Annotated in this window: 52 protein-coding genes and 1 tRNA gene (2 of these 53 running past the window's edge); 27 read left to right on the plus strand and 26 right to left on the minus strand. The window is 35.2% G+C overall.

Annotated features, from left to right (window positions below):
- Window positions 1-86, minus strand: the start of a protein-coding gene (argS, locus tag LX80_RS00555) for an arginine--tRNA ligase (protein WP_111293104.1). 1,702 nt of this gene lie to the left of the window's left edge; 86 of the gene's 1,788 nt are visible here — the first part of the coding sequence; its start codon is at window positions 84-86; its stop codon lies off the left edge, out of view.
- Window positions 87-221: 135 nt separating this feature from the next.
- On the opposite strand from argS, the gene LX80_RS00560 reads away from it, so the two are divergent.
- The 9 genes from LX80_RS00560 to LX80_RS00600 all read left to right on the plus strand — a co-directional run bounded on the left by LX80_RS00560 (window position 222) and on the right by LX80_RS00600 (window position 10,215).
- Window positions 222-647: a GtrA family protein gene (locus LX80_RS00560; protein WP_245897893.1), complete on the plus strand. Its 426-nt coding sequence runs from the start codon at window positions 222-224 to the stop codon at window positions 645-647.
- Window positions 648-773: 126 nt separating this feature from the next.
- A complete protein-coding gene (dnaK, locus tag LX80_RS00565) occupies window positions 774-2,687 on the plus strand; it encodes a molecular chaperone DnaK (protein ID WP_111293105.1) in 1,914 nt (637 codons plus the stop codon).
- Between the two features lie 81 nt (window positions 2,688-2,768).
- The gene (gene namA / locus LX80_RS00570; RefSeq protein WP_111293106.1) at window positions 2,769-3,830 is read left to right on the plus strand and encodes an NADPH dehydrogenase NamA; all 1,062 of its coding nucleotides are present in this window, start codon (window positions 2,769-2,771) and stop codon (window positions 3,828-3,830) included.
- A 222-nt stretch (window positions 3,831-4,052) separates the two neighbouring features.
- Window positions 4,053-4,262, plus strand: a complete 210-nt coding sequence (locus tag LX80_RS00575; RefSeq protein ID WP_111293107.1) for a hypothetical protein — start codon at window positions 4,053-4,055, stop codon at window positions 4,260-4,262.
- Between the two features lie 133 nt (window positions 4,263-4,395).
- The gene (locus LX80_RS00580) at window positions 4,396-4,800 is read left to right on the plus strand and encodes a c-type cytochrome (protein ID WP_245897895.1); all 405 of its coding nucleotides are present in this window, start codon (window positions 4,396-4,398) and stop codon (window positions 4,798-4,800) included.
- A 155-nt stretch (window positions 4,801-4,955) separates the two neighbouring features.
- Window positions 4,956-7,973: a 4-alpha-glucanotransferase gene (locus LX80_RS00585; protein ID WP_245897897.1), complete on the plus strand. Its 3,018-nt coding sequence runs from the start codon at window positions 4,956-4,958 to the stop codon at window positions 7,971-7,973.
- A gap of 99 nt (window positions 7,974-8,072) precedes the next feature.
- Entirely contained in the window at window positions 8,073-9,089 is a 1,017-nt protein-coding gene (locus LX80_RS00590; RefSeq protein WP_111293108.1) for a dipeptide epimerase, read from the plus strand.
- A 24-nt stretch (window positions 9,090-9,113) separates the two neighbouring features.
- A complete protein-coding gene (locus LX80_RS00595; protein ID WP_111293109.1) occupies window positions 9,114-9,713 on the plus strand; it encodes a TrmH family RNA methyltransferase in 600 nt (199 codons plus the stop codon).
- Window positions 9,714-9,726: 13 nt separating this feature from the next.
- Complete coding sequence (locus LX80_RS00600; RefSeq protein ID WP_170120343.1) at window positions 9,727-10,215, plus strand: TlpA disulfide reductase family protein; 489 nt, start codon at window positions 9,727-9,729, stop codon at window positions 10,213-10,215.
- Here the strand turns inward: LX80_RS00600 and LX80_RS00605 are convergent.
- The 7 genes from LX80_RS00605 to miaB form a co-directional block, all read right to left on the minus strand.
- Complete coding sequence (locus LX80_RS00605; protein ID WP_111293111.1) at window positions 10,212-11,186, minus strand: YihY/virulence factor BrkB family protein; 975 nt, start codon at window positions 11,184-11,186, stop codon at window positions 10,212-10,214. The genes LX80_RS00600 and LX80_RS00605 overlap by 4 nt on opposite strands.
- A gap of 2 nt (window positions 11,187-11,188) precedes the next feature.
- Window positions 11,189-12,223 (minus strand): endolytic transglycosylase MltG, encoded by a 1,035-nt coding sequence (gene mltG / locus LX80_RS00610; protein ID WP_111293112.1) that lies wholly within the window; start codon window positions 12,221-12,223, stop codon window positions 11,189-11,191.
- Between the two features lie 66 nt (window positions 12,224-12,289).
- Window positions 12,290-12,619 (minus strand): preprotein translocase subunit SecG, encoded by a 330-nt coding sequence (secG, locus tag LX80_RS00615; RefSeq protein ID WP_111293113.1) that lies wholly within the window; start codon window positions 12,617-12,619, stop codon window positions 12,290-12,292.
- A gap of 1 nt (window position 12,620) precedes the next feature.
- Window positions 12,621-13,907, minus strand: a complete 1,287-nt coding sequence (locus tag LX80_RS14410; protein ID WP_170120344.1) for a hypothetical protein — start codon at window positions 13,905-13,907, stop codon at window positions 12,621-12,623.
- A 22-nt stretch (window positions 13,908-13,929) separates the two neighbouring features.
- On the minus strand, window positions 13,930-14,493 hold the full coding sequence (gene lptE / locus LX80_RS00630; protein ID WP_111293116.1) for an LPS assembly lipoprotein LptE: 564 nt from the start codon (window positions 14,491-14,493) through the stop codon (window positions 13,930-13,932).
- Entirely contained in the window at window positions 14,477-15,760 is a 1,284-nt protein-coding gene (locus LX80_RS00635) for a sigma-54-dependent transcriptional regulator (protein ID WP_111293514.1), read from the minus strand. The genes lptE and LX80_RS00635 overlap by 17 nt, the downstream gene beginning before the upstream one ends.
- Window positions 15,761-15,800: 40 nt before the next feature.
- Window positions 15,801-17,225, minus strand: a complete 1,425-nt coding sequence (gene miaB, locus LX80_RS00640; protein WP_111293117.1) for a tRNA (N6-isopentenyl adenosine(37)-C2)-methylthiotransferase MiaB — start codon at window positions 17,223-17,225, stop codon at window positions 15,801-15,803.
- Window positions 17,226-17,434: 209 nt separating this feature from the next.
- Between miaB and LX80_RS00645 the strand changes: the two genes are divergently transcribed.
- Complete coding sequence (locus tag LX80_RS00645; RefSeq protein ID WP_111293515.1) at window positions 17,435-18,478, plus strand: DUF3078 domain-containing protein; 1,044 nt, start codon at window positions 17,435-17,437, stop codon at window positions 18,476-18,478.
- Here LX80_RS00645 and LX80_RS00650 read toward each other — a convergent pair.
- A complete protein-coding gene (locus LX80_RS00650) occupies window positions 18,458-19,576 on the minus strand; it encodes a 5-(carboxyamino)imidazole ribonucleotide synthase (protein ID WP_111293118.1) in 1,119 nt (372 codons plus the stop codon). The genes LX80_RS00645 and LX80_RS00650 overlap by 21 nt on opposite strands.
- 296 nt (window positions 19,577-19,872) lie before the next feature.
- Between LX80_RS00650 and hppD the strand changes: the two genes are divergently transcribed.
- Window positions 19,873-21,009, plus strand: a complete 1,137-nt coding sequence (gene hppD, locus LX80_RS00655; protein ID WP_245897899.1) for a 4-hydroxyphenylpyruvate dioxygenase — start codon at window positions 19,873-19,875, stop codon at window positions 21,007-21,009.
- A gap of 128 nt (window positions 21,010-21,137) precedes the next feature.
- Window positions 21,138-21,890: a L,D-transpeptidase family protein gene (locus LX80_RS00660; RefSeq protein ID WP_111293517.1), complete on the plus strand. Its 753-nt coding sequence runs from the start codon at window positions 21,138-21,140 to the stop codon at window positions 21,888-21,890.
- Window positions 21,891-21,898: 8 nt separating this feature from the next.
- Here LX80_RS00660 and LX80_RS00665 read toward each other — a convergent pair whose 3' ends face one another.
- On the minus strand, window positions 21,899-23,167 hold the full coding sequence (locus LX80_RS00665) for an aspartate kinase (RefSeq protein ID WP_111293518.1): 1,269 nt from the start codon (window positions 23,165-23,167) through the stop codon (window positions 21,899-21,901).
- Between the two features lie 112 nt (window positions 23,168-23,279).
- On the opposite strand from LX80_RS00665, the gene LX80_RS00670 reads away from it, so the two are divergent.
- The 6 genes from LX80_RS00670 to LX80_RS00695 all read left to right on the plus strand — a co-directional run bounded on the left by LX80_RS00670 (window position 23,280) and on the right by LX80_RS00695 (window position 27,253).
- The gene (locus tag LX80_RS00670) at window positions 23,280-23,780 is read left to right on the plus strand and encodes a CAP domain-containing protein (protein ID WP_211307666.1); all 501 of its coding nucleotides are present in this window, start codon (window positions 23,280-23,282) and stop codon (window positions 23,778-23,780) included.
- A 93-nt stretch (window positions 23,781-23,873) separates the two neighbouring features.
- A complete protein-coding gene (gene fbp / locus LX80_RS00675; RefSeq protein WP_211307667.1) occupies window positions 23,874-24,902 on the plus strand; it encodes a class 1 fructose-bisphosphatase in 1,029 nt (342 codons plus the stop codon).
- On the plus strand, window positions 24,895-25,392 hold the full coding sequence (locus tag LX80_RS00680) for a hypothetical protein (protein WP_111293119.1): 498 nt from the start codon (window positions 24,895-24,897) through the stop codon (window positions 25,390-25,392). Before fbp ends, LX80_RS00680 begins: the two co-directional genes overlap by 8 nt.
- Window positions 25,393-25,394: 2 nt before the next feature.
- Window positions 25,395-26,156 carry an ABC transporter ATP-binding protein gene (locus LX80_RS00685; RefSeq protein WP_111293120.1) on the plus strand — a complete coding sequence of 254 codons (762 nt, stop codon included), beginning with the start codon at window positions 25,395-25,397 and terminating at the stop codon, window positions 26,154-26,156.
- Window positions 26,157-26,165: 9 nt separating this feature from the next.
- A complete protein-coding gene (locus LX80_RS00690) occupies window positions 26,166-26,693 on the plus strand; it encodes a YfiT family bacillithiol transferase (RefSeq protein ID WP_111293121.1) in 528 nt (175 codons plus the stop codon).
- Window positions 26,693-27,253, plus strand: a complete 561-nt coding sequence (locus tag LX80_RS00695; protein ID WP_111293122.1) for an NUDIX hydrolase — start codon at window positions 26,693-26,695, stop codon at window positions 27,251-27,253. Before LX80_RS00690 ends, LX80_RS00695 begins: the two co-directional genes overlap by 1 nt.
- Here LX80_RS00695 and LX80_RS00700 read toward each other — a convergent pair.
- Complete coding sequence (locus tag LX80_RS00700) at window positions 27,250-28,545, minus strand: bifunctional folylpolyglutamate synthase/dihydrofolate synthase (RefSeq protein ID WP_111293123.1); 1,296 nt, start codon at window positions 28,543-28,545, stop codon at window positions 27,250-27,252. The two genes, LX80_RS00695 and LX80_RS00700, sit on opposite strands and share 4 nt — an antisense overlap.
- An 11-nt stretch (window positions 28,546-28,556) precedes the next feature.
- On the minus strand, window positions 28,557-29,450 hold the full coding sequence (locus LX80_RS00705) for a hypothetical protein (RefSeq protein WP_146250348.1): 894 nt from the start codon (window positions 29,448-29,450) through the stop codon (window positions 28,557-28,559).
- Between the two features lie 214 nt (window positions 29,451-29,664).
- On the opposite strand from LX80_RS00705, the gene LX80_RS00710 reads away from it, so the two are divergent.
- Together LX80_RS00710 and LX80_RS00715 are read left to right on the plus strand one after the other, a co-directional pair.
- The gene (locus tag LX80_RS00710; RefSeq protein WP_211307668.1) at window positions 29,665-30,099 is read left to right on the plus strand and encodes a YqaE/Pmp3 family membrane protein; all 435 of its coding nucleotides are present in this window, start codon (window positions 29,665-29,667) and stop codon (window positions 30,097-30,099) included.
- Between the two features lie 226 nt (window positions 30,100-30,325).
- Entirely contained in the window at window positions 30,326-31,756 is a 1,431-nt protein-coding gene (locus LX80_RS00715; RefSeq protein WP_111293125.1) for a type III PLP-dependent enzyme domain-containing protein, read from the plus strand.
- A gap of 63 nt (window positions 31,757-31,819) precedes the next feature.
- On the opposite strand, the gene LX80_RS00720 is transcribed toward LX80_RS00715, so the two are convergent.
- The 3 genes from LX80_RS00720 to LX80_RS00730 are packed head-to-tail and all read right to left on the minus strand — an operon-like array spanning window position 31,820 to window position 35,471.
- Window positions 31,820-33,460, minus strand: coding sequence for an OstA-like protein (locus tag LX80_RS00720; RefSeq protein WP_170120345.1), 1,641 nt, complete (start codon window positions 33,458-33,460; stop codon window positions 31,820-31,822).
- A gap of 4 nt (window positions 33,461-33,464) precedes the next feature.
- Window positions 33,465-34,475, minus strand: a complete 1,011-nt coding sequence (locus LX80_RS00725) for an MlaD family protein (protein ID WP_111293127.1) — start codon at window positions 34,473-34,475, stop codon at window positions 33,465-33,467.
- Window positions 34,476-34,526: 51 nt separating this feature from the next.
- Complete coding sequence (locus LX80_RS00730) at window positions 34,527-35,471, minus strand: N-acetylmuramoyl-L-alanine amidase family protein (protein WP_170120346.1); 945 nt, start codon at window positions 35,469-35,471, stop codon at window positions 34,527-34,529.
- 72 nt (window positions 35,472-35,543) lie between these two features.
- On the opposite strand from LX80_RS00730, the gene LX80_RS00735 reads away from it, so the two are divergent.
- On the plus strand, window positions 35,544-38,258 hold the full coding sequence (locus tag LX80_RS00735; protein WP_111293129.1) for a putative LPS assembly protein LptD: 2,715 nt from the start codon (window positions 35,544-35,546) through the stop codon (window positions 38,256-38,258).
- Here the strand turns inward: LX80_RS00735 and LX80_RS00740 are convergent.
- Together LX80_RS00740 and ung are read right to left on the minus strand one after the other, a co-directional pair.
- Window positions 38,252-39,016 (minus strand): lysophospholipid acyltransferase family protein, encoded by a 765-nt coding sequence (locus tag LX80_RS00740; protein WP_111293522.1) that lies wholly within the window; start codon window positions 39,014-39,016, stop codon window positions 38,252-38,254. The two genes, LX80_RS00735 and LX80_RS00740, sit on opposite strands and share 7 nt — an antisense overlap.
- A 13-nt stretch (window positions 39,017-39,029) precedes the next feature.
- On the minus strand, window positions 39,030-39,701 hold the full coding sequence (gene ung, locus LX80_RS00745; protein ID WP_111293130.1) for a uracil-DNA glycosylase: 672 nt from the start codon (window positions 39,699-39,701) through the stop codon (window positions 39,030-39,032).
- 59 nt (window positions 39,702-39,760) lie between these two features.
- On the opposite strand from ung, the gene LX80_RS00750 reads away from it, so the two are divergent.
- Window positions 39,761-39,834 (plus strand) — tRNA-Arg (locus LX80_RS00750).
- A 50-nt stretch (window positions 39,835-39,884) separates the two neighbouring features.
- Here the strand turns inward: LX80_RS00750 and LX80_RS00755 are convergent.
- Window positions 39,885-41,150, minus strand: a complete 1,266-nt coding sequence (locus LX80_RS00755) for an MFS transporter (protein ID WP_111293131.1) — start codon at window positions 41,148-41,150, stop codon at window positions 39,885-39,887.
- Between the two features lie 168 nt (window positions 41,151-41,318).
- On the opposite strand from LX80_RS00755, the gene hutH reads away from it, so the two are divergent.
- Window positions 41,319-42,818, plus strand: a complete 1,500-nt coding sequence (gene hutH, locus LX80_RS00760) for a histidine ammonia-lyase (protein WP_111293132.1) — start codon at window positions 41,319-41,321, stop codon at window positions 42,816-42,818.
- Here hutH and LX80_RS00765 read toward each other — a convergent pair.
- Window positions 42,807-44,528 (minus strand): T9SS type B sorting domain-containing protein, encoded by a 1,722-nt coding sequence (locus LX80_RS00765; RefSeq protein WP_245897901.1) that lies wholly within the window; start codon window positions 44,526-44,528, stop codon window positions 42,807-42,809. The genes hutH and LX80_RS00765 overlap by 12 nt on opposite strands.
- 187 nt (window positions 44,529-44,715) lie before the next feature.
- On the opposite strand from LX80_RS00765, the gene LX80_RS00775 reads away from it, so the two are divergent.
- On the plus strand, window positions 44,716-46,377 hold the full coding sequence (locus LX80_RS00775) for a glutamine--tRNA ligase/YqeY domain fusion protein (RefSeq protein WP_111293134.1): 1,662 nt from the start codon (window positions 44,716-44,718) through the stop codon (window positions 46,375-46,377).
- 39 nt (window positions 46,378-46,416) lie between these two features.
- Window positions 46,417-47,766 (plus strand): tRNA lysidine(34) synthetase TilS, encoded by a 1,350-nt coding sequence (gene tilS, locus LX80_RS00780; RefSeq protein ID WP_111293135.1) that lies wholly within the window; start codon window positions 46,417-46,419, stop codon window positions 47,764-47,766.
- Here the strand turns inward: tilS and LX80_RS00785 are convergent.
- The 5 genes from LX80_RS00785 to glmS form a co-directional block, all read right to left on the minus strand.
- Entirely contained in the window at window positions 47,754-48,392 is a 639-nt protein-coding gene (locus tag LX80_RS00785; RefSeq protein ID WP_111293136.1) for a rhomboid family intramembrane serine protease, read from the minus strand. The genes tilS and LX80_RS00785 overlap by 13 nt on opposite strands.
- Before the next feature lie 18 nt (window positions 48,393-48,410).
- Window positions 48,411-48,884 carry a 23S rRNA (pseudouridine(1915)-N(3))-methyltransferase RlmH gene (locus tag LX80_RS00790; protein WP_111293137.1) on the minus strand — a complete coding sequence of 158 codons (474 nt, stop codon included), beginning with the start codon at window positions 48,882-48,884 and terminating at the stop codon, window positions 48,411-48,413.
- 49 nt (window positions 48,885-48,933) lie between these two features.
- Window positions 48,934-49,587: a hypothetical protein gene (locus tag LX80_RS00795; protein WP_111293138.1), complete on the minus strand. Its 654-nt coding sequence runs from the start codon at window positions 49,585-49,587 to the stop codon at window positions 48,934-48,936.
- Between the two features lie 67 nt (window positions 49,588-49,654).
- Entirely contained in the window at window positions 49,655-51,892 is a 2,238-nt protein-coding gene (locus LX80_RS00800; protein WP_111293139.1) for a DUF4954 family protein, read from the minus strand.
- A 22-nt stretch (window positions 51,893-51,914) separates the two neighbouring features.
- Entirely contained in the window at window positions 51,915-53,753 is a 1,839-nt protein-coding gene (glmS, locus tag LX80_RS00805) for a glutamine--fructose-6-phosphate transaminase (isomerizing) (protein WP_111293140.1), read from the minus strand.
- An 84-nt stretch (window positions 53,754-53,837) separates the two neighbouring features.
- Between glmS and LX80_RS00810 the strand changes: the two genes are divergently transcribed.
- Together LX80_RS00810 and LX80_RS00815 are read left to right on the plus strand one after the other, a co-directional pair.
- Entirely contained in the window at window positions 53,838-54,443 is a 606-nt protein-coding gene (locus LX80_RS00810; protein WP_111293141.1) for a GNAT family N-acetyltransferase, read from the plus strand.
- Window positions 54,444-54,530: 87 nt separating this feature from the next.
- Window positions 54,531-55,874, plus strand: a complete 1,344-nt coding sequence (locus LX80_RS00815) for a histidine-type phosphatase (protein WP_111293142.1) — start codon at window positions 54,531-54,533, stop codon at window positions 55,872-55,874.
- 30 nt (window positions 55,875-55,904) lie between these two features.
- Here the strand turns inward: LX80_RS00815 and LX80_RS00820 are convergent, their stop codons facing one another.
- Window positions 55,905-56,798, minus strand: a complete 894-nt coding sequence (locus LX80_RS00820) for a hypothetical protein (RefSeq protein WP_111293143.1) — start codon at window positions 56,796-56,798, stop codon at window positions 55,905-55,907.
- Between the two features lie 11 nt (window positions 56,799-56,809).
- Window positions 56,810-57,671, minus strand: partial view of a hypothetical protein gene (locus LX80_RS00825; protein ID WP_111293144.1) — the 3' portion only. Its footprint extends 572 nt past the window's final position; the window shows 862 of its 1,434 coding nt (coding positions 573-1,434); its start codon lies beyond the right edge, outside the window — the gene reads right to left on this strand; its stop codon occupies window positions 56,810-56,812.

Genomic DNA, 57,671 nt, shown 5'->3' on the forward strand with positions numbered 1-57,671 from the left:
AAAACTTGATTATATGGGATTTGAAATTGAAATAATTGTTGAAGCGCGTTAGAGGTATAGGTTTTAATGGTATCTACTATATGCATATTAACAATTTGGGTTTGCAAATCTAACGTATTTATGTGCTACCTTCGCAGCCGTTTATGCGGTCTGTTCATAATTTTATACGTAGCACCATATTACAAATAATTGACTGGTTTTACCCCTGGTTTAAAAAAATAATGCCCAAGCAAACCTTTCGTTATGCAGCGTGCGGTGGGTTTAATACATTAACAGATATTACTTTATTTTTCGTTGCCTACAATTTTATTTTTCACAAAAAGCCCATTCAAACACCTGTTATACTTATTTCAGCACCCATAGCTTCGTTTTTTTTTAGCTTTTTGGTTACTTTTCCGGTAGGTTTTTACTTAAGCCGCTATGTGGTTTTTCAGCAAACAGAAGCAAAGAAAACAGTACAGTTGCGCAAATACTTTATGGTTGTAATGGGCTGTTTATTTTTGAATTATATCTTCCTCAAGTTATTTATTGAAGTGTTTCATTGGTATCCTACTCCCTCTAAAATAGTTACCACCTTCTTCGTGATTATTTTCAGCTATCTATCACAAAAGCATTACACCTTCAAGGCAGTTTCATCGGTTGATTGACAGTCATTCCGGTACTTTTAAGCTGATGGGCTGACAATTTTGCATTTTTTCTGTCAATGGCATAATCGTTGCCAAGATTAAACGAATTAAAACTGAAATCGTAATCAGCAATAAAATTTATTTATTATGGGAAAAATTATAGGAATTGACTTAGGAACCACCAACAGTTGTGTGGCTGTTATGGAAGGTAACGAGCCCGTTGTAATTGCCAATGATGAAGGACGTAGAACTACCCCTTCTGTAGTGGCTTTTTTGAAAAATGGAGAGCGGAAAGTTGGTGATCCTGCAAAACGTCAGGCTATTACCAATCCTCATAATACCATTGCCAGCGTTAAGCGCTTTATGGGTAGAAGGTTTGATGAGGTAACGGAAGAAATTAGCCACTGGAGTTATAAAGTAGTAAAAGGGGATAACAATACCGTAAGAATTGATATTGATGGACGTTTATATACTCCACAAGAAATTTCTGCCATGATTCTTCAAAAAATGAAGAAAACTGCAGAAGATTATTTAGGTCAGGAAGTAACAGAAGCTGTTATTACAGTTCCTGCTTATTTCAACGATGCACAACGTCAGGCAACCAAAGAAGCGGGTGAAATAGCCGGTTTAAATGTACGCCGTATTGTAAATGAACCTACTGCTGCCGCTTTGGCATATGGTTTAGACAAAAAACATGACATGAAAATTGCCGTGTTTGACTTAGGTGGCGGTACATTCGATATTTCTATTTTGGACTTAGGCGATGGTGTATTTGAAGTAAAATCAACCAATGGCGATACACACCTGGGAGGTGATGACTTTGATAAGGTAATTATGGATTGGTTGGCAGATGAATTTAAAAAAGATGAAGCCATTGATTTGAGAAAAGACCCCATGGCTTTACAGCGTTTAAAAGATGCAGCCGAAAAAGCGAAAATTGAACTAAGTTCATCTTCTGAAACCGAAATTAATTTACCCTACATTACTGCCGTAGATGGTGTGCCTAAACATTTGGTAAAAAAATTAAGCCGAGCCAAATTTGAGCAATTATCAGATAGTTTGTTTGAGCGTTGTTTAAAACCTTGTGAAGCCGCTTTGAAAGACGCTGGTTATACAGCTTCTCAAATTAATGAGGTTATTTTGGTAGGAGGTTCTACTCGTATACCTAAAGTGCAAGAAATTGTAGAGAAGTTTTTTGGTAAAAAACCCAATAAAGGCGTAAATCCTGATGAAGTGGTAGCTGTTGGTGCTGCTATTCAAGGTGCCGTATTAACCGGTGAAGTAAAAGATGTGTTGTTATTAGACGTAACTCCACTTACTTTAGGTATTGAAACCATGGGTGGTGTGTTAACACCAATGATTCCGGCCAATACAACAATACCAACTAAAAAGTCAGAAATATTTTCAACTGCAAGCGATAATCAGCCCGGTGTACAAATTCATGTACTGCAAGGTGAACGCCCACTGGCAAAAGATAATAAGAGCTTAGGTATGTTTAACTTAGACGGCATACCACCGGCACCAAGAGGTGTTCCACAAATTGAAGTAACTTTTGATATTGATGCCAATGGTATGTTGCATGTTAGTGCAAAAGACAAAGGCACCGGAAAAGAACAAAAAATTCGTATTGAAGCAGGTAGTGGATTAAGTAAAGAAGAAGTAGAAAGAATGAAAGCAGAAGCTAAAGCGCATGAAGCTGAAGATAAAGCTGCTAAAGAAAAAATTGAAAAATTAAACCAAGCCGACAGTTTGATTTTCCAAACAGAAAAACAACTGAAAGAATTTGGGGATAAAGTACCTGCCGATAAAAAAGCACCTATTGAAGACGCTTTGAATAAGTTGAAAGAAGCCCACAAAAATCAAGATATGAATAACCTTGATAGTGCAATGGCTGCTTTAAATACTGCATGGACAGCTGCCAGCGAAGAAATTTATAAAGCTCAAGCTGCAGCAGGTGCACAAGCCGGTACTGACGGTAACGCAACCAATAATACTTCTGCCGGTCAACAAAATGCCGGAGGTGACACCGTAGAAGATGCACAGTTTGAAGAAGTAAAATAAAATTACATTATACCCCTTTAATAAAAGCCCCTGCAACAACGTAGGGGCTTTTGTGTTATTATACAATATCAATTATAATCTATGTCTTTATTGTTTCAGCCCATTACCATTAAAAATGTTTCTTTTAAGAATCGTATTGTTGTTTCCCCTATGTGTCAATATTCAGCAAACGATGGCTTTGCAAACGACTGGCATTTGGTACATTTAGGCAGTAGGGCAGTAGGTGGTGCCGGACTGGTATTTACCGAAGCGGCTGCTGTTAGTGCTGAAGGCAGAATTAGTCCCGCTGATATAGGAATTTGGAAAGATGAGCATATACCCATGTTGCAACGTATTGCCGCATTTATAGAACAGCAAGGCGCAGTACCGGGTATTCAGTTGGCACATGCAGGAAGAAAAGCCAGTTGCCGAGCACCTTGGGAAGGAGGTATGCAAGTACCCATTGCAGAAGGAGGTTGGCCTGTATTGGCACCCAGTGCTATTCCATTTAAAGAAACAACTTTACCTGTTGAAGCCCTTACAATTTTACAAATAAAAGAAGTGCTGCAACAATTCAAAATAGCAGCTAAGCGTGCATTAACTGCAGGGTTTAAAGTGGTTGAAATTCATGCGGCACATGGTTATTTAATTCATCAGTTTTTATCGCCAATCAGTAATCACCGTACAGATGAGTATGGCGGAAGTTTTGAAAATAGAATAAGGTTTTTATTGGAAGTAGTGCAATCAGTTCAAGAGGAATGGCCATCTGATTTGCCCTTATTTGTTCGAATTTCAGCAACAGATTGGCATGAACAAGGTTGGCAATTGGAAAATTCTGTTGCATTGGCCCACCACTTAAAACGGATAGGTGTTGATGTAATTGATTGCTCTTCGGGTGGCAATATTCCACATGCTCAAATTCCTGTTGCACCGGGTTATCAGGTGCCATTTGCCTCTACCATTAAAAAGGAAACAGGTATTTTAACCGGAGCAGTTGGGTTAATTACCATGGCTGCACAGGCCAATGAAATTTTGGAACAACAATTTGCAGACTTTATTTTCATGGCTCGTGAGTTTTTACGTAACCCTTATTTCCCAATGCATGCGGCCAAAGTGCTAAATGAAGAAATGCCTTGGCCCAAGCAATATGAAAGAGCAAAATAAATAAGGAATATCGTACATAAGTATTATTAACAAAGCTTTTATCCATGGAAATAATTGTTATTATAAAAACATTTCGTACATTTGCACCCGCATTTGAGTATATAGCTGTACCTCTACTTACGGATTAACAACTTGCCATTGTTTTTCTTCTCTAACGATTATTGATTTTTTCCGCAAGCATGCCCATGCTAATTTTTATTTTAAAAAATTAATAATAATGTTATGGAAAACAAGCAAAAAGGATCATTAGTGCAAATTGAAAAAGAACAATTGAATCAATTGGTTTCTGAAGTAAAAGAAACAGTTGCAGTTAATTTAAATGATTATGTCCCTGCAAAATCTAAAAACATCAGTGCAGCAACTGTATGGCACATTCAAAATCAAAAAAAACGTGCATTAAGACAAAAGCTTACTAATCGTTGGGGATTATAATTTTTTTTCGGTTTTTAAATTACAGTGTTCAGCCCGGATTTTTTTCCGGGTTTTTATTTTAAGCAATATTTCAACTAAAATAATTGCTCATTCTGTGCTTAATGGTTATTTTTAATCAACAAATCTTTGAGCCATGAATGAAAACAAAAGAAAAATGAAGGTTTTATTGGCCCTTGCTTCCATTTTAGTTATTGGGATTTTATCATTTACCCTGCCAAATCAACCCAAACCCAGAAATTTAAAAGTATTGCCTCAGAATATCAGTCATGATAGTTTGGAGCATGTTATGGATGGCTTTAAAGCTGCATTGGGCGTAAAATGTTCTTTTTGCCATGCCCCCTCAAAAACTCAACCCGGCAGAATGGATCCTGCAAGTGATGAGAATCCCAAAAAAGATATTGCACGTGAAATGATGCGTATGACCATGGAAATTAATTCCAAATACATTAGCCAAATTCAAATGGGCGATACCGCTAAAATACAAATGGTAACTTGTGCTACTTGTCATAGAGGTAAACCCAAACCCGAATTGCAGTAAAATGCTTTTAAACACATTACAACCGGTTATATTATTAACCGGTTTTTTTATACTGTTTTGTTTATAAATCGGGTATAAAATGTTTTGTTGGTATAAATTAATGTGTTTAATTTACACATTAATTGTTTAACTTGGCACTATAAAACTTAGGAAAATTGGCAAAAAAACTAACGATTTCTGACCCCGGTTCCAATGAGCCAGCAAAGAAAACCACTGCAAAAAAAAGTAGCGAAGAAAAATCTATTAAAAAAGAAATAAATGCAACTGCAAAGGCTACTTCAAGTTTAAAAGCCGGCAAGGATTCCAAACCCAAGAAGTCTGCAGGCCTTAAAAAAAAGGAACCCGCTACCAATAAAAAATTGGATGCAGTAGTAGAAGATATTTCGAACAAAAAAACGGCAAAGAAGAAGACCGCTGAACCCGGGGAAAAGAAAACCAAGAAAACCGGATTTGAAAACATTGAAATTACTTTTTATTTAAAATTTTCCACACACTTTGGGCAAAACTTATTCATTTCCGGCAATCATAATTCGTTAGGTAATGGTATTGTTGAGCATGCCTTACCTATGCAATATTTCAATAACAATTATTGGAAAGCAGAATTAACTTTAAACTTGAAAGAAATTCCCGAAGAAGGCATTACCTATCATTATATCTTAAAAAATGAAGATGGTACGATAAGTTATGACTGGGGTAACGATAAAAAAATTTTACCGGCCTTTTGCAAAAAAGAGGCTATAATTATTGAAGATGCCTGGAATTTTGCAGGTTATTACGAAAACGCTTTTTATACCGAACCTTTTCAACAAATTTTATTACCTAAACACAATACCGTTGTTCAAGCTTTAAAATTAAATACCACAACCACTCATTTAATTAAAGTTAAAGCACCATTATTAAATGAAAATGAAACATTATGCATTTGTGGCGAGGGAACAATTTTTAATAACTGGAATGTTGAAAAACCTTTACTGCTAAAGCGTTTGCCTAATGAACCTGTTTTTTATGTTCAAATAAAAATGCCGTCAACTGTAAATACTTTGCAGTATAAATTCGGTATTTATAATAATGCAACAAAACAATTTGTTCGTTATGAAAACGGCAACAACCGAGTTTTAAAAAATTGGGCTAAAAAAGAGAAACAAAATTTAGCCATTGTAAACGAAGGGTTTGCCGTACTACCCAATAATACATGGCGTGGTGCCGGAGTGGCCATTCCTGTTTTTAGTTTAAGAAGTGAACAGAGTGCCGGTGTTGGCGAATTTTCCGATTTAAAATTATTGGTTGATTGGGCTAAGCAAACCGGTTTAAAATTAATTCAAATATTACCGGTAAATGACACTACCGCTACCCATACATGGACAGATTCTTATCCATATGCAGCCATTTCCGCTTTTGCATTACATCCATTATATATTCATTTAAAAGCAGCAACAAATGCAGAAAACTTACATTTGTTGCAGGCTATAGAAGATAAATGCAAACAATTAAATGAATTGCCTGCTGTTGATTATGAAGAAGTAATGCAATTAAAATTAGCCTACTTACAGCAAATTTATCCATTGCAATGGCAGCAATTGTCACAGAGTAGCGACTATAAAAACTTTTTTCAAAATAATCAACACTGGTTAGTGCCTTATGCTGTATTTTGCTATTTGCGTGATACTTACGGTACTTCTAATTTTAGCCAATGGCCTGAACATAGCACCTATAACGAAGCAGTTGTAAATGAAATGGCACAACCTAGTTCTGAACACTATAAGGCTATTGCATTTCATTTCTTTGTTCAATTTCATTTACACCAACAATTATTGGAAGCTACAAATTATGCACACCAGCATGGTATTATTTTAAAAGGCGACATCGCTATTGGTGTATATAGAAATGGGGCAGACACCTGGCAAGAGCCACATTTGTTTCATTTAGACAGACAAGCCGGTGCCCCACCTGATGATTTTGCCATAAAAGGTCAAAATTGGGGATTCCCAACCTATAATTGGCAGCAAATGATGAAAGATGGATTTGCTTGGTGGAAAAAACGCTTCGAACAAATGAGATATTATTTCGATGCGTTTAGAATTGATCATATTTTAGGCTTTTTTAGAATTTGGAGTATTCCATACCATGCTGTTGAAGGTATTATGGGACGTTTTGTTCCCGCCATTCCGGTGCATGTAAATGAATTATTTGGCAGAAATATTTGGTTTGATTATCACCGCTTTACGCATCCATTCATTAATGATGATGTGTTGAATGAATTGTTTGGTAACGATGCCGAATTTGCGAAGAATAATTTTTTAGAGTATAATGGATTTGGAAATTATACTTTAAAAGAGGCTTACAATACACAACGAAAAGTTGAGCAATACCTTGCACATTGGAATGATGATGATTTTACGCATAAAATAAAGCAAGGCTTATTTAACTTAATCAGCAATGTTATTTTATTTGAAGAAGAGGGAAGTAATGGTCAACAGTTTCATTTTCGGTTTGGCATGGAAAGTACTACTTCATTCCGTTTTTTAGATGGCCATTCACAACAACAATTGCGCGATTTATATATTGATTATTTCTTCCGCAGACAAGATGATTTTTGGAAAAACGAAGCTTTACAAAAATTGCCTGCATTAAAAAAGGTAACCAATATGCTTATTTGTGGGGAAGATTTGGGACTTGTTCCGGCATGTGTTCCTGATGTAATGCGGCAATTAGGTTTGTTGAGTCTTGAAATACAACGAATGCCTAAAAATCCGCAACAAACCTTTTTCCATCCTAACGATGCACCTTATTTAAGTGTAGTTACACCTTCTACTCATGATATGAGTACTATAAGAGGTTGGTGGGAAGAAGATAAACAAAAAATTCAGCAATTTTATAATAATGAATTAGGGCAATGGGGTGCCGCACCTTTTTATTGTGAAGCATGGATTAATAAGGCCATTGTTGTACAACATTTGTATTCACCGGCCATGTGGAGCATTTTTCAATTACAAGATTTATTAGGTATGGATGAAAACATTCGTAGAAATGATCCCAATGATGAACGTATTAATGTTCCGGCAAATCCTAAACATTATTGGCGCTACCGCATGCACTTAACTTTAGAACAATTGAATAATAGTAATGAATTTAATCATCTGTTGCAGCAGTTAGTGCATGATAGTGGAAGATGATGTTTATTCCATAAAAAATGAATAAACCGGTTTTATGCCGGTTTATTTTTTTTTAGGCATATTGATATTGCTTTTCTTTGCTTTTATTTTTTACAATCCATGAAATTATTTTATAAGCCCATAGCATTACCATTTGAATATCCATTCACCATTTCAGGGGGAAGAACAAAGACACATCAACCGGCTTTATTAGTTGCCTTACAGTTAGGTAATTATATAGGTTATGGCGAAGCCCCTGCTATTCAATATTACAATGTAACTGTTGAAGAAATGGTAGCAGTGCTTGAGCAAAAAAGAAACTTTGTTGAAAAGTTTGCACTTACCGAACCGGAAAGATATTGGCATTATTTGCATCATTTACTTCCCAATCATCCATTTTTGGTTGCTGCATTAGATATGGCAGCTTGGGATTTATTTGGCAAAATGGAACAACAACCAATTTATAAAATTTGGGGTTTAACTTGGGAAAATACACCACTTACCGATTACACAATTGGCATTGATAGTGAAGAAAAAATGATACAAAAAATGCTTGCCAAGCCATGGCCTATTTATAAAATTAAATTGGGCTTTGAAAATGATGTTGCATTAGTTGCTGCATTGCGCAATAAAACCAATGCTGTAATTAGGGTAGATGCGAATGCCGGTTGGACTTTAGAAGAAGCTTTAATAAAAATTCCTGAGTTAAAAAAATTAGGGGTTGAGTTTATTGAACAGCCGCTGGCAAAAGAAAACTGGGAAGGAATGAAAGTATTGTTTCAACAATCACCCTTACCTCTTATTGCAGATGAAAGTTGTGTAAGTGAACATGATGTGGCCAAATGCAAAGATCATTTTCATGGCATCAACATTAAACTTACAAAATGTAGTGGATTAACTCCGGCTAAGCGAATGATTCATGAAGCTCGAAATTTAGGATTAAAAGTCATGATGGGAAGCATGAATGAATCAACAGTAGGTTCAGCAGCCATAGCGCAATTTTTACCTTTATTGGATTATGTTGATATGGATGGCCCCTTATTATTAAAAGAAGACATAGCAACAGGTTTAGAATTTAATGAAGGTAAGGTTCAAATAAAAGGAAATACCGGCTTAGGTATTGCGTTAAAACAATAATTAGTTAAATCATATTAATAATTTATGACACCCGAACGTAGCCAAAAACTGTGGAATGTGTTGAATAAACGTCAACCCAATTTAACAGTGGTAATGGAAAATGTACAAGACCCGCATAACATATCTGCAGTAATGCGTAGTTGTGATGCAGTGGGCATTCAGGACATATATATCATTACAACAAAAGTACCTCGCCATCGCAAATTTGGGGCAAAGAGTAGCAGCAGCGCCGCAAAATGGTTAACGATTCATGCGTTTGATAGTGTTGAATTATGTTATGAAGCCTTGCGAAAACAATATAATAAAATTTATACTACTCATTTAGCTTCTAATGCGGAATCTCTTTATTCAATTGATTTTGCTGTCAATAGTGTGGCTTTGGTATTTGGCAATGAACATGAAGGTGTTAGTGAATTGGCAAGAGAATTGGCCGATGGAAATTTTATTATTCCACAAGTGGGTATTATTCAAAGCCTGAATATTTCTGTGGCTTGTGCGGTTAGTATTTATGAAGCATTTAGGCAAAAGCAAGTAGCCGGACACTACAATCAACCCGCATTAAATGCTGCGCATATGCAAACGGTTATGGAACAATGGGGGCTTATTGAAAATGAAGAAGTATAATAAAATTCATTGTATGAAGATTTCAATGTTGGTAATTGCGCTTTTCTTTTCAGTTTGTATTGTACAAGCACAAAATATAAGAAAAGTAAAAATTAAGGAGGTGTTGCATTATATCGACACTACTCAAAAACCCGTTGTTATTAATTTTTGGGCCACCTGGTGTGCACCGTGTGTACATGAACTGGCCTATTTTGAAAAAGAAATACAAAAAGCTGCCGGCGATAAAGTTCAAATATTGTTGGTAAGTGTTGATTATGCAGATGACTATCCAAAAACAATTGAAAAATTTATACAGGAACATGGTTACACATCAACCGTATGGTGGTTAAACGAAACCAATGCCGCCGATTTTTGTCCTAAAATTGATAAAACTTGGAATGGAAATATTCCTGCTACATTGATGTATAATCCGTCAACTCATTACCGTAAGTTTTATAACAGGCAATTAACTGCGCCCCAAATTCCTGAAGCTGTAGAGCAATTGTTAAGCACTGCCAATTAATTTTGGAACTCTTCTTTACGAATATTCTTTTTCTTTTGTTCTTGGCCCTGCTGCGCTTGTTGTTGCAGTACCGTAATACTAACATTTAATTCAAAACCAATTAAAAGAATTAAGGAGTTTAAGTAAATAAGTAACATAATAATTAACACCGTGCCGATTGAGCCATATACTTTGTTGTAACTACTGAAGTGATTAACCCAAAATGAAAAGCCAATGGTTGTAAGTAACATTAAAGTTGTTGCTAAAATAGAACCGGGGGAAATTAGTGGCCATTTTTTTTGAATGGCAGGAGCAAAACGGTAAATAAAAGCAATGCCAAAAAATATAAACAATACAATAATGCCCCACCTTACGGTGTTCCACCAAGGATAAAATGTTTTCTTTTTAAAATGAAAAAACTCACGCAATAAACCTGCTAATTCGCCTTGGCCAATCAATACCAAAAGTGAAGCAAGAACTAATAAGATTAATAAAGTGGTTAAGCGAATAGCGCGCCATCTTCTATGCAGGAAATAAGCTTTTTTTTCAGAAATAGATTTATCAAAAGTTCTAATAATACCCATGGTTGCATTCGATGCATAAAATAGCACCAAAATAAAACCGAACGAAAAGATACCCACATGTTTTTTCAGTAAATCGTTTATAAGGGTATTAATTAATTTATAGGTATTTGAGTTGGGAGTTAAATCTTTAAATAAGTTCAGCATTTGCCCTTTAAAGTCGAATGAGTCGGGTAAATAAGGAATGATGGAAAAAATGAATAAAAACGCAGCAGGTAAAGCCATTATTAAATTGAATGAAATAGCTGAAGCACGATCAATAATGCCAATTTTATTGATTTGCTGAAAAAAAAATCGAATAACATAAAATAATGGAATGCCTTTGAAACCCGGAATAACAATTTGCTTGCTTTTTTTAATAGCAAAAGCAATAGGTGGAAAGGTAATAAGTTTAAGCTCCAACTTTGTCACGCTTACTTTTGTTTTTGTTTTTTTGCCATTTCAGCATCAAGTGCTTGTTGGTATTGTTTTGCATAAAAGCTATGCTCAGCAAAATTACTGCTAAAGTGGCTGTAGCCGCTAAAATCGCTTTTCGCTACAAAGTATAGATAGTTGGTTTTGGGTGCATTTAAAACTATGTCAATACATTTTGCAGAAGGCGTACAAATGGGTCCAGGCGGTAAACCCTTGTTTCGATAGGTGTTGTAGGGTGAAGGGGTAAACAAATATTTTTCATAAATACGCGTTAGAGCAAAATCCTTCATGGCATATTTGATGGTAGGGCAAGCTTGTAAAGCCATATTTTGATTTAATCGATTAATATAAACACTTGCAATTTTACCTCTTTCCTCATCTATATTTGATTCTTCCTCAACAATAGAAGCTAAAATGTAAACCTGTTTGGGTGATAATCCAAGGGCTTTTGCTTTTTCTAATCGATCATTTTTGCTCCAAAAAATAGAATCTGCAACCGATAAACGATTAAAGATTTTTCTTAAAGAAGTATTCCAATAAAAAGTATAGGTGTCCGGAATAATGATGGTGAAAACGGTGCTTGTATCAACTTTATAAGGCAATAAAGAATCATTGCTATTCATAAAATTCATTACCTGACTTGAGTCAATAGCAAAATTTTTGGCAATGAGTTTAGCCAAATCCTCTTTTAATCTTAGTTTATTAATTACCAGGTTAACGGCAGCCTGCTGATTATTTTTCAGCATCCGCACAATGGATAAAGCACTAGCGTTTTTATTGACTTCATATTTGCCGGGCTTTACGTGCTTGGCAATATTTAATTCTTTCAAAACAAATTGAAACGGCCAGCCCCGTTTAATAATGTGTTGTTTTAGCAAAGCTTGTGTTATTAAACTGGCTGATAAACTATCTTCCGACAAAGTGAAATACTGCTTTTTTTCCGAGAAAGCTGTTGCAGGGCTTTTTAAATAAATAAAAAATGCAATAGCTAAACCTGCTATAATAAGCACAGCTAAACCAATTACCTTTCGCATAGAGGTTCAATATAATAAAAAACCCTGTCTGTTACAAACAGACAGGGCAAAAATATTTTTTACTGTTTACTTAGTGGCTGGGGGAGTATTTAAAGGAATACTGTTGGCCGGAGTTGTATTTTGGTTAGTGTTTACTTTTTGAATAATGGAAGTATCAGGGCCTTTTGTTGAGCCTCTGAAAATTAGGGTAGAGAATAAAGCAAGTACACCTATTATAGCTGCAAATAACCATGTTCCTTTTTCTAAAACATCAGTTGTTTGTTTAACACCCATAATTTGATTGCCAAAACTACCTACATTGCCTGCTAAACCACCACCTTTGGGGTTTTGAATTAAAACAATAAACCCTAATGCTACACAAGCAATTACAATTAAAATAATAAAAACTACAGTCATGCTATATTTCTTTTAGTTGTTCAATTTTTTTTGCAAAATAAGCGGATTTATCAGGATCTAAAAAACTTAATTTAATATAAACCTGCACAGCTTTATCTATTTTGCCTTGTTTTACCAAAACTTCAGCCATGGTTTCCGTAATAATTTCTTTGGTTTGATTGGAAGTTTGGGCAATACCCGGTATAATACTATCAATTTCAGTTTGATGATGGGCTTGCATTTCAGGGGTTTGCTGGTTTTTGACAATTTTTAACCAGTCGGTAAATTTTAATAACTGTTTACTTAGTTTGTCTTGTGGTTCTCTGGTTAAATCGGCTGTAATACCCAATGAACCAAAATAATCAATGGTATGAAAATGAACCGGTTCATAAGTTAATTCCTCTTCCGACTCAACCGGCTGTTGAAAACTGGCCCATTGAGCTGCAATAGTTTCGGTTAATTTTTCATTTTCTTCAACTAATTCGGTACTATTATTGTCAGTTAACGGCTGCTCAATGCTTTCTTCTTCTGTATGAGAGTTGCTTTCTAACTCAACATCCTTCAATTGCCGTATTTGCTCGGCAATATCCATATTGTTGGTTGGCTCAACTATTTTATTGTCAACTTCCTCATTTGAATTGGATATTGTTAAAACAGATTTGTCTTGTTCAATATCTTCAACAACTTCATGCCCAAGTGTATGTTCTTGTTCAATTGGGGAAGATTCATGCTGCGCATCAGAATCATCAACTTCCTTTAAATTTACGTCAGTTGGTAAATTTGCTTCAGTTGGTAAATTTGCTTCAGTTGGTTCGTGCTGCGAAAGTTGATGCTGTTCATTTTCATTTAGTACTTCATTATTCGTATTAATTTCAGCTGTAGCTTCTATTGGTAATGCTTCAATTTTTTCATTCTCTTCAACAGAATGGGCCGGCATTTCCTCAATTGTATGCTCAATATCATTTGTGCTACTATGCAAAGCCGGTACTTCATCTACCAAATCAGCATTGTCATTCTGTATTGTAATTTGGTCAGTGGCTTGTGTTACTTGTAAAGGGGCTGCCTCTTTTTCGTTTACGGTTGCAAGTAAATACTGCATCCAGTTTATATTGCCTGATGACGCCCAAATAAAAGCCATTGTAGGATTTGAAATAGCTTGATGATTGAGCTGTAGTTTCGCTGCCAGTAAAACTTGTGCGGGTGTAAAGAATGGGTATTCTGTACAAATTTGCTGCAAATTTTCAATCGCAACTTCTTGTAAAGGTTGTTGCAATAGGGCATAAGCAGTTTGATTGATTACAGCATTCATGTTGTGAAAATACAATATTTATTTACCAGTTCGAAAAAATATGGTTAAAAATATCATCTGTAATATTGCTTACAATAGTTGAAAGTAATTGCCCCTCTGCTTGTTGTAAGGATAGGTTAGAAGAAAAGTCGTAATTACGGCTTACATCAAATTCGTCGGTTTTATTATCAACATTGTTTTTTACGGTAATATGGGCAGCAACAGTTAATCGGTTTGCTGTAGCTTGCTGTGAGGAAATGGCAGCCGTGGAAACGGAATAATCTGAAATGTAACCGCTAACTACCAAATTAGCATCATCGCTATTAGTGCGAATTAATTTGGTTTGACTGGCAATTTTTAATTGCAGTTTATCCGTTAATTGTGGGCTTAATTGTGGGTTAACATAACTGGCTCTATTTTCAATAAATCCAATTTTGATGGTTTTGATTTTTGAATAATCTATTGACACATCTTTAAATGAATAAATTTTACAAGCATTCAATAATGCAAAGCCTAAAAATAAAAGTATTTGCAATGCATAGTTTCTGGAAAAGCTTTTGTGCCCAAGTTTTATTTGGATGAATGATAGTTTATTCTTCAATGTCATATTCTTTCAATTTACGGTAAAGGGTACGCTCACTAATGCCCAAATCAGAAGCGGCATCTTTTCGTTTGCCTTTGTGTTTTTTAAGTGCTTTAATAATCAGTTCTTTTTCTTTATCCATAATATTCAACGATTCTTCAACAACCTCATGATGGTGTAAATCGTCGTGATTAATTAATAAGGGTTGATTGCCTGTACCAATTACAGGAGTTGTTATCGGGCTTGCCGGTGAGGGTATGGTACCCGGAAACACCGGATGTAAACCATCTTCATGATGGGCAGCATCATGAATTAATGATTCCTTTGTAAACTGTGCGGCAGTTCCTGCTAAAGAAGGATTCTTTAAAATTTCCAGGAACATTTTTTTCAACTCTGTTACATCTTTTTTCATATCGAAAAAAAGTTTGTAAAGAATTTCGCGTTCATTCGCAAATTCAGGATGAGCTGAATCAGTTGTATGTGCTAATACCGGTAAATTATTGTTTTGATGTCTTTCGGGTAAAAATCTTCTTAATTCTTGCGCTGATAAAATTTGTTCGCTGCTTAGAACGGATATCTGCTCAGCCAAGTTTTTTAATTCGCGAACATTTCCCGGAAAGGGATATTGCATTAAAATCATTTTGGCTTCTTCACTTAATTGAACCGGATTGGTTTTATAACGTTCAGCAAAATCAACCACAAATTTTCTAAATAATAAGGGAATATCTTCTTTTCTGTCGCGTAATGCAGGTACGCGAATTGGAACTGTACTTAAACGATAGTATAAATCTTGCCGAAAGCGGCCTTTTTCTGCAAATTCAATTAATTCACGGTTGGTAGCTGCTATAACCCTAACATCGGTTTTTTGCACTTTAGATGAGCCTACGCGAATGAATTCACCTGTTTCTAAAACTCTTAATAAACGAGCTTGCGTACCCATTGGCATTTCACCAATTTCATCTAAAAAAATGGTACCCCCGTTTACTGTTTCAAAATAGCCCTTTCTACTATCTACCGCACCGGTAAAAGCACCCTTTTCGTGGCCAAACAATTCTGAGTCAATGGTTCCTTCCGGAATGGCACCGCAGTTTACAGCAATGAATGGATTATGTTTACGTGCAGAAAGTGCATGAATGATTTGTGAAAATACTTCTTTACCAACACCACTTTCGCCTACAATTAAAACAGTTAAATCGGTAGCTGCAACCTGTACGGCAGTATCTAATGCAAAGTTTAGGGCAGGTGAGTTGCCTATAATGCCAAATCGGTTTTTTATGCTTTGTAAATCCATACGCATTCATGTTAATTCATTCAGTTACTGAATTCTTATATTAAGCAACAATTTGTCCTATTAAAGTAGCCTGTGTTGCGCTTTCTACCTGCACATTTACATAGTCGCCCGGTTTAAAGTTGTAGTGAGCTTTTGGAAATACCAGCATTTTGTTTTGAGAGTTTCTGCCTTTCCAAAATGTGGCATCTTTTTTACTTTCACCTTCAATTAAAACTTCAAAAGTTTTACCAATATCTTTTTCATTACTTTTTTTCGATAGTTCATTCTGAAGATTGATGATTTCTTGTAATCTGCGTTTTTTTACTTCCTCAGGCACATCATCGGTAAATCTTCTGGCAGCTAATGTTCCCGGTCTTTCGCTGTAAAAGAACATATAAGCATAATCATATTGTGCATATTCCATTGCACTTAAAGTATCATTATGTTCTTCTTCAGTTTCAGTACAAAAGCCTGATATAATATCGGTACTAATAGCGCAATCGGGAATAATTTCTTTAATTCTATCTACTTTGGCTAAATACCATTCGCGGCTGTAAGTACGATTCATAAGTTGCAAAATACGTGTGTTGCCACTTTGAATGGGTAAGTGAATGTATTTGCAAATGTTTTTATATTTCGCCATGGTGTAAAGCACTTCATCCGTAATGTCTTTAGGATGTGAGGTACTGAAACGTACCCTTAATAAGGGATGAAGAAGTGCTACTTTTTCTAATAATTGGGCAAAATTTACAGTAGTGTTTGTTGATTCATCGAACCAATAATAGCTGTCAACATTTTGACCCAGAAGGGTAACTTCGCGAAAACCTTTTTCCACCAAATCTTTAATTTCTTCTATAATAGAATTGGCACTTCTGCTACGTTCACGACCGCGGGTAAAGGGTACAACACAAAAACTGCACATATTATTGCAACCGCGCATAATAGATACAAATGCAGTAACGCCATTGCTATCTAAACGTACCGGTGAAATATCAGCATAGGTTTCTTCTCGGCTTAATAAAACATTTACTGCTTTTTGTCCGGTTTCAGCTTCGGTAATTAAAGCGGGTAAACTGCGGTAGGCATCGGGTCCAACAACTATATCAACCAGTTTTTCTTCTTCTAACAATTTGGTTTTTAAACGTTCTGCCATACACCCCAAAACGCCAATTAACAAGTCAGGTTTTTGTTCTTTTATTTTTCTGAACTCGGTTAAACGTTTGCGTATGGTTTGTTCTGCCTTTTCGCGAATGGAACAGGTGTTTAAAAGAATTAACGAGGCTTCTTCAAATTGTCTTGTAGCCCCAAAACCTTCCTGGTGTAATATGGAAGCTACAATTTCGCTGTCACTAAAATTCATTTGACAGCCATAGCTTTCAATATAAAATTTTTTATGAAACAGGGCAGACTCTTGACCAACAGGTGCATAAGCTTCACCTTGCCGCTTTTCATCGTGTAATTTGGTAGGTATTTCAAATACGTTCATTGCACATTTTCATTTTGGAGTGCAAAAATACACTTTTAAAGCAAGCGGTGACACTTTGTCAGCAGTACATTGGTTAATTTTAAGGAAATGCCTTTACTTTTGTAAAAATTTGAGCAAGCCTATTTCATTGTTTTTACACTTTTTTTGCCCTGCTGGTGTTCTTATTGGAAATTAGCAGGGGTTTACTTGTATAAATGGCCATACTTAACATGAAATTACATAGAATTTTATTGCTTTTTTTCGCGTTTAGTTATGTAAGCGTAAATGCACAAGATATTTTAGTGAATACTCTTAAAAACGAAATTTATCGCCCGATAAAAAAAGACAAGGATAAAGATTCCATTAACTGGCTATGGAAGCGAGGAGGCTTGTTTAATTTCAGTTTATCGCAAGGCTCATTAAGCAATTGGGCTGCAGGTGGTGATAATTTTTCACTGGCACTAAGTTCGTACTTTAACTATTTTGTTTATTACAAGAAGGATAGGCATACTTGGGACAATAATCTGGATGTTAATTTAGGTTATATTCAAACCACAAGTTTGGGTGGACGTAAAAATGATGACCGAATTGATTATGTAAGTAAGTATGGCTATAAAGTTGATACATCAGGAAAATGGTATTTATCAGGATTATTCAATTTTCGGTCTCAGTTTTTTGATGGTTACACCTATTCAAGTGGCGTTCCGGTGTTTGCTTCCAGCTTTTTATCACCCGCATTTGTAATATTGGCTGCCGGTTTTGATTATAAGCCCACTTCTAAATTTTCTTTATTTCTTTCACCCATTACATCAAGATGGGTAATTGTTACGAATCAATATTTGGCTGATCAAAAAGCTTATGGGGTTGATTCGGGAAGGCATGTATTAAACGAGTTTGGTGCTTTTGCAACCATTAATTATAACACTACCATTTTAAAGAATGTTGATTACAGGGGTAGGGTTGATTTATTTTCGAACTATTTAAATCAGCCACAAAACATTAACTTTTTCATGACCAATCAATTTAATTTTAAAATCAACAAATATTTAACGGCTTCGTATAGTTTAGATATGATATATGATGATAATGTGAAAATATTTGGTCCCAATGGTGATTCGCCGGCATTGCAGGTAAAAAGCATGATAGGACTAGGGTTTAATATGCCTTTGAAGAAACGACACAAACCCGTTCCCGTTAACACGGCACCACCTTCCATTCCAACAATTATTGATCCTCGAATTAATTTAAACACATCAGGCGATCACCTTAATTAATTGTTTTATTTTATGTGCCTGATAAATTAGTTCGCTATCATCTTTGGCCATTAAAGTAACGTGGCCCATTTTGCGTCCGGGTTTGGTGGTTTGTTTCCCATATAAGTGCACAAAGGCTTGTTCAACTTTCAGTACCTCATTCAGGCCTTCATAAATGGGTGTGCCGGTATAGCCAGGTTCGCCCAATAAATTTATCATTGCTGAAGGGTTAATTAATTTAGTGTTTCCTAAAGGATAGCCTAATATAATGCGCCAAAGCATATCATATTGGCTGCAATAACTGGCTTCAATGGTATGATGTCCGCTATTGTGTACTCGGGGTGCGGTTTCATTTACCCAAATTTCCTGGTCTTTATCAATTAAAAATTCAATTGCAAACAAACCGGCGGTATTCAGTTCCTGAACTACTTTTATGGCAATGGCTTCGGCTTTCCATAATAATTCGCGACTAATTCGGGCCGGGGCAATTTGGTATTCTAAAATATTTAATACAGGGTCAAAAACCATTTCAGCAGGTGGGTAAATGGCAGTTTCGCCTTTTTTATTGCGGGCCACTATTATGGCAATTTCTTTATGAATGTTAATCATTTTTTCTAAAACAGATGGGTGGTCAAAACCTAAGGCAACTTCCTCTTTATTTTTAATTATTTGTACACCTCTGCCATCATAACCACCTTCGCCTATCTTATGTACCGCAGGAAAAAGATGGGTATGCTGCATCACCTCATTCAAAGTTTCAGTTATAACAAAAGGCGCAGTAGGTATTTGGTGCTCATGGTAAAATTGTTTTTGGTGTATTTTGTTTTTTATGGTTTTAATAGCAGAAGGTGAAGGATAAATGGCTAAACCTTCTGCTTCCAATTGCTCTAATGCAGCAATATTTACTGCTTCAATTTCTATGGTTAACGCATCTACCATTTTACCGAAGCGGTAAACCGTTTCATAATCGGTTATACTGCCCTGTACAAAATGATGGCATAAATGTGCAGATGGGCAGTTTATGTCATTTTCTAAAACATAGGTTTCTACCGTGTAATTGGCTGCAGCCTGTAATAACATTCTACCCAATTGTCCACCCCCTAATATGCCTACTTTCATATAAAGATTATTAAGTTTTAAGAAATTTATTTCCCCCTTACAAGTATACCTAAAGACTATTATGCCTATTTGAATTGCGAAGATAAATGCGAGGTAAATTGAAAATGAGTTTTTTAAAGAAATGTTTTAATTTTGAAATATGCTTCCTGATTATCCGCATAAAGTATTTAATGACCGCAGAGCCAACTATTGTTTGTTAATGCTGGCATTGGCTATGGACTCGGCCATCCAATTGTAATTGCATACCCTTAGCTATTCAATCGTTTTCTCATTTATTTAATTAATAATTTTTCAATATGTCTTTGCAAGTAAAAGAAGCAATTGGCATGCAAAATGCCGCCAATACTGATTTCCTACCTTTAGAAGGTACTGATTATGTAGAATTTTATGTTGGAAATGCCAAACAAGCAGCACACTATTATAAAACCGCCTTTGGTTTTCAAAGTGTAGCTTACTCCGGTCCCGAAACCGGCAATCACGCAACTGCCAGTTATGTAGTTAGGCAAAATAAATTAACATTTGTGTTTACTACACCTTTAAGGTCAACAAATCCCATTGCCGAGCATATATTTAAACATGGTGATGGCGTAAAAGCATTATCATTACGTGTACAAGATGCAACTGATGCATGGCATCAAACCACAAAACGTGGGGCTAAAAGTTATCTGGAACCCACTCATTTAAAAGATGAACACGGCGAAGTGGTAATGAGTGGTATTCATACTTATGGAGATACTGTTCACTTATTTATTGAAAGAAAAAATTATAAAGGTGCTTTTATGCCCGGTTATGTTGAGTGGAAAACCAATTATAATCCTTCCGAAACCGGTTTGCTGTATGTTGACCATTGTGTTGGGAATGTTGGATGGAACCAAATGAATAAGTGGGTGGCTTTTTATGAAAATGTAATGGGTTTCAAAAATATATTAACCTTTGATGACAATGATATTTCAACAGAATATTCAGCCTTAATGAGTAAGGTAATGAGTAACGGAAACGGGTTTGTGAAGTTTCCGATTAATGAACCGGCTGAGGGTAAAAAGAAATCGCAGGTTGAAGAATATTTGGAATTTTATGATGGTGAAGGTGTACAGCACGTTGCTTTAGCCACTAACAATATTATTGAAACAGTAACCGCTTTACAAAACCGTGGTGTTGAATTTTTAAAAGTGCCTGCCTCATATTATGAAACTGTTTTAGAAAGGGTAGGACACATTCAGGAAGATTTGGCCGCTTTACGGGAGCTGGGAATTTTAATTGATAGAGATGATGAAGGCTATTTGCTGCAAATATTTACCAAACCGGTAGAAGATAGGCCTACCTTATTTTTTGAGATTATTCAGCGCCATGGTGCCAAAAGTTTTGGTAAAGGAAATTTTAAGGCTTTGTTTGAAGCTATTGAACGTGAACAAGCCTTAAGAGGCAACTTATAAACATGCCTGCATAAATTTTACATTTTCTATTAGTAAGGATTCTGTATTTTCAATTTTAATTACTGATTTTTGTTCCTCAATCATTATGGTATTGAGGAACATTTTGTATGTTAAAATTTGAAAGCATTATGCGTTTGTTTGTTTTGTGTTGCTTTGTGTTGTTGTTTAGTGGGGGTGTATGGGCTCAAAATTCATTTGTTGATTTTCAAAAGTCGAATGTTAGGGTAGCCAATGCATTTAAATTAAAAGAAGATACCCTGGCTAAACAGTTTAAAAAAGAGGGTTTAAGTTGGCCGCCCAAGCAACTTTATATTCGTAGTTTTAAGTATGATAGTCAGTTGGAAGTTTGGGCACGTAATAATAGCGCCGAACCATTTAAATTAATAAAGACCTATAAAATTTGTGCTTTAAGTGGTGGTTTAGGTCCTAAGCGAATTGAAGGTGATTATCAGGTGCCGGAAGGTTTCTATTACATTAATATGTTCAATCCCAAAAGCACCTATTACTTATCATTAGGCCTCAATTATCCAAATGTTTCCGATCAACTTTTATCCGATTCAGTAAAGCCCGGCAGTGATATTTTTATTCATGGCACTTGTGTAACCGTTGGATGTATTCCTATTATGGATAACCAAATTGATGAGTTATATTTACTGGCTTCATATGCCAAGAGCAATGGTGAAGATTTTATTCCTGTACATATTTTCCCCGTTCGTTTCAATAATCCCAAAAGCATGGCTTTTTTGGAAAAAGTTACCAAAGATGATAAAGTTTATGGTGATTTTACCCAAAGCTTAGAGAAAGTTTACAATTATTTTGAAAAACACAAAACCCTTCCCGTTATTACAGTTAATAATAAAGGTAACTATGTAATATATTAGGTATTACGTTATTGCTTTTGTAACTTTAATATTTGCAAAGTTATTGGGGTTTGTTGCCGCAAAACCACGTTTTCTTCTGCATTCATTGCATTCAAAATGGCAGCGGTATAATGTCTTACAGTAAATAGCTGTAAGTTTTTTTGCACCTGCACATCAAATTTTTCTGCGGCAAGCATTGCCAGTTCATTTATTTTTTCAGCTTTATCGTCTAAACAAATTTGTACACTAATAGCACCAAACTGAATTAGGTTGGGAATTAATTTCAAAGCGTTCAAAAATGCATAAATATTTTGAATTGACTGTCCACCTATAAAAGAGAAATCGAGGCTTTGAAAGGTAATTAGTACCTGTTTATCTTTTAAAATTTGAATGGGCGGAAAATGTAAGTGCTTTGCATTATGTATAATGGTGCCCGGTAACGAAGGATTCAAAAAGCATTTCACCAATAAAGGAATATGCTTATTTTGTAAAGGTTTAATGGTTTTGGGATGAATAACTTGTGCACCATAATAAGCCATTTCAATTACTTCATTGTAATTCAATTCGGGAATATAAACCGCTTCTTTAAACATTTTAGGGTCTGCACTCATAACGCCTTCAACATCCTTCCAAATGCTTACACTTTTTGCCTCTAAAACATTGCCTAATATGGCAGCGGTAAAATCGCTTCCTTCACGGCCTAAGGTTGTACTTTCATTATCGGTAGTTGCGCCAATAAATCCCTGAGTAATGTAAATTGAGTGTGCAGTATTTAAAAATACTTGTTGTGCTTTTTGAGCAGTTATATCCCATATTATGCCGGCATCTCTAAAATTATTATCCGTCAATAACACATCTCTAATGTCAATCCATTGAGTATTCAATCCATTTTCTTTGCAAAAGAAATGAATAATGGTAGAGCTAAGTAATTCACCACAACAAACAATTTGATCGTAATAGTAATCATAAGCTCTAACCGGCTTATCGTGTAAAAGCCATTCAACTTCCGTAAAAATATCAATCATTCTGGCATAGCAGGTGTTGTATTCTTTTACCAGCAAATATTTGGCAACGGTAAGGTGTTGCTGTTTAATAACTTCAAACAGTTGCAATGCTTCCGTAGCTTTTTGTTGAAAAAATGCATCTACAACTTTTTCTAAAGCATTGGTAGTTTTACCCATAGCTGAAATTACCAATACTGCCTTTTCACCTGCTTCAATGTTTTCAATAATTTGAATAACTTGTTGAATGCGTTCAATATTACTGATGCTGGCACCGCCGAACTTATAAACAATCATGCTATTTAACAAATGATTAAGTGGAAGATTGGCAAAGCTACAGTAATTATGCTTTGTAAAATGCAAAGCAATTTTTATTGGTACAATTCTTGAATTCAACAGAAAAAAAATTATGCAACTGACAATTTTTTTAAATTTTTTTAAACTATCAATGGTTGTAACCGCTTTAATAGCAAATGGTTGTAAACCCGGCAGCAATTTGCACGATGCGCCTGTAGCAAAATATGCTAAAATGGAAAGGGATGTGTTGTATTACATTAATGATTACAGAACTTCAAAAGGATTACAGCCGTTGCAATGGAGCAATGCCATTTATCCTTTGGCCTCTGAACATAGTGTTGATATGGCTGAACATAAGGTAGCATTTGGTCATGATGGTTTTGATGCCAGATTTAATGCAATAAAAAATAAATTAGGTTATCTGCGCGGTGCCGCCGAAAATGTAGCGCTTGGACATTTAGATGCTAAAGCTGTTGTAAAAGGTTGGTTGAATAGTCCCGGCCATAAAAAAAATATTGAAGGCAATTACAATTTAACGGCTATTGGCATTGCACAAGGTAATGATGGTAATTTATACTTCACTCAAATTTTCATTAATAAGCCATCTAACTAAGCTATTGTAATGTGTATGGCGAACACGATTGCATAAAAAAATATTGTATGTATTGTCCGTGCCCTTTATCTTTATCAAAAAACATACAATACTATGATGGTGAATAGAAAAATTTTGACATTAGATGAATTTACCATTCAACAATTACGCCAATTTCCAACAGCAACAGGTGAGTTAAGTAGTTTATTACGCGATATGGGCTTGGCTGCCAAGCGGGTAAATGTTGAAGTGAATAAAGCTGGTTTAGTTGATATTTTAGGAGATGCAGGTTCTATTAATATTCAGGGGGAAGATGTAAAGAAGTTAGATGTATATGCCAATAATCAATTTATGGGCGCATTAAAGCATGGCATAAGCTGTGCAGGTATTGGTAGCGAGGAATTGGATGATTTTGTGATTTTTGATGATGAAGTGAGTAATAACAGTAAATACGTGGTATTATTCGATCCTTTGGATGGGAGCGGAAATATAGATGTGAACATTTCAATTGGTACAATATTTAGCGTTTATCGTAGAGTTAGCCCTAAAGGTTCACCTTGTACTCGCGAAGATTTTCTTCAGCCTGGAAATAGGCAAGTGGCTGCCGGTTATATTATTTACGGCAGTTCAACCATGTTGGTGTATGCTACAAAACGGGGAGTAAATGGGTTTACTTTAGACCCATCTATTGGGGAGTTTTGTTTAAGTCACCCCAATATTCAATGCCCCGAAAGCGGCAATTTTTATTCCGTGAATCATGGTTATTTCTTTCAATATCAAAAAGGTGTACAGCAATACATTACCGCCTGTCAGAAAAAAACGAAGTCGGAGGGTGGACCTTATACACAGCGATATATTGGAAGTATGGTAGCCGATGTGCATAGAAATTTATTAAAGGGAGGTATTTTCATGTACCCGGGAACCGATAGCAAACCCAATGGTAAGTTGCGTTTGTTGTACGAATGTAATCCGCTTGCTTTTATTATTGAAGTAGCAGGCGGGAAAGCAACAAATGGCGAACAACGCATATTGGATATTCAACCTCAACAATTGCATCAACGGTCACCTTTATTCATTGGTAGTAAATTAATGATGGAAGAATTAGAGAATTATTTAATGCAAAATAAAGAAGCGCATGTATAAATTTCTTGTGTTGGGAATATTTTTTTTATGTTGTCAGCAGGTAAGTAAAGCACAGCAATTAATATTGCCACATCAGTTAAATTATTTTATCAATCCTAAGCCGAATACCTTATTGTACAATGACACTTTGTATAGAGGTGCACGTGAGTTTAAAGGCTTGTTTTACAAAACGGGTAATCTGCAGTTAATTCAATACTATCAAAAACATCAGCAAAACAAAATTTGGGGAAATGTTTTAGGAATTTTGGGAGCAGGTATGATGGGTGCCGGAGTTGGATTGGCCAGTAATCACCATTCAGGACTTGGGTGGACATTTATAGGGGGTGGATTTTGCACTACTGTAGTTGGAGGATATTTAATAGCTTCGGGGCAGAAAAACTTAATATTAGCTGTAGATTTGTTTAATAAATTGTCGCACCAACAATTACCCAAAGTACAGGCTGGTATAGGTTTTTCGGGAAGTAGTGCAGGATTAGTTATAAATTTTTAGACATGCAAAAAAAAATAATTGAAGTAAAAAATCTTACTAAAAACTACGGTTCAGTTCAAGCAGTTAAAGGGATTAGTTTTGATGTATATGAAGGAGAGATATTTGGTTTATTAGGCCCCAATGGCGCAGGTAAATCAACCACCTTAGAAATTATAGAAACACTAAAAGATAAAACCAGCGGTGAAGTTTGGGTGGACGGGTATAGCTTAGATAAAAACCCTAATGAAATAAAACAAATTATTGGGGTGCAATTGCAATTAAGCGGTTATTATCCCGGATTAACATTGGCAGAACTTTTAGATTTGTTTGCAGGGTTATACAACAAAAAAATTGATAAGAAAAAGATTTTAGAAGAAGTAAAACTGGCCGATAAAGCAAAAGCAAAGTATAAAGAATTAAGTGGTGGTCAACAACAGCGTTTTTCATTAGCCACTACACTTATTAATAATCCCAAAATTATTTTTTTAGATGAACCTACTACAGGATTAGATCCACAAGCTAGAAGAAATCTTTGGGATTTAATTAAACAAATTCGATTAAGCGGAACTACTGTCATTATTACTACGCATTATATGGATGAAGCGGAAGAACTTTGTGATAGAGTAGCCATTATTGATAGCGGTAAAATTCAATCCGTAGCTACCCCTGACGAATTAATTGACAATTTAGTAGCAACCGGTTTTGAAAGAACAAAAGAAGTGAAGAAAGCAACTTTGGAAGATGTTTTCATTCATTTAACCGGCAAATCATTACGCGAAGATTAATTTTATTTTATGCATACAGACGAACGTTACCCCATTGGTAAATATGAGCCGAAGCCGTTTTCAGAGGAACAAAAGCAAGAGTGGCTAAAGGCAATTGCACAATTACCGGAAGAATTAGAAATAGAGGTTCAGCATTTAGATGCAGCGCAATTGAATACACCCTATAGGGAAGGAGGATGGACAGTGCAACAACTCATTCATCATATGGCCGATAGCCATATGAATGCTTATATCCGATTTAAATTGGGGTTAACGGAAAACAAACCTACCATAAAACCATACAATGAAAAAGCATGGGCGCTATTACCCGACAATGATACTGTTCCCATTAATGTATCATTAACACTGCTGCATGCTTTGCACAAACGTTGGCATGCCACCATGAAGGATTTATCGCAGGCTGATTTTGAAAAAACAGTTATTCATCCTGAACAAGGACGCGAATTAAGTTTATGGTTATTATTAGGCTTATATGCATGGCATGGTAAACACCATAAGGCACACATACAGGCTTTGAAAGATAAAATGAATTGGTAATGCAAAGAGATTTAACGTGGACTACTTTAGCCAGTAGTTATTTATTGAAAGATACTTGGGCTACTATACGAAAAGATACCTGCCTATTGCCCAATGGAAAAGTAATTGATCCATTTTATGTGTATGAATTTCCCGATTGGGTTACAGCATTTGCCATTACTAAAGATGGGAAAGTATTATTAGAACGACAATATCGGCATGCTTTAGGCCGAACAGATATTGAAACGCCGGGAGGATGTATGGATCATAGTGATGCATCGCCTGAAGCTGCATTGCAAAGAGAATTATTGGAAGAAACCGGCTACCGTTTTACTGAATTTCAAAAATTAGGAATTACTTCAGCCAATCCTTCTACCAATAACAATATTATGCATATGTTTTTGGCAACGGGCGGTGAAAAAGTGGCTGAGCAAAATTTTGATCCCGGTGAAGATTTGGAAATTTTATTGGCCAGTATTGATGAGGTAAAGCAATTTGTTCGTGAAAATAAAATTATACAAAGTATGCATGTTACTTGCATTTTGTTGGCATTGGAAAAATTAGGTGAATTGCATTTTTAATGAATGGGTTCTATTTCTGCAATTAAAAAAACGCTACCGCAAACAACAATTAAATCATCATTTAAAGCCATTTGCATAGCCGCTTTTAAAGCAGCATTTACATCATCATACGTGTTGCCTATTAAACAATAATCCTTCGCTATTTCGGTTAATTCAGTGGCATTCAATGCCCTTGGAATATTTGCTTGCGTAAAATAATATTGGGCATTAGTAGGTAATAATGATAAAACCAATTGTGGGTCTTTATCTTTTACCATTCCAAATACTATGTGTAATTGCCGGTATTTGCAAAGTTTAATTTGATGTAATAATTGGGTTATTCCTGCTTCATTATGGGCAACATCTGCAATAACGGTGGGGGATTGGTGTAATAATTCCCAGCGTCCATGTAATCCTGTTAGACTTTTAGCATTTGCTAACCCTTCAATTATTGCATTGTCGGATAATTGCCATCCTTGCTGTTTTAATTGGTTTACTGCCGTTAAAATTGTAATTAAATTATTGAGTTGATAAATACCTGGTAAATCAAGCTGATAAGCATGTATTTCGCCATTTTTATTATTTAGCAATTTTACCATTAGGGTAGTAAAGGTTTGTTGATATTCTAATACTGAAAAAGCTTGTTGTGCATAATAGATAGGAGCATTTTTTTGTGATGCGGCATTTTCAAAAACAGGTTTTGTTTCATCAATCACTTCGCCTATTACAACAGGAATATGCTGTTTAATAATTCCTGCTTTTTCACCGGCTATGGCTTCCAAAGTATTACCCAGCAAATTCATATGGTCCCACCCAATGTTAGTGATAATAGATAGTTCCGGCGTAATAATGTTGGTACTATCTAAACGGCCACCCAAACCTGTTTCAATAACAGCTACATCCACATGCGCTTCTGCAAAATAGCTAAAAGCCATTGCCACCGTAATCTCAAAAAAAGAAGGTTGAATTTCTGCAATGGCAGGTTTCATTTTTTCAACAAAATCAATAATAAAATCTTCCGTACATAATTCCCCGTTTATTTTAATGCGTTCTCTGAAATCTTTTAAATGCGGTGATGTATATAATCCGGTTTTATAGCCGGCTTTTTGTAAAATTGCCGCAAGCATATGGCTGGTACTTCCTTTACCATTGGTGCCGGCAATATGAATAGATTTAAATTGTTGCTGTGGGTTTCCTAATTTATTGCAGAGTAAAAGGGTATTGGTTAAATCTTTTTTATAGGCTGATGCACCTTGCCTGCTAAACATGGGCAAATGTTCATACAGATAAGTTAATGTTTCCGAATAGTTCATGAGTTAAAAAATTAGCCATTCAGTTTAAAACTAAATACAATAGTACCGGTTTGGTTATCTACATCACCCGCATTTAGTTTTAATAATTTGGCTTTCCGTAAAGCAATATTTCTAATGTTTTGATTGGTAGTAGTGGTACCTCGTGGATTTATACTGGCCTGAATAACTTCGCCTAATTTATTCACAGTAATATCAACGGCAACTTTTGCAGGCTCATTAAAATCATCTTCAAAGCTGGGCAGCTTAGTAAAAAGCCTGCCTGTTAAGCCATTTCTTATACTTACACCACTGGTTCCTGTTCCGCCATTACCTGTATAGCTGTCGCTATTAGGGTTGCCATTGGGTTTGCCCTGATCGCCTTTTCCTCCCGCAATTCCCTGATTAAAAACTCCGTTGTATGAATCTGCCCCATTACCGCTTGATGTAGTTGAAGTTCCACCTTGAAATAATGCCTTGGGCTTAGGTGGAGCAGGGGTAGGTTTTATTACATTATTGTCATTGGTTTTTGGATGAATTACCGTTGGATTATGGTTTAAAGGTTTTTTGGGGTTCACTTTTTTTTCTAATGTGCCTACAGCTTCATCATTTTCGCCCGTTACTTCGTTGGCTAAAACATCGGGGGTAGATTGTATTTGTTTTGAAGGGGGCGGCGTTGCGAGTTTAGTGTCTTGTTCTACAGACGGATTACCTTGCATTTGCGGTGCAACATCACCCAAACCGGTTTCACTGTTGCCTAAATTTACTTCAATACCTGTGTCGGTGGCAGGTTGTGGTATTTGTGGCAGCGACCATTTTAAAAAAAAGAATACCAAAAATATGCCTGCACAAATTATAACAGTATATAAGGCTGCTTTTTTGTTTTTTTCTAATTCAAAGTTTTGATACACCATTTCAGCATTATTCATACAAAGTTATCTTATTTTTTAAGCGATGACCGCATGTTGAAAATTACTGTTGGAACGTTTTATTTAGCACATGTATTGTGTTAAAGGTTCTTGAATTATTCGGGTTCCAATGATTTACTTGAATTATAAGGATAAAATAATGTTGCAATTCAATAAAAGCAATTAATTTACACAGTAATACTAACTAAACATTAACAATTAAAATTTTTTGTTTATGATGCGAAAATTACTTGGCTTACTGCCTTTATTTTATTTACTGTTACTTCCAGCCATTACACAAGCAGCCAGTTTACCCATGTTACCCGGAAAAAATGCTGCTGATTCTGCTGGCAAAGGAGGTGCAACTTTGAATTCTGCTGTTTTAAAAAATGCGTTAGCAGAGTTCAAAAGCTTATCACGAAAAGAAAAAAAATTTCGTATTAAAGAATCAAAAGCGTTATTGAAAGAATATAAGGCTCAAAAAAAAGCCGGCACTTCAACTGATACCAATACATTGTTATTAGTTATTTTGGCTATATTATTGCCACCCTTGGCTGTTTATTTGCATGAAAATGCCATTAATACTAAGTTTTGGATTGACTTATTACTGACACTTCTGTTTTTCTTGCCCGGTATTATATATGCCTTAATTGTTATATTAGGGGGTTAGTTGAAAGATACACTTGCAATGAAAACTTTATGTTATTGTTTCAATTGTTAGCAATAGTTTTTGGGAGCAGTAGAATCTTCTTTGCATTCATGCCATTTTAATGCATAAAAATTTACTTAACCGAAAAAATAGGGCTGATGGTAAAATTTTTGTGAATTGGGTAATATCTTCCTTTAATTTTGCACCTTATTATTATTTTTTCATTCCTTAAAACCAAGGTTCTTCAATGAACAATACCTATACCTCGCTGGTTGAGCAAACATTTCATTTTCCCCAGGAAGGATTTAATTTGAATGATGACGGATACTTAAGTTTTAACGGACTAAATTTAAAAGCCTTAATTGACAAATATGGTACGCCAATGAAGCTTACCTATTTACCCAAAATAGGTATGCAAATTAATAAGGCAAAATCTATGTTTCATTCCGCTTTTAAGAAGCATAAGTATGAGGGGGAATATTTTTACTGTTATTGCACTAAAAGCTCACATTTTTCATTCATTGTTGAAGAGGCCTTAAAGCACAATATTAACCTTGAAACTTCATATGCCTACGATATTGAAATTATCAATCAACTGTATAAACGTAGGAAAATTAATAAAGATATATTTATTATTTGTAATGGTTATAAACAGAAAGCTTACACCAGTAGAATTGCTAAGCTGATCAATTCCGGATTTAAAAATGTAATTCCGGTATTGGATAATAAAGAAGAATTGCAAGCTTATAAAAGAAGTGTAAAAGAACCATTTAAACTAGGAATTAGGGTAGCGGCAGAAGAAGAACCTTCATTTCCGTTTTATACATCGCGCTTGGGGATGCGTGCAAAGGATATTTTAGAGTTTTATGTTGATGAAATTGAAGGATTTGAAGATAAGTTTCAACTGAAAATGCTTCATATTTTTTTAAATAAAGGCATTAAAGATGACATTTATTATTGGAGTGAGTTGAACAAAATTATTAACCTGTACTGTCAATTAAAGAAAATTTGTCCGGAATTAGATTCTATAAATATTGGTGGCGGATTCCCCATAAAACATTCATTAGGATTTGAATATGATTATCAATTCATGATTAATGAAATTGTTGCCAACATAAAAAAAGCTTGCAAAAAAGCCAAAGTTCCAATGCCTAATATTTATACGGAATTTGGAAGTTTTACCGTAGGTGAAAGCATGGCACATATTTATAGTGTTACCGGTCAAAAAATTCAAAATGATCGTGAGTGTTGGTACATGATTGATTCTTCTTTTATTACAACATTACCTGATACCTGGGGAATAGGTGAAAAGTTTTTAATGTTACCCATTAATAAATGGGAAAATGAATACCATAGGGTAGTGTTGGGCGGTATTACTTGCGATAGCCATGATTATTATGATAGTGAAGAGCATATTAATGAGGTGTTTTTACCCAAATTAACATCGCCCGATAAGGAAAATGAGCAAAGCAATAAGGAGCCTTTGTATGTTGGATTTTTTCACACAGGTGCATATCAAGATCAAATTAGCGGATATGGCGGTATTAAGCATTGTTTAATTCCTTCGCCAAAGCATGTTATTGTTGAATATGATAAGAACGGGAAATTAATTGATTGGTTGTATGCCAAAGAACAATCTGCACAAAGCATGTTGAAGATATTAGGTTATTTACGTTAGTATATACCCCCATGCAAAAACCAAAACAACAGGCCGTCTGAACCAACAGGCGGCTTTAGTTTATTACTCCAAATCAGAAAATACAGCATATTTATTTTTGGGTCTTAAATTATCCTGCCATTTAAAGCCTCTAACTTTCAAGCTTTCCGGATTGGCTTGTTTCATTGGGCTCATTACCCCTTTCAAATCGTTAATAAATAATACTTTTTGTATTTCTCCATCTTTAAAGTAAGCATCAATTACACTGCAGGTTGATTGATTTACGCCTATGAATTTGTGATTTTCATCTTCTACAAAATAAATATTATCGGCCGGGGTACCTCGGGTATGTATATAATTTATTTTACCATCATTAAAAAATGCATGAGTACTATTACCACGCACCTGATTGTAATAATTATTACCGGCTTTACTTATGGTAAGTGCATTTTCAAATACAGATAATTCTTTGGGTTTTTTATTAGCTAAGAACAAATAAATGGTATCACCTGAAATTTGATTTTCGTTTGACCAAACAATAGGATGGGTAAATAGTCGGAAGGCAGAATCAAATTGTGTATAAAACAAACTGTCACCAACAGCTTGCAATGAGTCTGAAAATATTTTTACATGATGATATGCTTCAATAAAACGATTATTGCTGGTATCTTTTGCAATTTGTGCACTATCAATTAATAATCTTTCCGCAGCACCCAATGAGTCTCTGATAACCGGAACCGGCCTGGTTTTAATTAATGTAGAAAGTTTGCCCGAACGCAAAGTGTCGGCGCCAACATAAATGCTGTCTTTTTCTTGCTTTATTAATAAAATAGGTTGCTCGGTAGCTAAAAATGCATCTTCTTTGCGGTTGGTTTTTATTTTATTGGCAATTATGTCGTAACCACCGGTTGAATCTTTGCTTCTATAAACTGCATTGCCCTGAAATTCACCAATTCCTGTACTGTCATTAAAAGCCATGTAATCTGCCGTAAAAGTGTAAGTGCTATCGTCAATAAATGGGCGCTTGGAAAAATTAGCTACTTTGTTTTTTAAATCATAGTAACCATCGGTTACCAATATGGTACGGTTGCCGTTAATAATTTTAGAAGGGGAAATAAAAGTAGTAATGTTGGTATTAATGTTATATAAAAGAGTGTCGGTATAAATTTTATATTCCGGGTCAATTAATACTACATTTTTTTTGAATATAACATCGCGGGTATCACCATAATAGGTACCTTCTTTACTGGTTAACACTGATTGGCCATTTACCAATTTGCCACCATTAACGTATTTTCCTATTTTAATTTGTGTATCGTATTCCAAATCGTTGGTGGTTAATACCCCTTTTCCATCGGTAAGTTTTACTTTGTTTTTGAGAAATGCCTTTTTTTCTTTGCCCAAATATTTTAAATATTGTGAATAAGTTTGAACGCTGTCAGCATCATTAATATGAACGTTGCCAAAGGCTTCCAAAATATTGAGCTTTTGGTTTAAAACAATACTATCTGCATAAAAAAGCGTTCGGTTTTGTTGTACCTCAGCATGCCCCACTAATGCAATGAATTGTCCGGCAGTATCTTTATTTTGAAAGTTGTAAGTATCTGCATGAATTATGGTAATGGTTTTTTTACCCGTTGTATCGTTAGTATTATTGGCTTGTGACCATAATTTTCCGGATAACAATAAACCAAGCAATAATGCACAAATTTTAATACAATGCATGTTGTTATTTGTGTTGTTGAGCACTGGTATCATTTAGAGGTGCCATTAGCGGACCGGATTTATCTTTTCGGCCAAAAACAGAGATGTTTACATAACGTTTAGGGTGCGTTCTTAAATCATCCAATAATATGTTTGCACTTCTTACTGTATTATTCAAATTATTGTATAATTTTTTATCATTTAACAGTAGCCCCAACGAACCATCGCCAGAATTTATTTTGGCTAATACATTATTCAGGTTAGTAACGGTAGTTTTTAATTCTGTAATGGTTCCTTTCATATCTGCATCGGCCAGTTGGCGGGTAGTTGCTTCTACATTGCTGAGGGATTGTGAAATTTTATTGTTGTTATCACTTAAATTTTTAGTGAAACTGTTTACATTATTCATGGTTTGCACAATAGCCCCATTTTGCTGGTCTAACATTTTTTGGAGAGAGGCGGATGATGCTACCAAACTGGCTGTTGTTTCATTAATGTTGGCAATAACTTGCTGCAAATTATGTTTTGTATGGGGGTCGAAAATGCTGTTTACATTTTTCAATACACTATCTAATGAATGAAGGGTAGTATTCAGTTGTGCGCTAATAGGTTCAATTTTATTGCTTAATTGTCCCAACAATCCGGGATTGGAATTGGTGAGCAAAGTGTCGCCAGATTTTAAATAATTGGTACTGTTGCCCAGCTGTATATCAATACTGGGTGTGCCCAAAAAACCTTCTCTTATGTAGGCTACTGAGTTAGAAGGAATATTATAGTTACTTTTCAGTTTAATAGCAATAACAATGTTTTTTAAATTTTTATCGGCATTCTCAATGTCAAACACACTGCCAATTTGATATCCATTGATATATACAGGATTGGATACCATTATGCCTTTAGCATTAGGGTATTTGGCATATAAAAAATTACCTGTTTTAAAAACACTTCTTCCCTTCAAATAATTAAATCCTAATATTAACAAGGTAATGGCAATGGCCGTTAATGCTCCTACTTTTGTTTCGTTGGAAATCTTCATAAACGCAAATCTAAGGGTTATTGAGCAAGCTAAATATAATAAAAAATAATATTATTTTTTATTTTGCGTATTACCGTTTGCCTGCATCTTATTTTCTAAAGAATATTTGTATCGTTTTACGGCTCGGGTAATGGCTTCGGCAATTTCCTGCTGACCTTTTTCACTGTTTAAATAATCTTCTTCTTCCGGGTTTGAAATAAATCCGGTTTCTACCAATATAGCCGGCATTGCTACCGCCTGTAATACCCAAATGCCTTTACCACGTTGTTTTGCTTCCCTACTTACACGTCCCATTTTTGTAAATTCATCTTCTACGGTTAAAGCCAAGCTTTGGCTTCTTTCGGCATATTGTTGTGTTTTTAATGAATATAGCACAATTTTAGCAGGGTCATTAGGATCAAAATCTTTCATTTCATTGGCTAAAGTGCTATCCATGTATAATGATTCATTTTCGCGGAGTGCCTTTTCTTTATCATCATTTTTATCAACACCCCATATATATGTTTCAGTACCCTTTGCCGGATTGGGTGTAGTATACGTACGATATTGTTTTACTTTTCGGGTATATTTTTTTCCTTTTTTGTGGTAAGTTTCCGTTTTATAGCCAATAAATTCACTGTGTCTAATGGGATCAACGTAATTGCAGTGAATGGAGATAAATAAATCGCCTTTAGCTTGATTAGCTTTTGCTGCTTTTACCTTTACGTTATCATAAACATCAGTGGTACGGGTCATATAAACATCAACGTCAGGCATTTGACGATGAATTTCTTTTTCAAGTTTTAAAGCAATGGCCAACGCAACATCTTTTTCATGCGAATATCTTCCGGAAGCACCATAATCAACACCACCATGCCCGGCATCAATTACAATTCGTTTTAAAGCCGGTTTGGGACCCGGTTGTTGCGGATTAGTTTGACTAGGATTGGTAAATGATGCTAAAAAAACCAAACACCAAATATTCAATAAACTGACAACTGCAACTTTTTTTATCATTCGTTTAAACGTTAAAGGCATTATGCTAATTAAACTATTTAATGTGAAGCACCTATTTTTGCTCCCGTTATTATGAGATTACGCGGTAAAATTAACGTAAAAACCCTTGCGGGAAGTATAGCAATTGGCATTATACTCCTGATTTCAATGAATTTGAAGGCTTTTAACACGTCGCAAATTATTTTTTTCAATTCATTAACAGGGTTTTCTGATACTATCCCCAATAATGATACTTTACCGCTTGCAACTGATACTGTAATAGTAAAGAGTAGGAAAGATTCGAGTTTATTGGCAAAGGATACCGGAAAATTAGCCAAAAATGATACGCTAAATTTATCAAAAGATTCACTCGATGCACCGGTGAGCTATGCTGCTGCAGATTCAGGTGTTTTGTTAATCCCTTCCAAACAATTTATTTTATATGGCAAGGCCGATGCCAAATACAAGGATATTGAGCTACAGGCAGCTATTATTAACTATAATCAACAATCGCAATTGGTAAGAGCGTATGGGTTAAGCGATACTTCTACCGATTTAAATGCAAAGCCTAAATTAACCCAGGGTGATTCTAAATCAATAAGTGATTCTATTCTTTTTAACCTAAAAACAATGAAAGGTAGAACCACCAATAGTTTTTTTAATGAAGGAGAGTTATTTGTGCATGCCGATGTATTGAAAAAAGAAGGGAAAGATATTTTTTATGGTTACCGCGGCAGATTTACTACTTGTAATTTAGATACACCTCATTTTGCTTTTAGAACCCGAAAATTGAAAATGATTGCCAATAAATTGGCGGTAAGTGGGCCTGCTTCGCCTGAGTTTGAGGGAGTTCCCATTCCCATTGGCATTCCTTTTGGAATTTATCCTTTAACCACAGGGCGCCACTCCGGTATTTTGCCACCACAGTTTATTGTTAGTCAGGATTATGGATTGGGTTTAGAAAATTTGGGTTATTACAAAGTGTTGAGCGATAATTTTGATATCACTACCCGTGCCAACATTTATTCCTATGGTGGATATTCGTTTAATATTAACCCTAAATATTATGTTCGTTATCATTATCAGGGTGCATTGAACTTCAGTTTCCAAAGTATTAAAGCGCTGAATCAAAATTATTTAACACCTCAGGAGTATAATACTTCAAAATCATTCATGCTTAACTGGACGCACACACGTGATAATAAAGCACGTCCAGGAACAACGTTCAGTGCTAACGTCAACTTTGGTAGTACCAAGTATAATCAATACGTGTTGAACAATCCTTTTGTAAATTTTCAAAACCAGTTAAGTTCATCAATTAGTTATAGTAAAGATTTTGGTGGAAAGTCAAATATATCTGTCAACTTAAATCACAACCAAAACAGTAACACCGGATTGGTTAATTTAAATTTACCTACAATTAGTTACAATGTCAATACCTTTTATCCATTCCAAAAAAAGGAACAGGTAGGTGCGCCAAAGTGGTGGGAGAGTATTGGTATTGGATATACCGGCAATTTTACCAATCAACTTTCATTTTACGATTCGGCATTTAGTTTTAAAAGATTGTTAGATACAGCCCAATACGGCTTTACACATAATATACCCATTACTTTAACCCTACCGCAATTGGGTCCCGTTACTTTAAGCCCATCTGTTTCCTATCAGGAAAGATGGTATGGACAAAAAATATTTCGTAATTGGGACAGCATCAACAATCGTTTAGATACCAGCATAAGAAAAGGATTTTTTGCTGCCCGGCAAATGACTTATGGCATTAGTGCCAGTACCCGAATTTTCGGAACCTATCAGTTCAAACATTCCAGTGGCATACAAGCCATTCGCCATGAAATAAGGCCCACTATTGCCTTGAACTATTCGCCCAACATGAATGGCAAATTTTATTATTCAATGAAGGTAGATACATTTGGCCACGTAATTCGATTTTCTCAATTTGATGGGGTAATACCGGGGGCTTTTCCCGAAGGCGCTTTTGGTGGAATAAGTTTTGGGGTTGATAATTTGCTGGAAATGAAAGTAAAAAGCAAAACAGATACTACCAATAATGGCATAAAAAAAGTGAAATTATTAGATGGCTTTGGCTTTAACTCATCATACAACTTATTGGCCGACAGTTTTGCTTTAGCACCTTTTAATTTGTATGCACGAAGTACATTGTTTGAAAAAATAAATATTACTGCCAGTGCCATTCTCGATCCTTATCAGGTTGACCAGTTTGGGTTTAGAAAAAATGTATTTACCTGGAACAGCAGTCACCCTACGTTAGGACGTTTAACTGGTGCCAATATTGCCATTTCAACACAGTTTAAAAGTAAAACCAAAGATGGAAAAACTGCAAATAGCCAAATACCGGTTGATCCGTTTATGACACCTGAAGAGCAACAAATGCAATTACAATATATACGAAATAACCCTGCTGAGTACACCGATTTTAATATACCTTGGACCTTATCGCTTTCTTATTCTTTAAACTACACCAAACAACTGCATGTTGATTCATTGAGTAGATATTCGTTTGCGAGTATATTCACCTCAAATTTAAACTTTCAAGGCGATTTTAGTTTAACCACTAAGTGGAAAGTAGGTGCCACAGGCTTCCTAGACTTTAATGCAGGAAGGTTACAACAATTAAGTATGTATTTAACCCGTGAAATGCACTGTTGGCAAATGTCTATTAATGTAACACCTATTGGATTATGGCGTTCATTCAGCATAACTTTAAATCCAAAATCAGGTATCCTTCGCGATTTAAGAATAAACCGAACCCGTATGTTTTCAAATTATTGATAGGTTGGTTTTTCCTGAGGATTGTTTTCGTATTTTAAATAATGATTTTTCATAATTTCAAAAACCTTATCTCGCAATTCCTTTGATTTTAAATTATCAACTTCTACAGGGGGTAAAAAATGCATGTATAATTTATGCGGCCAGAAATAAAAGGTTTTATCAATGGGCATTGCTTTTCGGGTGTTGAAAATAAGTGCTGGTATAATGGGGTTCTTTGTTACTTCAGCTAATTTAAAAGCCCCATCGTAAAATTGTTTAAGTGGTTCTTTAGTTCTATTACGCGTTCCTTCGGGGAATATGCACATATTCATGCCTGCTTTTAAAACTTTTTTCATTTCATCAAAACTATGCAAGCGACTGCGTTCATTTTTTCTGTCCACTAAAACTGAACCTTTTTTATAATACCAGCCAAATAAGGGAATTTTTGCGAAAGAATTCTTCGCTATTGTCTTATTGGGGCCCGGGGTATAAGGAGCTGAAATTGGAACATCGAGAAATGCATTGTGGTTGCATGTAACAATGTAAGCTGTATTTTTTTTGAAATTTTCATAGCCATAAACCTTTAAAGGACAGCCCACCAATGGCAACCAAATGTTCATCCAGTAGCGTGATAAATCAATGAAAAGTTTTTGTCCCTTATTGCCTGGAATAACATAACAAAGCATGGAAGGAATAAAAAAAATTAAAAATGTAACAATAAATGTAACTAAGCCCCAGAATGCCCAAATACGGGCTAAAATATTTTTTAATGTTTGCATGAGCAGTTTAAGTTTATAATTTCCAGTCAATTGGTGTTTTCCCCTGTTTTATCAATAGTTCATTGGTTTTACTAAAATGTTTGCAACCCAAAAAACCATTATGTGCACTTAATGGTGAGGGATGTGCTGCTTTTAAAATAAAATGTTTGGTTGCATCAATAAATTGTTGTTTTTCTTGTGCAAAACGGCCCCAAAGTAAAAAAACAATGCCCGATTTTTCTTCTGATATTTTTTTGATGGCGGCATCGGTAAAATTCATCCACCCAATTTTTGAATGACTGGCGGCTTCATTAGCCCTAACCGTTAAAATGGCATTCAAAAGTAAAACGCCTTGTTTAGCCCAAGGGGTAAGATTGCCTGTTGAGGGTATTGGCATACCAATATCAGTATGTAATTCTTTAAAAATGTTTTGTAAAGAAGGTGGTGGCGCAATTCCATTGGGTACGCTAAAACATAAACCCATGGCTTGCCCCGGGCCATGGTAGGGGTCTTGTCCTAAAATAACCACTTTCACTTCATTAAATGGGGTGGTGTTAAATGCATTGAAAATAAGGCTACCGGGTGGATAAATTGTTGCTCCGGTTGCTTTTTCCGTTTTTAAATGGGTTACTATTTGTAAAAAATAGGGCTTGGTAAACTCTTTTTGCAATTGTTCTTTCCAACTATTTTCAATTTTTACATCCATTTTTTGAAATGTGTTTGGATGCAAACTAATTAAAATTTAGTTTTGCGCCCTAATCATTTGGTTCGGTAGCTCAGCTGGATAGAGCAACTGCCTTCTAAGCAGTAGGTCATTGGTTCGAATCCAATCCGAATCACTTCAGTTTAAACCTTAGCATAAATTGCTAAGGTTTTTTTGTATGAACTATTATTTAAATGGATTTTTAGGCAAGTATTTTTCTAGGGTAGGATGAACCACTTTACCCATGCCTGCTTTTTTAAATGCCGGAACAAAGGCAGTAACTGAAATAATACCTGCAATTCCTTCAATAAGTAATGTAAATGGTGCACTGGTTTTGTGGGCAAGGTAACCCACTAACAAACTACCCAATGGTTGCATACCCATAAAAGCCATAACGTAATAACTAATTACCCTTCCTCGCATATTTTCTGCAACATTGGTTTGAATGTATGTATTGGTAGATGCTATTAATGCCAATAATCCGCTTTCACCCAACATTATGATTGCTAAGGCCAGCCAAAAGTTTTGCATATATGAAAACAAAATAATGCAAGAAGAAATAAGTAAGTTGGCTAATGTAATTATTTTTAAAAAGTCCTTATCAGGCCTAAGTGTGGCAACATAAATGGCCCCCATTAAGGCACCTAGTCCGGCAATACTGTTTAACCAACTAAAGGTGGTTACGTTACCTTTAAAAATTTGTTGAGCATACACGGGGAATAAAGTATTATACGGCATTACAAAAAAGCTTATCAAAGCCATTAATAATATGGCCGACCGAATGCCTTTACTGTTTTGTAAATACTCATATCCTTCCTTTAAATTTTGCCAAATTGGCTCATCAATGGTTTTGGCCGGTGGGGTTTTTAGTTTCATTAATAGCAGTGAAACAATTACTGCAATAAAACTTAAAAAATTCATGAAAAAACAAACACCTTCTCCAAAACTACTTAATAAAATACCGGCAACAGCCGGGCCTGCCAAACGTGCCAAGGTAACCATGCTTGAGTTTAAGGCAATGGCATTGGGCAAGTCTGCTTTTTTTTCAACCATCAATATCATAAACGATTGACGGGCAGGCGTATCGAATGCATTGATAATGCCCAACATAATACTTAAAATAATTATGGTAATAACAGTATGAGTTCCCGTTATAACCAATGCTGCTAAAATTCCTGCCTGCACCATTGATGCAATTTGCGTAATAAGTAAAGTTTTATATCGGCTGTGTCTATCAACATAAGCACCTGCATAAGGCGATAAAAGCATTGTAGGAATTTGTCCTGCAAATGCAACCAAACCAAGCATGAAAGAAGAATGGGTTAATGTATATACCAGCCAACTCACGGCTATTCTTTGCATCCAGGTACCAATTAACGAAATAGCCTGTCCCCCAAAGTAAAGCCTGAAATTTTTATATTGCAAAGCCCGCATGGAATTGGGTAACTGCATGCTTCAAATTTTTTCTAACCTCTTAATTGAATATCAACAAATATACATTGCAAAAAATTGAAGAACGATTAATCTTTGCTGTTGGTGGGTTTAAAAATTGCAAAAGCCTTGATGTGTGCATTTTGCCGACCCTATCTTTACATTACTTTTACAACATAATTACGCCATATGAAATTGCCTTTATTTACTGTAAATACTGATTGGATTTTGCTTTCATCTGTTGCAGCTACTATTCACCAGGCTTTTGAACTTGCAGTTGATGAAAAGTCTCAACAAAATGTAAAGCAATGCCGTGCTTTTTTAAATAATAAAATGCAGCAACAAAATGCTTTGTTTTACGGTATTAATACAGGGTTTGGTTATTTGCAAAATGTGCAAATAGACAATTCTCAAATTGAACAATTACAGCATAACTTATTAATGTCACATGCCTGTGGAATGGGTAATGAAGTACCCGATGCTATAGTAAAGTTAATGTTGCTCTTAAAAATAAAATCGTTGGTGTATGGGCATAGTGGGGTACAGTGGGTAACGGTACAGCGTTTGGTTGACTTGTATAACAATAATGTTTTACCCGTTGTTTATACGCAAGGTTCATTGGGAGCTTCCGGCGATTTGGCACCGTTAAGCCATTTAAGCTTGCCTTTAATTGGATTAGGAAAGGTTAAGTACAATAATACTGTTATGCCTACGCAACAGGCTTTGCAAATGTTGAACTGGCAACCTGTAGCATTGCAAAGTAAAGAAGGACTTGCTTTAATTAACGGTACCCAATTTATGAGTGCTTATGGCGTTTACTGTATTGCAAAAGCCAAAAATTTGTTGAAATGGGCCAACTTAATTGCTGCTATTTCGTTTGATGCATTTTATTGTACTACCGAGCCTTTGAACAAACTTATACATGAAATAAGAGCCCATAAAGGGCAGGTATATTGCGCTAAAGTACTTCGAGAATATTTAGCCGACAGCAACATTGCTCAGAAAAAAAAGCAACAAGTGCAAGACCCTTATTCTTTCAGATGCATTCCGCAGGTGCATGGTGCAACTGCCGATACTTTACATTTTGTGGAAGAAACCTTTACAAGAGAAATTAACTCTGTAACAGATAATCCAAATATTTTTCCCGATGAAGATGCCATATTAAGCGGTGGGAATTTTCACGGACAGCCATTGGCGTTAGCATTGGATTTTTTATCCATTGCCATGAGCGAATTAGCCAACATAAGTGAACGAAGAACCTATCAGTTAATAAGCGGGCAACGGGGATTGCCTTTGTTTTTGGTGAAGGATCCCGGATTAAATAGTGGATTCATGATACCACAATATACTGCAGCCGGTATTGTTAGTGAAAATAAACAATTATGCACACCGGCAAGTGTTGATAGTATTTCCTCTTCTAACAATCAGGAAGACCACGTTAGTATGGGGGCCAATGCAGCTACCAAATGCTATCAATTAATAAATAATGTGGAAAAAGTATTGGCCATTGAATTACTTACAGCAAGCCAAGCACTACACTTTAGAAGACCGGAAACAAGTTCTGCTGTGATTGAAAAAATTGTTACTGAGTTTGGAAAATTGGTGCCTTTTAATGAAAAAGATAGGGTATTGCATGATGATATGATGTTAGCGGTTCAATTTATACAAACCCACGTGTTACCTGATTAATACTGTAGTGCCTTTTAATGAAAATTTTTCACCCGTTTGGCTATCGGTATAACTAAGGGTCCATACGTACGTGCCGGCGGACTGGGCTAATCCGTTAACAGTTCCATCCCATTTTTGCGTCCAATTGGTCGTATAAAAAATAACTTGTCCATACCTGTTATAAACGGTAAATCGAAGATTAATGGCTTTGTATGCATTCAGTGGATATAAATAATCATTCAACCCATCACCATTTGGCGTAAATGCTGAGGGTACTGCTATATAACAATTGGTAACTGCTTTTAATATTTTAGTATAATTAGCCGTACAACCTGCTGTATCGGTTACTAATAATTGTATTAGGTAATTAGTTGATATATTGGTATTGGGATAATTTTGTAATGGTGGTGTTTGTAAATCACTGGTTTGTCCGTTGCCAAAATCCCAATGCCATTTTGTTAGTAAGCCCGTACTTGAATCAGTAAAAGTAACAGCTTCATTGGGGCATATATAATCGGGCGCTGAGAAGTAGGCTTTGGGTGGATAATTGTCTAATATAAAATTTTTAATAATTGTATCGGAGCATACACTGTTACTGGCAATTAATTGAGTTGTTTTTTGTCCTAAAGTGGAATAAATAATGCCCGGATTTTCCATTGTACTGGTAGTTGCACTATCAAAAGTCCATAACCAGTTGGTAGCATTTTGCGCTTTTAAAAAATAATCAACCGTATCATTTACACATCCCCAGTGAATGGTGTAATCAAAATCAGCCTTTACCAATTGTTGCGAAGTAATGGTAAAGGATGCTTGTGTGCCCAACGGTACCGCATTTTGGCAGTTGTCTAATAATGTGTTTCCATCAGTGCCCATTAATTGTTGCACTGTGTACACATTGGGCGATAAAGGATTATTCAATTGCACAATAATAGAATCGGTATCAAAATTATTCACACATCCAACTCCATAAGCCGATTGTATGGAAGCATTGGGGGTAATGGAAAAGTCGCTGCCATCTGCTGCAATAGAACTACACAAAACAGTTTTATTCATTTTAATGGCAATTTCTTTACCACCACAAATGCCTGAAGCATTGGTATAAGTTGGCAAATTAGGATCGGTAATGCTGGCAGTACCACCGGTAAAATTCAAGGTATAACCACTTTGGCTATCGGTATAATGGCTCACCAATAATAAGTAGGTATGTCCCTGAATAAGGGTTGGCGGTTTGCTAAACGGTGAAACTCCGCCCTGCGCATAAGTTGGGGCTGAGGCACATTGGTTGGCAGCACTGGCAGTGTCGGCAGTACCGGTTAATCCGCCTACACCCGACCAGTTGCAGCATACAAACAAGCTAGGGTCGGTAAAAACATTATTCGGATTAACACCCGTTATATCAAATATTTGCCAATCATAATCATCTGAAATTGTGTTGGGTGTAATAACGAAAACAAGGGTGCCTGTTTGGTAGCAGGTAAATTTATACCAATAAGGATTTTTATTGGTTGCAATAAAACTGTTAGGACCGGTGGCACACACCGGAACAGGTATGCTGTTAGTACCGCAAATGCTCACCGACCCTTGTGAAAAGCTTTTAACTCCGCAAACCGGAAAAGCAGTAGTGGGGGTTTGGCCTTTTAAAGTACAAATAGGTTGAGCATGCAGGTTTAAAGTGGCTATACAACAAGTAATGATGGATAGAAAGAATATATATCTAAAAAAAGTTATCAAAATTCAGGCAGTTTTACTATTTAATGAATGGCAAATTAGGCATTCTGCTGCTTTGTCTGAATGTTTTAACAAATTCAAAGCTATTTTAATAACTAAAATAAACGTAGTTCACGGTACTCTGTTTATCTGTATGTTTTATTTAGGCGTATAGCGTACATTTGTCACCCATAACAATATTTTTTGCGGTATGAGTGATGAAAAAAGTTTAAATTTTTTAGAAGAAATTATTGAAGCCGATTTGGCAGCCGGAAAATATCAACAAATAATTACTCGTTTTCCGCCCGAACCCAATGGCTATTTGCACATGGGACATGCTACCAGTATTTGTTTAAATTTTGGACTTACCAAAAAATACGGTGGTTATACAAATTTGCGATTCGATGATACCAATCCTGTTACAGAAGATACAGAATATGTAGAAAGTATTAAGGCCGATATAAAATGGTTGGGTTTTGAATGGAAACATGAATTATATGCCAGCGATTACTTTGAAACATTATATGAATTCGCTGTTCAGTTAATTAAAAAAGGATTGGCCTATGTTGATGACAGTACCAGTGAAGAAATTGCTGAACAAAAAGGTACACCTACACAGCCGGGAACCAATAGCCCATATCGTAATAGATCGATAGAAGAAAACTTATTACTTTTTGCCGACATGCGTGCAGGAAAATATAAGGATGGTGAAAAAGTATTGCGTGCCAAAATTGACATGGCACACCCTAATATGTTAATGCGCGATCCATTAATGTATCGTATTAAACATGCGCACCATCATCGTACCGGTAATAAATGGTGTATATATCCTATGTACGATTTTGCACATGGTCAAAGCGATAGCATTGAAAAAATTACCCATTCTATTTGTACACTTGAATTTGTTCCACACCGAGAGTTGTATGATTGGTTTATAGAAAAATTAGAAATTTATCCTTCACATCAGTATGAGTTTGCCCGTCGCAATCTTTCTTATACGGTAATGAGTAAAAGGAAACTTTTACAATTGGTAAATGAAAAATATGTAGCAGGATGGGATGATCCCCGAATGCCTACCATTAGTGCTATGCGTAGGCGCGGATATTTGCCGGAAAGTATTCGTGATTTTTGTGATGGAATTGGCGTTGCTAAACGTGAAAACTTAGTTGATATTGGGCTGCTTGAATTTTATGTTCGTGAACGTTTAAATAAAGTGGCATTGCGGAGAATGGTTGTGTTTGATCCCTTAAAAATTACCATTACCAACTATCCGGATACTGTTGAATGGCTAGAATCTGAAAATAATCCTGAAGATGCTTCAGCCGGTTCGCGTACCATTCCATTTAGTAAAGAAATATATATAGAGAAGGAAGACTTCATGGAGCAACCACCGAAAAAATATTTCAGGCTGGCACCGGGGCAAATGGTTCGTTTAAAAAGTGCTTATATTATTCAGTGTAATGAAGTAATAAAAGATAGTGAAGGTAATGTTGTAGAGTTAAAATGTACTTATATTCCCGAAAGCAAAAGTGGTAATGATACCAGTGGTATTCATGTAAAAGGAACTTTGCATTGGGTAAGTATTCAACATGCTATTCCTATTGAAGTACGTTTATATGATCGTTTGTTTAATGTTGAGAATGTAGATGCAGCTGAAGGCGATTTTAAAGATTACTATAATCCCAATTCATTAGAAGTTATTCCTAAAGTATTTGCTGAACCTTCATTGCAGAATGCAACTTTAAATGAACGCTTTCAGTTTATACGTAAAGGATATTTTTGTTTAGATATTGATGCTCAAAATGGTTCTCTGATTTTTAATAGAACTGTTGGGCTGAAAGATACTTGGGCAAAAGAAATGAAAAAGGCATAAACTCATTTCTCCTACATCTTTTTGTTGCAATCTGTATATATGAATTTATTTGAAGCATTTCAATTGCAATGGAAACAAAAGTTTTCCTACTTACACCCTCATAACTGTACCTTATTGGTGGCAGTAAGCGGTGGGGTAGATAGTATGGTACTGTTACATTGCTTACACAAAATACAATTCCATATAGCAGTTGCACATGTAAATTTTCAGTTGAGGGGGGAAGAAAGTATTCGTGATGCAGTTTTTGTACAGCAAACCTGTGAAAAGTATAATATTCCTTTTTATTTAAAAACAGTAAACACACAAGCTTTTGCTGACGAAGAAAAAATTTCAATTCAAGTAGCAGCAAGGCGGCTTCGTTATGAGTGGTTCGAACAACTATTACAACAACCCTACTTTAAAACAACGCCCAATGCTTTTATTGTAACAGCTCACCATGCCAATGATAATATTGAAACACTATTGCATCATTTATTCAGGGGTACCGGAATAGCAGGATTACAAGGTATTCCTTCAAAAAATAATCAGATTATCCGTCCATTATTATTTGCTTATAAGCAAGATATTATTGCATACGCAGAGCAAAACAAGTTACAATGGGTTGATGATTCATCCAATAAAAAACACGATTATACGCGTAATTTTATTCGGTTACAAATTTTGCCGCAGTTACAACAACATTTTCCCAATATCGATGCTATATTGACGGAGAATATTGAAAGATTTCAAGAAGCAAACTTATTATACCAGCAAGCTTTACAAAACCATTTTAAAAAACTAATACAACAAAACGAATTCGGCTATCAAATTCCTATAGAATTATTAAAGAAAACACAACCCTTCACAACAGTTTTATGGGAAATTGCCAAACAATTTGGTTGCCAGTCTGCACAGTTAATTTCCATAGAAAAATTATTAGATGCAAAAAACGGAAGTGTGGTGGAAACATCCACTCATCGATTTGTCAAAAACAGGAAATGGTTATTGATACAATTGCGCAGTAATCCCATCAACGACTTTGTAACGATTCAAAAATGGTGTAATCAAATTCAATATGCCGCGGGTAAATTATTGTTGAATAAAGTGCCGGTTCCCGAAAAATTTGAAGCCAATAATCATACTATTTATATTGATGAAGCTGCATTGCAATTTCCTTTAATTATACGTAAGCTAAAAACGGGAGATTATTTTTATCCCTTTGGGATGAAACACAAAAAAAAGATTAGTCGTTTTTTAATTGATTTGAAACTATCGCTTCCCCAAAAAGAAAATGTATGGGTGTTAGAAATGAATAAAAAAATAATTTGGGTAATTGGTTATCGGGCCGATAATCGTTTTAAAGTAAATGCCAATGCTAAGCAATGCATTAAAATTGATTATTTAAAATAGTTACTTACTTCGTTAATAAAATGCCCTACCGGGTTAAATGGGCTTAAAAAGTGTGCCGTAATAATTAAAAAAACTATGCCATATATTGCCCCCCAAAAATGTGCTGAATGATTGATTCTGCTATTGCCTTTTCTTGATAAATACGCCGAAATTACCAAGTAAACTATGCCGAATAAGAAGGCGGGAAATTCAATAGGAATAAATAGTAAACTTAAAGGTTGGGTAGGGGCTAAAAATACAAACGCAAATACAACTGCCGAAACCGCCCCCGATGCACCTAAGCTTTTATATGCATAGTTGGTAGCATTTTTAAAATAAGTGGGTAATAAACAAACAATTAATGCGGTAACGTATAATATCAGAAAAAGTGGCTTACCTCTTTCGCCATAAATGGTAACAAAGAAATTTTCAATAGCATCACCAAACATATAAAAGGCATACATATTAAACGCTAAATGCATTAAATCGGCATGAATAAATCCACAAGTAACGAAACGATACCATTGATGTTGATAGGTAATTGCGGGTGGATAAAAAATTAAATCGTCTATTAGCCTTTCATTCGAAAAAGCAAGAAAAGATATGATGCTGGTAATGGCGATTATTATGATGGTAATTGAAGGCATATTTATGATTGCTGCAAATTATATATGATGATATTTTTCATTGTTCAGAATGGTACATGCCCTATATATTTGTTCTGCCAAAATTAGTCGGACCAACATATGCGGAAATACCAATTTTGATAAGCTCCAAGTAAAATCAGCACGTTTTAAAATTACTTCATCTACGCCAAATGCGCCGCCAATTAAAAAGATCATTTTTCTATTTCCTGCATTAATTTTTTGTTGTATAAAATTAGCCAGTTCAATAGATGTTAGTTGTTTACCTTTTTCATCCAGCACTATCAAATAATCTTCCTTTTGTAAACTGTTTAGTATTAAACCGGCTTCTGCCTTTTTTAATTCAGCTGCACTAAGCGTAGCAGCATTTTTTAGTGGCTTTATGATGAACCATTCAACCGGAAAATAATTTTTAATTCGTTTAGTAAATTCCTCTATAGCTTCACTCACCATAGGCTCATGCTGCTTGCCGATTGAAATAAATTGTATTTTCATAACAGCTAATGATATGTATCGGCAATGAATAATAAGGTTTCCAAGATGTTTATATTTTAATGATTTCGTACCCAATTATTAAAATATATATGAATATAAGTAGCACCACAAAAATGATGATGAATACGGGTATTAAACTTAGCAGCATATATACCTTGCTTTTAAATAAGTTGCTGTAAGTAAAATTGTCGCTTATTTGTAACATTCCCTCATTGTGTGCCTTTAAAAATTTTGCCAAATAATATTGATATTGTTGAAATGACGGTTTTAATACGTTGCTAATTACAGTTTTTATGGAATCTGTATTTCCGGGCAGATGGCTGTAGTAATAGGTAATTAAGGTATTATACTTTTTTCTAGATGTTTTTAAACTGTCTAAAATAAGGCTATCGGTAGGGTGTAGCAGATTTAATATTGAGATGCTATCGAAACGTTTATTGTTTTGAACAATTACTTGTTCCCAGTTATTTATTCTGATTGCTTTTTGATTATTACAAGCATACTCCAGGAATGTTGCCCAATTTGCATAAGATGTTTGTAAAATTTGTTGGCTTATGGCATTGAAATGGGCTTCTTTGTTGATTAGTTTACTATACTCTCTGTCAATTTTTCTGGCAAAGAAGTTGTAAAAAATAAACGTAACAACAATTGTAAAAATTAATAATACAATAATTCCCTTTTTTGAAAAGAATAGTGAACCCATATTTTCATTTCTGTGAGAACGAATATAGGTAAGAATTTTTAGTAAAATTTATTAGCTTTCATTTATTTTAAGCTTTCATAGGTAGCTGAAGTAATTTTTCGCTTATTAATTCTAATGTTGTTTTAAATGCCATTAATTCCTTGTTTTGTTGATTAATGAATGAATTATCTGCCAGTTTACCCATTACAGCCTCCATTTCAGCATCTGAATCGTAAACCATTTTCCGATAAGGATTGATATAATCTTTTTCCCTGGAAAGGAAAATTTGTTCGGTGATCCAGCTTTTTGTTTCTATTACTTCTTTAAACAATTTTTGAATAAAGTTTGCATTAATTGTTTCCCAGTTAATTTGATATAACTCTGTTAATGCAGCTAAAGCGTGTTTTGTTTTTTCAGTATTGTAAAGATTTCCCTGCTTTTCATAAAAATGATGAACTTGCTCCCAACTATTAATATTGTTGTTTTTAATTTGCAGAAGCAGTTTATCAACAGTGTCTTTTTCCATTAGCTGCCCACCAACATTTATCCATTGTTTTCTTTCAAAGTTGGGCAACGATTTTTTTAAGTCGGAAACACTAGTAATAGAATTAGTGTTTATCCAGTTTAATAAATGATTAATGCCATAATAAGCAATCATTTGTTTGTATAAATGATATGCTTTGAATGCTTTAATAATAATTGTTTTGCGTTTATTATTTTCAGCATTCGGTAAAACAATTTCTAATGAATCAATGAGTTCAGCACCATTTTCCTTGTTCAATAATTCTCGTCCTTTTTCAATACAAGCTTCATTACTATTGCTTAGTTCGTTAGTTTCTTTAGTATAAAAAGCTTTTCCAACACAATATTCAAGCGTACTAATGCCGTCAAACATTTCGTTTACGGTATCTGGTGCAAGAAAATCGTATTCCAGGTATTGAATTTTTTCAGTTCTTTTATCGCGATCAATGTATTTCCAACTGTTGCGAGCAAGCGCGTACATATTGTACATAAACCAATATGCCGGCATTATTACCAGTTGGTTTTTTTCATTATCAATGCTTACCAATGAAAAAGGCAAAGTAATATTAAGCTCTGCAGGATAATCGCCTTTTGCTAAAATAATGTAACTGGCAAATTTAGAGTTGTGCTTTAAACTAACGCATAAGCCGGGCCAAAAACCACGCCCCATAACCATTTCGCCATCCGGACCTCTAGAATTATGGTTTGAACCAATAGTTGCACCTGCAGCAATATTACTTTGTCCCATTAATAAAGCGGCACACAAAAATGAATTATTGTGGTGTTGTTCGTGTGCGGGAAAGATTAATGAGTTTAATACTTCGCAGCATGAAATAGTGGCATTATTACCCAAATAAGAATTAATTAATCGAGCACCATATTTTAATTGAGAATGCGAAGCCATAATAAAACGTACGGCTTTTACACCATAAAATATTCTGCATCCGAAGCCAATAATACCATTCACCAATTCACAACCTTCACCAATTTGTGTTTGTCCTTCTTTTCCTGAATTAATGGTTAAGTTTTTTAATTTATTGGCACCTTTAATATAGGCATCCTCGCCAATCCATACATCTTTTAAAATGGCAGAATTTTTGATAACCGTTCTATTGCCTACTTTTCCATAATAGCCGCGTTTTTGGTTAAACTGTTTTTCGGTGAAATTTTTAAATTGCTGTAACAGTTCTTTGTCAGCTCTATATTTACTCCATAAATAGGCATCACCGGGTAGCATGCCATTGAATGGAATTACACTTCTTCCACCGTTTTCATTGCAAATTTCCAACCAAATACGAATGGCTTCATCTTCACCTTCTTTCACAATACCATTTCCAAACTTTGCGTGGTTTGAAGTAACCATTTCATTAATATTGGCTAAAATACATTCATTACCAATAATGAAGTGTGATAAGTAATTCACATTGTCAATTACCACATTATCGCCAATGTCGCAACTTATAATAATGGAATTGTATAAACCCACGGGTATGGTTAAGTCACTAAAGTTCAGGCATATTGGTTCCAATTTGCCAATTCGAACCAGCCCAAAAAACTTACAGTTTTTTACCAGTTCGGGGTTAAAGGCATCTGATACTAAAATATTATTCCAATCGTCGCTGGTATTCCTGTTTTTTACCAATGCTTCAATTTCGTATGCGGTTAAACGTCGGTATTCAATACCGCTTCTGTTTTGTGCATCTCTTAAATAATATTCATTTTTTCCCTTTGGTAAATATTCCGGCGGAATAAAATGATATCCTAATTGTTGTATAGGTATTTTTTGAATATTATTTTCAGGCATGTTGTTACATTTGGTTCAAAAATTATTCTACTGTAACACTTTTGGCTAAGTTACGAGGTTTGTCAACATCGTATCCTTTTGCAACGCCAACATAATAGCTTAATAATTGTAAAGGTATAACACTTAATAAAGGTGCCAATACTTCATCTGTTTCAGGCACAAATAGTGTATCGTTAGCCATAGGTGGTAAAGTATTATCGCCCTCTGTCGCAATGGCAATAACGATTCCTTTTCTTGCCTTAATTTCTTGCACATTGCTAATTACTTTTTCATAATATTTATCCTTTGTGGCAACAAATACAACCGGAAGTTGATTGTCGACCAATGCAATGGGGCCATGCTTCATTTCTGCTGCGGGGTACCCCTCTGCGTGTATATAAGATATTTCTTTTAGTTTAAGCGCACCTTCTAATGCTACCGGAAAATTGTAGCCACGCCCTAAATATAAAAAGTCATTTGCATCTTTATATTTCTCAGCAATTTGTTGAACACGCTCAGTATTTTTCAATATTTCTCTTACTTTATCAGGAATATCGGCCAGTTCCTGCATAAGTGCTAAATAACGGTCATGCATTAAGGTACCTTTCGCTAAACCAATTTTTAAAGCCATCATAGCCAATACAGCCAATTGTCCGGTAAAAGCTTTTGTACTGGCTACACCAATTTCAGGCCCTGCATGCGTATAGGCCCCTGCATTACTTAAGCGTGCAATGCTGCTGCCTACAACATTTACTACTCCAAAAATAAAAGCACCTTTTTCTTTGGCATTTTCTAATGCTACTAAAGTATCGGCTGTTTCACCGCTTTGTGAAATGGCAATAATTACATCGCCTTTGTGTATAATGGGGTTTCTGTATCTGAACTCACTGGCATATTCTACTTCAACAGGAATACGGCAAAGCTCTTCAATCATGTATTCTGCCACTAATCCGGCATGCCAACTGGTGCCACAGGCAACAATAATCATACGGTGTGCATTTGTTAAAGCTTCTAAGTGGTTTTCAATGCCGCTCATAATAATTTTACCTACTTCCGGAAGTAAACGTCCTCTTAAGCAATCGCGAATGGTTTCAGGTTGTTCATGAATTTCTTTTAGCATAAAATGGTCATAACCACCTTTTTCAATAGCAGCTAAGTCCATATCGAGTTTGGTAATAAAAGGTGTTTGTTTTTCATTACCTAAATTCTTTAAAGTAAGTTCGTCGGCTTTTACAATGGCAATTTCATAATCGTTTACATACACTACTTCTTTGGTGTATTCAATAATGGGTGAGGCATCGCTGGCTAAGAAATGTTCGCCCTTACCAATACCTATCACTAACGGACTCCCTTTTCTGGCAGCAATAATGGTATCAGGGTCATTTTTATCAATTAACAAAATACAATAAGCACCCACAACACGTTTTAAAGCAATGCGCAATGCTTCTTCTAAATTACACTGATTGTTTTTTTGAATGTCTTCAATAAAGTTCAATAAAACCTCAGTATCTGTGTCGCTGGTAAAATGATATCCCTTCTTTAATAATTCGTTTTTTATGCTAACATAGTTTTCAATAATACCATTGTGAATCATGGCTAAGTTACCATTGTTGCTGGTATGTGGGTGGGCATTTCTATCACTTGGTTCACCATGTGTAGCCCAGCGGGTATGGCCTATGCCTATATGTGCATGCACGTTTTTGCCTAAAGCAGCTTCTTCTAAATCAGTAACACGCCCTTTTTTCTTATAAATATTCAATGCGCCGTTGTCAATTAAAGCAATACCGGCACTATCATATCCACGATATTCCAAACGTTTTAAACCTTTAATAATAATAGGGTAGGCTTCTTTTTTACCAATGTATCCAACAATTCCACACATAATATAATGAATTTATGATGAGCCTGCAATATCCTAAATTTTACGCTAAAATTGTGTAAGTTCATGCACAAATACACTATTTGTATGAGTAAGGCATTTCCATTTCATGAAACATTGGTGCTGGAAAATGAACGCGTTATATTGCGTGCATTAACACAAAATGATGTAGCTAATTTGCGTGTTTTTTCTGAACATGAACCGGAATTATGGCAATATTCAATTCAATCTGCTGCAGGTGAAGCAAACCTGCAATTGTATATGGATAAGGCATTGAAAGATAAAAGCGAAGGCAATGCATATCCGTTTATCGTATATGATAAAATAATGCAAGAATACGCAGGTTGTACTCGTTTTTATGATATTCAATCGCAACATGCTTGCTTGCAATTGGGTTATACTTGGTATGGAAAAAAATTTCAGGGTACAGGCTTAAATGTACATTGTAAATATTTAATGCTTTCATTTGTGTTTGATAATTTGGGTTTTGAAAGGGTAGAGGCAAGGGCTGATGTTTTAAATAAAAGAAGTATTGCTGCCATGAAAAAAATTGGTTTTTTGGAAGAAGGCATTTTACGCAACAATGCACTAAGTGCTAATGGCATTAGAAGAGATTCAATGGTGCTTTCAATTTTAAAATCAGAGTGGTATGATGCAATAAAAAAGCAGATCCTTCATTTAATGCAGTATTAATCAATATTATTTTTTTGTAAAATTCAATTGGTTATTCCCACTAATTTTAAATTTTGCTTTTATTGCAAGAATATAATAAGCTTATTCATGCGCCCATTTATTGTTCTTATTGCATTGTTTATTTGTTGTAATCAATTCATTAATGCCCAAACTTGTGAAGAAAATTTTTGGGGTACTAAACAAGTTTATTTTCCACAACAGAAAAATTATACACCACCTCCTAAAGGCTATGAACCAATTTTTATTAATTACATAGGCAGGCATGGTGCAAGGCATTTGACCAAGCCTATGAGCGAAAACAAGGCCTATCAATTAGTAATGAAGGCGGCTAACAAAAATGCATTAACTGAAGTTGGTGCATCATTAAAAAATGCAATTCTTAATTTATCTGCAATTGAAGCCAATGCTGATGGTAATATTTCTGAATTGGGCAAACTTGAGCAAAGCAATATCGCCAAACGTATGGTTAAAAACAATCCGCACGTATTCGGAAAAAAAGTTTTACTTGTTAATACAACCGTTGGAAATAAAATACGCACTTTACAATCTGCTAATGCTTTTTTGGAAGGATTAAAAGAAGCTTGTAATTGTAAAATAATTAACAGGCAATATATTGATGATACTACTACCCGGTTTTATGACCTTTCACCTGCATATGAAAATTATAAAAAAATAGGTAACTGGCAGCATTCATTAGATACTTTGGAAACTCACTTAGCATTATTTGAAAAAGCAAACGATTTAATAGAAAAGGTTTTTACTGCTGAATTTGCCCAAACAATTAAAAGGCAGGATGCTTTAAAGTTTATGCAAGAAGTGTTTGGTTTTTTAACCATTATTCCTTCCTTGAAAAATGAGATAATCAGCAAAGGCATATCCGTTAGTGAAGTTAATTTTTTTCCATTTTTTAATTGCAAAGTATTACAAGCCTTACATAATTATGATAATGCTGAAGCCTATTTTTTAAAAGGTCCGGGAAATAATGTAAATGGAATTCAAGTTAAAATTGCTGCGCCTTTGTTAGCTGATTTTATTTACACGACAGATTCATTCATTGCCAATAAAAAAACACCTTTGCAAATTCGATTTGGGCATGCTGAAACCATTGCCCCTTTTGCTGCTTTCATGGGAATTTCAGGTGCCTCAACACAAATAGAAAATGTTTCTCAAATTTCAACTTTTTGGGAAGATTCGAAAATTATTCCGTTGAGTGCCAATATTCAATGGGTATTATATTATCATCCAAAACTTAAACATTACTTGGTAAAATTTTTATTAAACGAAAAGGAAGTATCCATAAATGGCTTAACTACTCAGCATTTTCCTTTTTACGATTGGCAGGATGTAAAAAAATATTATTCTGAAAAACTTATTCGGTTCAATATTTACCCCAACACTGACCTTTATCAATGGCTATTTTCTTTGCAATAACTAATGAATAATTTTATGCATGTAACACTTTTATAAGTTGGTTGAATATAAGGCAGCGTTTTGATGTTTTGTGGTTTCGCAACTTATCAGTAAGTGTGTTGGTGTAACATAACAAATGCCTTCGGTTTGCCATTTGTTAAAGTTGTTGCCTATGGTAACTCTTGATGCATTTGAATTATTTAAATTATGGCCATTAAAGTTGTTAAAGAACAACAGGAAACTGTTTAGTTTTTTGTCTTCATATCCTATTAATACCAATTGTTTTGTGTCAGCACAATAATCAGCCCCTGTAATTTTTCCCTTACTGTTATAGGTAGTTATGGGTGAAACATTGTAATTGCCCGGGGCTTTAGATAACGTATATAAACGGGTGTTTTCATCACCTCTGTTTTTCGTAAAAAGATATAAGTTACTATCTATACTTACCATTGCTTCACAATCAAAATTGTTTTTTTCATTTTTCATAAACGAATTTTGATCGTTGTATTTAAAATTAATTGCATCAGCATTTAAAGCTACATTCAATTGATGATTGGGAATGCTAGATATAGGAATTTTTAACACTCTAAGATCAGTTCTGATGCCTTTATTGTTACCAAAGTCACCAATATAAATATAGTTTTCATCGGCGGTTATATCTTCCCAATCAATGTTGGGATAGTTGTTTATGTGAATGGTTTGAAGTATGTTTCCCGTAGCGGTATCAATTTGAAATAAGTCGGGTGTATTACCCGAGTCATTAAACGTAAAACATTTTCCGTTTACAAAACATAAACCTGATGAAGAGCTTAAGCGGGTTGGTAAATCGCATTTTTTTGTTATGCTAATAGCGTGTCCGTTACTTACAACACGGCACTCAATAAATTGAGTGCCGGTAGAAAATAATAAGCAAATGAAAAATATGATGCTAAATACAGAATGCATTGTGTAATTTTTTAATGTAAATTACCTGTACCATTAAACTGATAACAACCAATATCTCTACCAGGCATTGAGTAGGTAGTAACACCATATTTAGGGTCAACGGGTACTACAGCCATTGGACTAAATCCGGTATAACCTTTTCCAATACAAGGCGAAGTTGGTTGCAAGTTAAAATTAAAATTGCCAATAGCAGTAATATCTTGTAGGCGATATCCACCTTTAACCGGTAATGGATAGTTTACAAACATGGGGTTACCAACTTGTACAGCTTTACTACCATCATAAGGTTGATTCGGAATGTATTTATAGTTAGCCGGAAGATACGTGAAAGGATTGGGAAAATCAGTGGCTACCGGTTTGGTTACTGAACCTGCAGCTTCAGGGAATATTTCATTGGCAACACTTAAACTATCGGCCCAATAATAATTATAACCATAGTTGTTATTATACATGTAGGCAGTGTCGGGTACGTTGGTATTGAGGCGTAAGCCGAATTTACAGTTTACAATTAGGTTATTGAATACTTTTCCTCTTGCCCCATTTTCGTAATTGATAGAGCCCCCACGACCTGTTTTGGTTTGACGATAACCGGAATTAACAATAGTATTATTATACACATTTACCTCGCAGTTGGCCAAACCCGGTGCAATACCTGAATTAGCAGCTTTTAATGAGTTAGTGGCACCGCCAATAAACATATTATAAGCCATATCGCCAACACCACCTGCTTTTATGTTAAGAATATCGCCGCCGGTTTTACCGCACTTTTCAAATGTGCTTCTCAAAATAGCAATTTTACCTCCCTGTCCTCCAATGCGTAAAGCATCATCTACCGTACCATAAACCCATGAATCTTCTATTACTAAATATCCG

It is taken from the genome of Hydrotalea sandarakina, from assembly GCF_003254115.1.
Taxonomy (GTDB): Bacteria; Bacteroidota; Bacteroidia; order Chitinophagales; family Chitinophagaceae; genus Hydrotalea; species Hydrotalea sandarakina.

Bases quoted from the DNA above. Each gene is read 5' to 3' on its own strand.
- LX80_RS00560 (WP_245897893.1), top strand. From the start codon at position 222: ATGCCCAAGCAAACCTTTCGTTATGCAGCGTGCGGTGGGTTTAATACA.
- dnaK (WP_111293105.1), top strand. From the start codon at position 774: ATGGGAAAAATTATAGGAATTGACTTAGGAACCACCAACAGTTGTGTG.
- namA (WP_111293106.1), top strand. From the start codon at position 2,769: ATGTCTTTATTGTTTCAGCCCATTACCATTAAAAATGTTTCTTTTAAG.
- LX80_RS00575 (WP_111293107.1), top strand. From the start codon at position 4,053: ATGGAAAACAAGCAAAAAGGATCATTAGTGCAAATTGAAAAAGAACAA.
- LX80_RS00580 (WP_245897895.1), top strand. From the start codon at position 4,396: ATGAATGAAAACAAAAGAAAAATGAAGGTTTTATTGGCCCTTGCTTCC.
- LX80_RS00590 (WP_111293108.1), top strand. From the start codon at position 8,073: ATGAAATTATTTTATAAGCCCATAGCATTACCATTTGAATATCCATTC.
- LX80_RS00595 (WP_111293109.1), top strand. From the start codon at position 9,114: ATGACACCCGAACGTAGCCAAAAACTGTGGAATGTGTTGAATAAACGT.
- LX80_RS00600 (WP_170120343.1), top strand. From the start codon at position 9,727: ATGAAGATTTCAATGTTGGTAATTGCGCTTTTCTTTTCAGTTTGTATT.
- mltG (WP_111293112.1), bottom strand. From the start codon at position 12,223: ATGCGAAAGGTAATTGGTTTAGCTGTGCTTATTATAGCAGGTTTAGCT.
- secG (WP_111293113.1), bottom strand. From the start codon at position 12,619: ATGACTGTAGTTTTTATTATTTTAATTGTAATTGCTTGTGTAGCATTA.
- LX80_RS14410 (WP_170120344.1), bottom strand. From the start codon at position 13,907: ATGAATGCTGTAATCAATCAAACTGCTTATGCCCTATTGCAACAACCT.
- lptE (WP_111293116.1), bottom strand. From the start codon at position 14,493: ATGACATTGAAGAATAAACTATCATTCATCCAAATAAAACTTGGGCAC.
- LX80_RS00635 (WP_111293514.1), bottom strand. From the start codon at position 15,760: ATGGATTTACAAAGCATAAAAAACCGATTTGGCATTATAGGCAACTCA.
- miaB (WP_111293117.1), bottom strand. From the start codon at position 17,225: ATGAACGTATTTGAAATACCTACCAAATTACACGATGAAAAGCGGCAA.
- LX80_RS00645 (WP_111293515.1), top strand. From the start codon at position 17,435: ATGAAATTACATAGAATTTTATTGCTTTTTTTCGCGTTTAGTTATGTA.
- LX80_RS00650 (WP_111293118.1), bottom strand. From the start codon at position 19,576: ATGAAAGTAGGCATATTAGGGGGTGGACAATTGGGTAGAATGTTATTA.
- hppD (WP_245897899.1), top strand. From the start codon at position 19,873: ATGTCTTTGCAAGTAAAAGAAGCAATTGGCATGCAAAATGCCGCCAAT.
- LX80_RS00660 (WP_111293517.1), top strand. From the start codon at position 21,138: ATGCGTTTGTTTGTTTTGTGTTGCTTTGTGTTGTTGTTTAGTGGGGGT.
- LX80_RS00665 (WP_111293518.1), bottom strand. From the start codon at position 23,167: ATGATTGTTTATAAGTTCGGCGGTGCCAGCATCAGTAATATTGAACGC.
- LX80_RS00670 (WP_211307666.1), top strand. From the start codon at position 23,280: ATGCAACTGACAATTTTTTTAAATTTTTTTAAACTATCAATGGTTGTA.
- fbp (WP_211307667.1), top strand. From the start codon at position 23,874: ATGATGGTGAATAGAAAAATTTTGACATTAGATGAATTTACCATTCAA.
- LX80_RS00680 (WP_111293119.1), top strand. From the start codon at position 24,895: ATGTATAAATTTCTTGTGTTGGGAATATTTTTTTTATGTTGTCAGCAG.
- LX80_RS00685 (WP_111293120.1), top strand. From the start codon at position 25,395: ATGCAAAAAAAAATAATTGAAGTAAAAAATCTTACTAAAAACTACGGT.
- LX80_RS00690 (WP_111293121.1), top strand. From the start codon at position 26,166: ATGCATACAGACGAACGTTACCCCATTGGTAAATATGAGCCGAAGCCG.
- LX80_RS00695 (WP_111293122.1), top strand. From the start codon at position 26,693: ATGCAAAGAGATTTAACGTGGACTACTTTAGCCAGTAGTTATTTATTG.
- LX80_RS00700 (WP_111293123.1), bottom strand. From the start codon at position 28,545: ATGAACTATTCGGAAACATTAACTTATCTGTATGAACATTTGCCCATG.
- LX80_RS00705 (WP_146250348.1), bottom strand. From the start codon at position 29,450: ATGAATAATGCTGAAATGGTGTATCAAAACTTTGAATTAGAAAAAAAC.
- LX80_RS00710 (WP_211307668.1), top strand. From the start codon at position 29,665: ATGATGCGAAAATTACTTGGCTTACTGCCTTTATTTTATTTACTGTTA.
- LX80_RS00715 (WP_111293125.1), top strand. From the start codon at position 30,326: ATGAACAATACCTATACCTCGCTGGTTGAGCAAACATTTCATTTTCCC.
- LX80_RS00720 (WP_170120345.1), bottom strand. From the start codon at position 33,460: ATGCATTGTATTAAAATTTGTGCATTATTGCTTGGTTTATTGTTATCC.
- LX80_RS00725 (WP_111293127.1), bottom strand. From the start codon at position 34,475: ATGAAGATTTCCAACGAAACAAAAGTAGGAGCATTAACGGCCATTGCC.
- LX80_RS00730 (WP_170120346.1), bottom strand. From the start codon at position 35,471: ATGATAAAAAAAGTTGCAGTTGTCAGTTTATTGAATATTTGGTGTTTG.
- LX80_RS00735 (WP_111293129.1), top strand. From the start codon at position 35,544: ATGAGATTACGCGGTAAAATTAACGTAAAAACCCTTGCGGGAAGTATA.
- LX80_RS00740 (WP_111293522.1), bottom strand. From the start codon at position 39,016: ATGCAAACATTAAAAAATATTTTAGCCCGTATTTGGGCATTCTGGGGC.
- ung (WP_111293130.1), bottom strand. From the start codon at position 39,701: ATGGATGTAAAAATTGAAAATAGTTGGAAAGAACAATTGCAAAAAGAG.
- LX80_RS00755 (WP_111293131.1), bottom strand. From the start codon at position 41,150: ATGCAGTTACCCAATTCCATGCGGGCTTTGCAATATAAAAATTTCAGG.
- hutH (WP_111293132.1), top strand. From the start codon at position 41,319: ATGAAATTGCCTTTATTTACTGTAAATACTGATTGGATTTTGCTTTCA.
- LX80_RS00775 (WP_111293134.1), top strand. From the start codon at position 44,716: ATGAGTGATGAAAAAAGTTTAAATTTTTTAGAAGAAATTATTGAAGCC.
- tilS (WP_111293135.1), top strand. From the start codon at position 46,417: ATGAATTTATTTGAAGCATTTCAATTGCAATGGAAACAAAAGTTTTCC.
- LX80_RS00785 (WP_111293136.1), bottom strand. From the start codon at position 48,392: ATGCCTTCAATTACCATCATAATAATCGCCATTACCAGCATCATATCT.
- LX80_RS00790 (WP_111293137.1), bottom strand. From the start codon at position 48,884: ATGAAAATACAATTTATTTCAATCGGCAAGCAGCATGAGCCTATGGTG.
- LX80_RS00795 (WP_111293138.1), bottom strand. From the start codon at position 49,587: ATGGGTTCACTATTCTTTTCAAAAAAGGGAATTATTGTATTATTAATT.
- LX80_RS00800 (WP_111293139.1), bottom strand. From the start codon at position 51,892: ATGCCTGAAAATAATATTCAAAAAATACCTATACAACAATTAGGATAT.
- glmS (WP_111293140.1), bottom strand. From the start codon at position 53,753: ATGTGTGGAATTGTTGGATACATTGGTAAAAAAGAAGCCTACCCTATT.
- LX80_RS00810 (WP_111293141.1), top strand. From the start codon at position 53,838: ATGAGTAAGGCATTTCCATTTCATGAAACATTGGTGCTGGAAAATGAA.
- LX80_RS00815 (WP_111293142.1), top strand. From the start codon at position 54,531: ATGCGCCCATTTATTGTTCTTATTGCATTGTTTATTTGTTGTAATCAA.
- LX80_RS00820 (WP_111293143.1), bottom strand. From the start codon at position 56,798: ATGCATTCTGTATTTAGCATCATATTTTTCATTTGCTTATTATTTTCT.